50 protein-coding genes (2 of these 50 only partly in view) are annotated in these 57,671 nt (G+C 60.0%); 31 read left to right on the top strand and 19 right to left on the bottom strand.

Features of this window, described 5'->3' with window-relative positions; all coding sequences use genetic code 11:
* Nucleotides 1–2,127: the 5' portion of a DNA topoisomerase IV subunit A gene (gene parC, locus HB780_RS32055; RefSeq protein WP_183692452.1), read on the bottom strand. It extends 132 nt beyond the left edge of the window; only the first 2,127 of its 2,259 coding nucleotides appear in the window; it begins with the start codon at nt 2,125–2,127; its stop codon lies off the left edge, out of view.
* 228 nt (nt 2,128–2,355) lie between these two features.
* Here parC and HB780_RS32050 point away from each other — a divergent pair, with 228 nt between their 5' ends.
* Complete coding sequence (locus HB780_RS32050; RefSeq protein WP_183692450.1) at nt 2,356–3,543, top strand: hypothetical protein; 1,188 nt, start codon at nt 2,356–2,358, stop codon at nt 3,541–3,543.
* 63 nt (nt 3,544–3,606) lie between these two features.
* On the opposite strand, the gene HB780_RS32045 is transcribed toward HB780_RS32050, so the two are convergent.
* Nucleotides 3,607–4,269, bottom strand: a complete 663-nt coding sequence (locus tag HB780_RS32045) for a TetR/AcrR family transcriptional regulator (protein WP_183692448.1) — start codon at nt 4,267–4,269, stop codon at nt 3,607–3,609.
* A 66-nt stretch (nt 4,270–4,335) separates the two neighbouring features.
* Here HB780_RS32045 and HB780_RS32040 point away from each other — a divergent pair, with 66 nt between their 5' ends.
* A complete protein-coding gene (locus HB780_RS32040) occupies nt 4,336–5,484 on the top strand; it encodes a serine hydrolase domain-containing protein (protein WP_183692446.1) in 1,149 nt (382 codons plus the stop codon).
* A gap of 74 nt (nt 5,485–5,558) precedes the next feature.
* Here HB780_RS32040 and aspS read toward each other — a convergent pair whose 3' ends face one another.
* Both aspS and HB780_RS33545 read right to left on the bottom strand, forming a co-directional pair.
* Entirely contained in the window at nt 5,559–7,349 is a 1,791-nt protein-coding gene (aspS, locus tag HB780_RS32035) for an aspartate--tRNA ligase (protein WP_183692444.1), read from the bottom strand.
* A 396-nt stretch (nt 7,350–7,745) separates the two neighbouring features.
* Nucleotides 7,746–8,267, bottom strand: a complete 522-nt coding sequence (locus tag HB780_RS33545) for an endonuclease domain-containing protein (RefSeq protein WP_435693904.1) — start codon at nt 8,265–8,267, stop codon at nt 7,746–7,748.
* A 24-nt stretch (nt 8,268–8,291) separates the two neighbouring features.
* On the opposite strand from HB780_RS33545, the gene HB780_RS32025 reads away from it, so the two are divergent.
* The 4 genes from HB780_RS32025 to HB780_RS32010 all read left to right on the top strand — a co-directional run bounded on the left by HB780_RS32025 (nt 8,292) and on the right by HB780_RS32010 (nt 13,705).
* A complete protein-coding gene (locus HB780_RS32025; RefSeq protein WP_183692442.1) occupies nt 8,292–9,683 on the top strand; it encodes a multicopper oxidase family protein in 1,392 nt (463 codons plus the stop codon).
* A gap of 131 nt (nt 9,684–9,814) precedes the next feature.
* Nucleotides 9,815–10,960 carry a ribonuclease D gene (gene rnd / locus HB780_RS32020; protein ID WP_183692440.1) on the top strand — a complete coding sequence of 382 codons (1,146 nt, stop codon included), beginning with the start codon at nt 9,815–9,817 and terminating at the stop codon, nt 10,958–10,960.
* Between the two features lie 192 nt (nt 10,961–11,152).
* A complete protein-coding gene (locus tag HB780_RS32015) occupies nt 11,153–12,205 on the top strand; it encodes an adenylate/guanylate cyclase domain-containing protein (RefSeq protein WP_183692438.1) in 1,053 nt (350 codons plus the stop codon).
* Between the two features lie 141 nt (nt 12,206–12,346).
* Nucleotides 12,347–13,705 carry an esterase-like activity of phytase family protein gene (locus HB780_RS32010; protein WP_183692436.1) on the top strand — a complete coding sequence of 453 codons (1,359 nt, stop codon included), beginning with the start codon at nt 12,347–12,349 and terminating at the stop codon, nt 13,703–13,705.
* A gap of 48 nt (nt 13,706–13,753) precedes the next feature.
* Here HB780_RS32010 and ppx read toward each other — a convergent pair whose 3' ends face one another.
* The 4 genes from ppx to HB780_RS31990 all read right to left on the bottom strand — a co-directional run bounded on the left by ppx (nt 13,754) and on the right by HB780_RS31990 (nt 19,408).
* Nucleotides 13,754–15,274, bottom strand: a complete 1,521-nt coding sequence (gene ppx / locus HB780_RS32005) for an exopolyphosphatase (protein WP_183692435.1) — start codon at nt 15,272–15,274, stop codon at nt 13,754–13,756.
* A gap of 10 nt (nt 15,275–15,284) precedes the next feature.
* Nucleotides 15,285–17,486 (bottom strand): RNA degradosome polyphosphate kinase, encoded by a 2,202-nt coding sequence (locus tag HB780_RS32000; RefSeq protein WP_183692433.1) that lies wholly within the window; start codon nt 17,484–17,486, stop codon nt 15,285–15,287.
* Nucleotides 17,487–17,561: 75 nt separating this feature from the next.
* Nucleotides 17,562–18,275, bottom strand: a complete 714-nt coding sequence (gene hdaA / locus HB780_RS31995) for a DnaA regulatory inactivator HdaA (RefSeq protein WP_183692431.1) — start codon at nt 18,273–18,275, stop codon at nt 17,562–17,564.
* 2 nt (nt 18,276–18,277) lie between these two features.
* Nucleotides 18,278–19,408, bottom strand: a complete 1,131-nt coding sequence (locus tag HB780_RS31990; RefSeq protein ID WP_183692429.1) for an AI-2E family transporter — start codon at nt 19,406–19,408, stop codon at nt 18,278–18,280.
* Between the two features lie 223 nt (nt 19,409–19,631).
* On the opposite strand from HB780_RS31990, the gene purM reads away from it, so the two are divergent.
* Together purM and purN are read left to right on the top strand one after the other, a co-directional pair.
* The gene (purM, locus tag HB780_RS31985) at nt 19,632–20,705 is read left to right on the top strand and encodes a phosphoribosylformylglycinamidine cyclo-ligase (RefSeq protein ID WP_183692427.1); all 1,074 of its coding nucleotides are present in this window, start codon (nt 19,632–19,634) and stop codon (nt 20,703–20,705) included.
* Nucleotides 20,702–21,379 carry a phosphoribosylglycinamide formyltransferase gene (purN, locus tag HB780_RS31980; RefSeq protein WP_183692425.1) on the top strand — a complete coding sequence of 226 codons (678 nt, stop codon included), beginning with the start codon at nt 20,702–20,704 and terminating at the stop codon, nt 21,377–21,379. Before purM ends, purN begins: the two co-directional genes overlap by 4 nt.
* 12 nt (nt 21,380–21,391) lie before the next feature.
* Here the strand turns inward: purN and HB780_RS31975 are convergent, their stop codons facing one another.
* The 3 genes from HB780_RS31975 to HB780_RS31965 all read right to left on the bottom strand — a co-directional run bounded on the left by HB780_RS31975 (nt 21,392) and on the right by HB780_RS31965 (nt 25,422).
* A complete protein-coding gene (locus HB780_RS31975) occupies nt 21,392–22,561 on the bottom strand; it encodes an alpha-D-ribose 1-methylphosphonate 5-triphosphate diphosphatase (RefSeq protein ID WP_183692423.1) in 1,170 nt (389 codons plus the stop codon).
* A gap of 147 nt (nt 22,562–22,708) precedes the next feature.
* On the bottom strand, nt 22,709–23,302 hold the full coding sequence (locus tag HB780_RS31970) for an NUDIX domain-containing protein (protein ID WP_183692421.1): 594 nt from the start codon (nt 23,300–23,302) through the stop codon (nt 22,709–22,711).
* The gene (locus HB780_RS31965; RefSeq protein WP_286203203.1) at nt 23,299–25,422 is read right to left on the bottom strand and encodes a molybdopterin-containing oxidoreductase family protein; all 2,124 of its coding nucleotides are present in this window, start codon (nt 25,420–25,422) and stop codon (nt 23,299–23,301) included. The genes HB780_RS31970 and HB780_RS31965 overlap by 4 nt, the downstream gene beginning before the upstream one ends.
* A gap of 81 nt (nt 25,423–25,503) precedes the next feature.
* Between HB780_RS31965 and HB780_RS31960 the strand changes: the two genes are divergently transcribed.
* Both HB780_RS31960 and HB780_RS31955 read left to right on the top strand, forming a co-directional pair.
* A complete protein-coding gene (locus tag HB780_RS31960) occupies nt 25,504–26,355 on the top strand; it encodes a 23S rRNA (adenine(2030)-N(6))-methyltransferase RlmJ (RefSeq protein ID WP_183692417.1) in 852 nt (283 codons plus the stop codon).
* A gap of 31 nt (nt 26,356–26,386) precedes the next feature.
* Entirely contained in the window at nt 26,387–26,983 is a 597-nt protein-coding gene (locus tag HB780_RS31955; RefSeq protein WP_183692415.1) for a glutathione S-transferase, read from the top strand.
* Between the two features lie 44 nt (nt 26,984–27,027).
* Here the strand turns inward: HB780_RS31955 and HB780_RS31950 are convergent, their stop codons facing one another.
* Together HB780_RS31950 and HB780_RS31945 are read right to left on the bottom strand one after the other, a co-directional pair.
* On the bottom strand, nt 27,028–28,251 hold the full coding sequence (locus HB780_RS31950; RefSeq protein ID WP_183692413.1) for an RDD family protein: 1,224 nt from the start codon (nt 28,249–28,251) through the stop codon (nt 27,028–27,030).
* A gap of 161 nt (nt 28,252–28,412) precedes the next feature.
* Nucleotides 28,413–29,048, bottom strand: coding sequence for an outer membrane protein (locus HB780_RS31945; protein ID WP_183692411.1), 636 nt, complete (start codon nt 29,046–29,048; stop codon nt 28,413–28,415).
* Between the two features lie 426 nt (nt 29,049–29,474).
* On the opposite strand from HB780_RS31945, the gene HB780_RS31940 reads away from it, so the two are divergent.
* The 5 genes from HB780_RS31940 to HB780_RS31920 all read left to right on the top strand — a co-directional run bounded on the left by HB780_RS31940 (nt 29,475) and on the right by HB780_RS31920 (nt 33,751).
* Nucleotides 29,475–30,179, top strand: coding sequence for an SDR family oxidoreductase (locus HB780_RS31940; RefSeq protein ID WP_435693903.1), 705 nt, complete (start codon nt 29,475–29,477; stop codon nt 30,177–30,179).
* Nucleotides 30,176–32,218 (top strand): excinuclease ABC subunit UvrC, encoded by a 2,043-nt coding sequence (gene uvrC, locus HB780_RS31935; protein WP_183692407.1) that lies wholly within the window; start codon nt 30,176–30,178, stop codon nt 32,216–32,218. The genes HB780_RS31940 and uvrC overlap by 4 nt, the downstream gene beginning before the upstream one ends.
* Nucleotides 32,219–32,430: 212 nt before the next feature.
* Nucleotides 32,431–33,018: a CDP-diacylglycerol--glycerol-3-phosphate 3-phosphatidyltransferase gene (gene pgsA, locus HB780_RS31930; protein ID WP_183692405.1), complete on the top strand. Its 588-nt coding sequence runs from the start codon at nt 32,431–32,433 to the stop codon at nt 33,016–33,018.
* Nucleotides 33,018–33,272, top strand: a complete 255-nt coding sequence (gene moaD / locus HB780_RS31925; RefSeq protein ID WP_183692403.1) for a molybdopterin converting factor subunit 1 — start codon at nt 33,018–33,020, stop codon at nt 33,270–33,272. The genes pgsA and moaD overlap by 1 nt, the downstream gene beginning before the upstream one ends.
* Nucleotides 33,273–33,277: 5 nt before the next feature.
* Complete coding sequence (locus HB780_RS31920; RefSeq protein ID WP_183692401.1) at nt 33,278–33,751, top strand: molybdenum cofactor biosynthesis protein MoaE; 474 nt, start codon at nt 33,278–33,280, stop codon at nt 33,749–33,751.
* A gap of 4 nt (nt 33,752–33,755) precedes the next feature.
* On the opposite strand, the gene HB780_RS31915 is transcribed toward HB780_RS31920, so the two are convergent.
* Nucleotides 33,756–34,652, bottom strand: coding sequence for a branched-chain amino acid ABC transporter permease (locus tag HB780_RS31915; RefSeq protein ID WP_183692399.1), 897 nt, complete (start codon nt 34,650–34,652; stop codon nt 33,756–33,758).
* A 63-nt stretch (nt 34,653–34,715) separates the two neighbouring features.
* Here HB780_RS31915 and HB780_RS31910 point away from each other — a divergent pair, with 63 nt between their 5' ends.
* On the top strand, nt 34,716–35,267 hold the full coding sequence (locus HB780_RS31910; RefSeq protein ID WP_183692397.1) for a CGNR zinc finger domain-containing protein: 552 nt from the start codon (nt 34,716–34,718) through the stop codon (nt 35,265–35,267).
* On the top strand, nt 35,264–35,773 hold the full coding sequence (locus tag HB780_RS31905) for a hypothetical protein (RefSeq protein WP_183692395.1): 510 nt from the start codon (nt 35,264–35,266) through the stop codon (nt 35,771–35,773). Before HB780_RS31910 ends, HB780_RS31905 begins: the two co-directional genes overlap by 4 nt.
* 77 nt (nt 35,774–35,850) lie before the next feature.
* Here the strand turns inward: HB780_RS31905 and ndk are convergent, their stop codons facing one another.
* Nucleotides 35,851–36,273, bottom strand: coding sequence for a nucleoside-diphosphate kinase (gene ndk / locus HB780_RS31900; protein ID WP_183692393.1), 423 nt, complete (start codon nt 36,271–36,273; stop codon nt 35,851–35,853).
* Nucleotides 36,274–36,501: 228 nt separating this feature from the next.
* On the opposite strand from ndk, the gene HB780_RS31895 reads away from it, so the two are divergent.
* The 6 genes from HB780_RS31895 to HB780_RS31870 all read left to right on the top strand — a co-directional run bounded on the left by HB780_RS31895 (nt 36,502) and on the right by HB780_RS31870 (nt 44,037).
* Nucleotides 36,502–37,011 (top strand): DinB family protein, encoded by a 510-nt coding sequence (locus HB780_RS31895; protein ID WP_183692391.1) that lies wholly within the window; start codon nt 36,502–36,504, stop codon nt 37,009–37,011.
* A 162-nt stretch (nt 37,012–37,173) separates the two neighbouring features.
* On the top strand, nt 37,174–37,680 hold the full coding sequence (locus tag HB780_RS31890; protein WP_183692390.1) for a hypothetical protein: 507 nt from the start codon (nt 37,174–37,176) through the stop codon (nt 37,678–37,680).
* 49 nt (nt 37,681–37,729) lie between these two features.
* The gene (locus HB780_RS31885; RefSeq protein WP_183692388.1) at nt 37,730–39,619 is read left to right on the top strand and encodes an ABC-F family ATP-binding cassette domain-containing protein; all 1,890 of its coding nucleotides are present in this window, start codon (nt 37,730–37,732) and stop codon (nt 39,617–39,619) included.
* A 103-nt stretch (nt 39,620–39,722) separates the two neighbouring features.
* Nucleotides 39,723–40,604: a polysaccharide deacetylase family protein gene (locus tag HB780_RS31880; protein WP_183692386.1), complete on the top strand. Its 882-nt coding sequence runs from the start codon at nt 39,723–39,725 to the stop codon at nt 40,602–40,604.
* Nucleotides 40,605–40,725: 121 nt separating this feature from the next.
* Nucleotides 40,726–42,786: a prolyl oligopeptidase family serine peptidase gene (locus HB780_RS31875; protein ID WP_183692384.1), complete on the top strand. Its 2,061-nt coding sequence runs from the start codon at nt 40,726–40,728 to the stop codon at nt 42,784–42,786.
* A gap of 144 nt (nt 42,787–42,930) precedes the next feature.
* Entirely contained in the window at nt 42,931–44,037 is a 1,107-nt protein-coding gene (locus HB780_RS31870; protein WP_183692382.1) for a TRAP transporter substrate-binding protein, read from the top strand.
* Between the two features lie 83 nt (nt 44,038–44,120).
* Here the strand turns inward: HB780_RS31870 and HB780_RS31865 are convergent, their stop codons facing one another.
* Nucleotides 44,121–45,887 carry a TRAP transporter large permease gene (locus tag HB780_RS31865; protein ID WP_183692380.1) on the bottom strand — a complete coding sequence of 589 codons (1,767 nt, stop codon included), beginning with the start codon at nt 45,885–45,887 and terminating at the stop codon, nt 44,121–44,123.
* Nucleotides 45,887–46,462, bottom strand: coding sequence for a TRAP transporter small permease subunit (locus HB780_RS31860; RefSeq protein ID WP_183692378.1), 576 nt, complete (start codon nt 46,460–46,462; stop codon nt 45,887–45,889). The genes HB780_RS31865 and HB780_RS31860 overlap by 1 nt, the downstream gene beginning before the upstream one ends.
* A 229-nt stretch (nt 46,463–46,691) precedes the next feature.
* On the opposite strand from HB780_RS31860, the gene HB780_RS31855 reads away from it, so the two are divergent.
* The gene (locus HB780_RS31855; RefSeq protein WP_183692376.1) at nt 46,692–47,615 is read left to right on the top strand and encodes a Gfo/Idh/MocA family protein; all 924 of its coding nucleotides are present in this window, start codon (nt 46,692–46,694) and stop codon (nt 47,613–47,615) included.
* 72 nt (nt 47,616–47,687) lie between these two features.
* Nucleotides 47,688–48,239 (top strand): GrpB family protein, encoded by a 552-nt coding sequence (locus HB780_RS31850; protein ID WP_183692374.1) that lies wholly within the window; start codon nt 47,688–47,690, stop codon nt 48,237–48,239.
* Between the two features lie 6 nt (nt 48,240–48,245).
* Here HB780_RS31850 and HB780_RS31845 read toward each other — a convergent pair whose 3' ends face one another.
* Together HB780_RS31845 and HB780_RS31840 are read right to left on the bottom strand one after the other, a co-directional pair.
* Nucleotides 48,246–48,695 carry a DNA polymerase III subunit chi gene (locus HB780_RS31845; protein WP_183692372.1) on the bottom strand — a complete coding sequence of 150 codons (450 nt, stop codon included), beginning with the start codon at nt 48,693–48,695 and terminating at the stop codon, nt 48,246–48,248.
* Nucleotides 48,696–48,727: 32 nt separating this feature from the next.
* A complete protein-coding gene (locus HB780_RS31840; protein ID WP_183692370.1) occupies nt 48,728–50,224 on the bottom strand; it encodes a leucyl aminopeptidase in 1,497 nt (498 codons plus the stop codon).
* 211 nt (nt 50,225–50,435) lie between these two features.
* Here HB780_RS31840 and HB780_RS31835 point away from each other — a divergent pair, with 211 nt between their 5' ends.
* The 6 genes from HB780_RS31835 to pdxA all read left to right on the top strand — a co-directional run.
* Entirely contained in the window at nt 50,436–51,218 is a 783-nt protein-coding gene (locus HB780_RS31835) for a phosphatase PAP2 family protein (protein ID WP_183692368.1), read from the top strand.
* A gap of 103 nt (nt 51,219–51,321) precedes the next feature.
* A complete protein-coding gene (locus HB780_RS31830; RefSeq protein ID WP_183692366.1) occupies nt 51,322–52,497 on the top strand; it encodes an LptF/LptG family permease in 1,176 nt (391 codons plus the stop codon).
* The gene (gene lptG, locus HB780_RS31825) at nt 52,494–53,579 is read left to right on the top strand and encodes an LPS export ABC transporter permease LptG (protein WP_183692364.1); all 1,086 of its coding nucleotides are present in this window, start codon (nt 52,494–52,496) and stop codon (nt 53,577–53,579) included. The genes HB780_RS31830 and lptG overlap by 4 nt, the downstream gene beginning before the upstream one ends.
* Before the next feature lie 74 nt (nt 53,580–53,653).
* Nucleotides 53,654–55,954, top strand: a complete 2,301-nt coding sequence (locus HB780_RS31820; protein ID WP_286203099.1) for an LPS-assembly protein LptD — start codon at nt 53,654–53,656, stop codon at nt 55,952–55,954.
* A gap of 208 nt (nt 55,955–56,162) precedes the next feature.
* Complete coding sequence (locus HB780_RS31815) at nt 56,163–57,113, top strand: SurA N-terminal domain-containing protein (RefSeq protein ID WP_183692362.1); 951 nt, start codon at nt 56,163–56,165, stop codon at nt 57,111–57,113.
* A gap of 9 nt (nt 57,114–57,122) precedes the next feature.
* Nucleotides 57,123–57,671, top strand: partial view of a 4-hydroxythreonine-4-phosphate dehydrogenase PdxA gene (gene pdxA, locus HB780_RS31810; protein WP_183692360.1) — the 5' portion only. The gene runs 477 nt beyond the window's last position; 549 of the gene's 1,026 nt are visible here — the first part of the coding sequence; the start codon lies at nt 57,123–57,125; its stop codon lies beyond the right edge, outside the window.

Genomic DNA, 57,671 nt, shown 5'->3' with positions numbered 1-57,671 from the left:
CAGTCCGTCAGCGATAGCGAAGCACTTGATATCCGAGACACCGCCGTCCTTGTAGCGCTGCAAACGGACGCCCTTGCCGCGCGACATTTCCGGAATCTGCGTCAACGGGAAAACCACCAGCTTGCGGTTCTCGCCGACGACGGCAACATGATCGCCAGACACGGGCACGAGTAGTTTCGTCTCGTCCGGCGTCGTCAGGTTCATGATCTGCTTGCCCTTGCGGGTATTGGCGACCAATTCCGTTTCCAGCACGATAAAGCCGTTGCCGGCAGTGGAAGCCACGAGTTGCTTGCGCTGCGGATCGTGGACGAAGGCGGTCAACACATCCTGGTCGTTCTCCATGTCGACCATGATGCGCAGGGGCTCGCCGTGACCGCGCCCGCCGGGCAGCTTGTCGCCGCCGAGCGTATAGGCCTTGCCGCCGGTGGTGATGATCAGGATCTTGTCGGTCGTCTGCGCCGGGAAGGCCACCTTCAGCGCGTCGCCCTCCTTGAAGGTGAGCGTCGAGGTCTCGGAGATGTGGCCCTTCAGGGCACGAATCCAGCCTTTTTCCGAAACGACGACAGTGATCGGTTCCTTCTCGATCATCGCCTGCTGGAGCGCCGCGTCATCGGCCTCTGGCGCTTCGGCGAATTGCGTGCGGCGGCGGCCGATCTCGGTCGCCTTGGCAAACTTCTTCTTCACCTCGCCGATTTCCCAGGCGACCGTCTGCCACTGCTTTTCGTCGGAGGCGAGCAATACCTCGATCTCGGCCTTTTCCTTGCTGAGGCCATCGAATTCCTTGCGGATTTCGAATTCCTCGAGCCTGCGCAAAGAACGCAGCCGCATGTTGAGGATCGCTTCGACCTGATTGTCCGTGAGCCCGAACCGCTCCATCATCACAGGCTTCGGCTCATCCTCCTCGCGGATGATGGCGATGACCTCGTCGATGTTGAGGTAGGCGATCAGGAAGCCGCCGAGAATTTCCAGCCGTTTCTCGATGGCCGCGAGCCGGAAGCGCGAACGGCGCTGCAGGACTTCACGGCGATGGTCGAGCCACTCCTTCAGCACCTCGTTCAGCGCCATGACCTTCGGGATGCGGCCCATGGAGAGGACGTTCATGTTGAGCGGGAAGCGGCTTTCCAGCTCCGACAGCTTGAACATCGACTCCATCAGGATCGTCGCATCGACGGTGCGACTCTTCGGGATCAGGACGACGCGGATGTCCTCGGCGGATTCATCGCGAATGTCCTCGAGCAGCGGCAGCCTGCGCGCCAGAAGCAGCTCGGCGATCTTCTCGATCAGCCGCGACTTCTGCACCTGGAACGGAATTTCCGTGACGACGATCTGGTAGCCACCACGACCGAGATCCTCGATTTCCCATTTGGCGCGGACGCGAAATCCTCCGCGGCCTGTCTTGTAGGCCTCGATGATGCTCTGGCGATCGTCGATGATGATGCCGCCGGTCGGGAAGTCCGGACCGGGAATATAGAGCTGCACCAGCGTCTCAACGGTGGCCTCGCGATCCTTGATCAGATGCAGTGCGGCATCGCAGAGTTCGTGGGCGTTATGCGACGGGATGGAGGTCGCCATGCCCACAGCGATGCCGGAGGAGCCGTTGGCGAGCAGGTTCGGGAAGGCGCCCGGCAGAACGACCGGTTCGGAATTCGACTCGTCGTAGGTATCGCGGAAGTCCACGACATCCTGATCGATGCCTTCGAGCAGCAGCTCGGAGACTGCCGTCATCTTGGATTCGGTGTAGCGCATCGCGGCCGGGCTATCGCCGTCGATATTGCCGAAATTGCCCTGGCCGTTGACCAGCGTGTAACGCTGCGAGAAATCCTGCGCCAGGCGGGCCAGCGCATCGTAGATCGACTGGTCGCCGTGCGGGTGATAGTTACCCATCACTTCGCCGACGATCTTGGCGCATTTGCGGAAGGCCGAGTTAGGACGCAGGCCCATCTCGCTCATTGCGTAAACAATGCGGCGATGAACCGGCTTCAGGCCGTCGCGAACATCCGGAAGTGCGCGGTGCATGATCGTCGACAAAGCATAGGCCAGATAGCGCTCTTCGAGCGCGGCCTTCAGGTCAACCGGAACGATGCTGTCGTCGTCGCCGCCACTAGGCGGTAGAAGATTTTTTCCCATGGCCCTTGACTAGCGGAGATGCCGATTCCCGGCAAGAAATCAGTGGAAAGCACTTGTGGATGACGCCTCAGTTCAAGCACAATCTGGCGTAAAGTTGGATACAACTCCCGCGCGGCTGTTTGCCGGCGCCATTGTCATTGGAATTTCAGCCAAAGGTGAATATATATCGCCGCGGTACACGCAGAATCTGTACGCCCGCCGACAACAGCTCAATGAGGAAACGCTACCATGACTTTCTATCGGACAACACGGCTGATGCTGTCCAGCGCCGTCATCCTGTCTTTCGCCAGCTCCGCCTTTGCGCTCGACGGTAACGACCTGCTGAAAAAGATCAATGACGCCTATTCCCAGCAAGGCGGTTCGATCGCTGCTGAGAGTGTCGATGTCAGCGGCACGACGGTGACGTTGAAAGGCGCAAGCTTCAAGGCAGCCGGCACGCCCGACGGCGCGAAGCTAGGCGACATCACCTTCTCCGGCGTCGCAGAAGCAGGCGGTGGCTACACGATCGATCAGGTGGCCTTTCCCAACGTGGACTTGAACAAGGATGGCGTGGCCATCACCGCCGCCGACCTCACGCTGAACGGTGTCGAAATCCCGGCCGACACGACAAAGGGCGACCTCGACTCCCTGCTCTTCTACAAGAGCGCGCATGCAGGTGCGATCTCCGCCACCAAGGACGGCACACAGGTCTTCGCGATCTCCAACGCCGACGCCACGATGACCAAGCGCGCCGACAATTCCGGCCTCGATTTCGATGTCAAGGTCAATGGCATCACGGCCGACCTGAGCAAGGTCGATGACCCGCAGAGCAAGCTGGCCATCGAGCAGCTGAACCTGAAGCAGTTGAACGGCACCATCGCCATGAAGGGCGGCTGGGAGCTTGCTCCCGGCAAGATCGACATCACCGAATACTCCTTCGACTTCAAGGATATCGGCAAGCTGAACATTGCGCTCAGCCTTTCCGGCTACACGCCTGCCTTCGCCAAGTCGCTGCAGGAAGCGCTCAAGACCGTCCGTTCCAACCCGAACCAGCAGGACGCGCAGCAATCCGCCGGCCTCGCTATGCTCGGCCTTCTGCAGCAGTTGACCTTCAACAGCGCCCAGATCCGCTTCGACGACTCTTCGATCACCGCGCGCGCGCTGGAATTCGCCGGCAAGCAGCAGGGCGTTACCGGCAAGCAGCTGGCCGACACGCTGAAGGCGATGACGCCGATGATGATGGCGCAGCTCAATGTTCCGGAACTGCAGAACGCCGTCTCCACCGCCGTCAGCACCTATCTCGACAATCCGAAGAGCCTGACCATCAATGCATCCCCGGACAAGCCGGTGCCGCTGCCGATGATCATCGGCGCCGCCATGGGTGCTCCGCAGTCGATCCCGAACGTCATCGGCCTCAAGGTTTCGGCCAACGATTGATCGGACCTTCGATCCTGACAATAAAGAACCCGGCGATTTCGATTGCCGGGTTTTTTCATGGGTTCATTTCACCGCAACCGGCTCAAGCCGGTGCCGCATCAACTCGCTTCGGGCATGAGCGATGATCTCTAGTAATTCCTCCCTGGTCGCGCCATCTCGGGCCTGAACGGACATGCCCTGCACGATCGCCCCGAGAAAGCGGGCCAGGGACCGCGCATTCGCATCAGGCCGCATGTCGCCTTCCGCGATACCACGCTCGATCCGTGCCTTGAATATCTCCAGCGTCTGCAGGCGCATCGACGCGACATGATGGGCGATCGGCTCATTCTCTTCCGCACAGTTCAGCACGGCCGTCGATATCATGCAGCCCTTGGGATGTTCCGGCGCGGTGAATATTCCGGCTGCATTCCGGAGAAAGCGATCGAAAGCGGTGACGCTGTCCACCGCTTCCTGCAAAGGATTGCCTGGCTCGGGTCGCGGCATGCGCCGATATTGCTCCAGCGCTTCGCGGTAAAGATCGGCTTTCGAACTGAAGGCTGCATAAAGGCTCTGCGGCGTGATCCCCATGGCGGCGGTCAGATCCGCGATGGACGAGCCGTCATAGCCATGCTTCCAGAACGTATCGCGCGCTGCCGCTAGAACCGTCTCGCGATCGAAGGCCGGCGGACGGCCACGCTTGCGATGAGTGGATTTTTCAGTTTCTTCGCTATTTTTCACAGTGGTCACTCTAGAAATATCCCGCGATCTGGTTTATTCAGGAACGGTCATTGTGATTATAGAAGGTTTCTCCCCATGAGTCTTCCCCTTGAAAACGCTCTTACAGCAGGCATTGATGCTGCGATCGCTGCCGCCTTGGCGGATAAACGACTGGTCGGAGCGGTAGTTCTGATCTCCAGAAATGGCGAACAGATCTATCGCCGCGCCGCCGGCCTGGCGGATCGCGAGAATAAGGTGGCCATGCGGGAGGACGCGATCTTCCGCCTCGCCTCCGTCACCAAGCCGATCGTCGCCATCGCCACCATGCGGCTTGTCGAACAGGGCCGGATCGGCCTGGATGATCCGATCACCAAATGGCTGCCGGATTTCCGGCCACGCCTGCCAGATGGGAGCGAGGCGATCATTCGTATCCGACACCTGCTGACGCATACGTCCGGACTGGGCTACACATTCGCCGAGGAGGAAGGCGGCCCCTATCACCGCGCCGGCGTGTCCGATGGGCTCGGTGAACCGGGCCTCTCGCTTGCCGAAAATCTGAGGCGTCTCGCAAGCGCACCCTTGCGCTTTGCCCCCGGAGAAGGCTGGCAATACTCGCTGGCGATGGATGTGCTTGGCGGCATCCTGGAAAAGGAAACCGGCAAAAGTCTCGACAATGTCATAGCGGAGTTGGTGACAGGGCCGCTTGGTCTTGTCGATACCGCCTTTTCCGTGCGCGACCGGAGCCGCCTCGCCGCTCCCTATATGAACGGTTCGCCGGAACCACAGCGGATGGGAGACGAGGCCGTGGCGCCCATACTCGATGGCTTCATTCGATTTGTGCCGGACCGAATATTCGATCCGGCCTCCTACCACTCCGGCGGCGCCGGCATGGCCGGAACGGCGGACGATGTGCTCGCCATTCTCGAAACCGTTCGCAAGGGCGGCGCGTCGTTCTTGTCCGGCGAGACGGTCAAAACCATGATGGCGGATCAGGCGGGTGGGCATATGCAGCCGCTAATGCCGGGCGTCGGCTTTGGTTACGGCTGGTCCGTCGTCACTGACCCTACCGCTGCAAGTATTCCGTTCTCCGTCGGAACTGTGAAGTGGGGCGGCGTCTATGGCCATCACTGGTTCGTCGATCCGCAGAAAGGCCTGACCGTGGTGGCACTCACCAACACTGCACTCGAAGGCATGTGGGGACAATTCACCGTCGACCTCGATAATGCGGTCTACGCAGGGCTCTAAGGCTCTTCCGAGACCAATAAAAAACCCGGCGATTTCGATCGCCGGGTTTTTTATGTTCAAAGCTCGCGAGAGCCTCAGTCCTTCTTGGCCGGCGGAATCGGGCGGATCGCCAGTTCGCGCAGCTGCGTTGGCGTCGCCACCGAAGGAGCGCCCATCAAGAGGTCCTGAGCCTGCTGGTTCATCGGGAACAGCGAGATCTCGCGCAGGTTCTTGGCGCCGACCAGCAGCATGATGATGCGATCGATACCAAAGGCAGCGCCGCCATGCGGAGGCGCGCCGTACTGGAAGGCACGGTAGAGGCCGCCGAAGCGCTCCTCGACATCCGCCTGGCTCAGACCGACCTTCTCGAAGGCGGCGACCATGGTTTCCGGCGACTGATTACGGATCGAGCCCGAGGCGATTTCGAAGCCGTTGCAGACGGCGTCATACTGGTACGCCTTGATCGTCAGCGGATCCTGGTTCTGCAGCGCCTCAAGGCCACCCTGCGGCATCGAGAACGGGTTGTGAGCGAAGTCGACCTTCTTCTCTTCCTCGCTCCATTCGAAGAACGGGAAGTCGACGATCCAGCAAAGCTCGAAACGGTCGCGATCGATCAGGTTCAGCTCGTCGCCGGCGCGGTTACGCGCTTCACCGGCAAACTTGTAGAACTTGGCCGGATCGCCGGCCACGAAGAAGCAGGCATCGCCATCGCCAAGACCGAGCTGGGTACGGATCGCGTCGGTACGCTCCTCGCCGATATTCTTGGCAAGCGGGCCGGCGCCCTCAAGCTTTTCGCCTTCCTTGCGCCAGAAGATGTAGCCGAGACCCGGCTGGCCCTGGCTCTGCGCCCAGGCGTTCATGCGATCGCAGAATGCGCGCGAACCGCCGGTCTTGGCCGGGATCGCCCAGACTTCGACCTTCGGGTTGGACGCGATCATGTTCGCGAAGACCTTGAAGCCGGAGCCGGCGAAATGGTCGGTGACGGCTTCCATGACGATCGGGTTGCGCAGGTCCGGCTTGTCCGAGCCATACTTGCGGATCGCGACGTCATAGGGAATGCGCGGCCATTCCTTGGTGACGGGCTTGCCCTCGGCAAACTCCTCGAAGATGCTGGTCATCAGCGGTGCCATCGTGTTCCAGATATCTTCCTGGGTCACGAAGCTCATCTCGAGGTCGAGCTGGTAGAATTCGCCCGGCAGACGGTCGGCACGCGGGTCTTCATCGCGGAAGCACGGCGCGATCTGGAAGTAGCGGTCGAAACCGGCAACCATCAACAGCTGCTTGTACTGCTGCGGCGCCTGCGGCAGCGCATAGAAGGTGCCGGGATGAATACGGCTCGGCACGAGAAAGTCGCGCGCGCCTTCCGGCGATGAGGCTGTCAGAATCGGCGTCGTATATTCGGTGAAGCCCACTTCGCCCATGTGGCGGCGCATCGAGGAAATGACCTGCGTGCGCTTTACGATGTTCTTGTGCAGCGTGTCGCGGCGCAGATCGAGGAAGCGGTACTTCAGGCGTACCTCTTCCGGATAGTCCGGCTCGCCGAAGATCGGCAGCGGCAGCTCCTTGGCGGCGGAGAGGACTTCGATCTCCTGCGCATAAAGCTCGATCTCGCCGGTCGGCATGGTCTTGTTGACTGTGTCTTCCGTGCGGGCCTTCACCAGGCCGTCGATGCGGATGACCCATTCGCCGCGCACGGTCTCGGCCAGCTTGAAAGCGGGCGAGTCCGGATCGGCGACGACCTGGGTGATGCCATAGTGATCGCGCAGGTCGATGAAGAGCACGCCGCCATGATCTCGGACGCGATGAACCCAGCCGGAAATGCGGACGGTCGAACCGACGTCGGACTTGCGCAGGGCGGCGCATGTGTGGCTGCGATAACGATGCATAATGTATATCCTGGACTTGGCGGTCGGCGGCGAATGCGGACAAAAACCCCTCGCCTGCCGACGAGAAAATCGGGCGGAAAAGCGCATGGTGCGCCTGATTTGTCAAGGCTCGAAGCACTGGTCTATCTCGCCCCTGGCGGGCGAGAAAGCAATTTCTTACATTTAGCCGCGAGGCTAAGTGTTAGAAATTGCAAGAGAGGGGGTAGGCAGGGACGCAATAAGTTTGCAGTTTACCGAGGCAAGAACGTGACCCCCGCTCTTGCAATTTCAATGGCTTAGAAATTGCGCCAAGCCTTGAACGTGTTGAGCGTACAGTAGCGCAATTCCTAAACCAGTGAAATTGCTTTCTCGCCCGCCAAGGGCGAGATAGGTTCCGAGCCTGCCTCACTCTTCTGTTCATTCTCCGATGCTTTTCAACTCTGCCAGGATTGTCAAACAGATCCCTTCAAGATTTTCGATGACCTCATGGTTCCAGACTCGCAGCACGCGAAAACCCTGATTTGAGAAATACGCGTCTCGCTTCCTATCTATTGCGCTTTCCGCGTGTTGTGCGCCGTCAACCTCGATGATCAGCCGCGCTTCAAAACATACGAAATCCAAAATGTAACCATCGACAGGAACCTGTCGTTTGAACTTGAACCCTTCGAGCTGACTGCGCCGGAGAGCTTGCCAAAGCATATTCTCAGCCTTGGTGGCATCACTGCGCATTGCTCTGGCAAATTGTCGATGTCGATCAGGAACGTCGCGATGCAAGAGTTCTCTCGCTTCAGTCATTATCTCTCCGCCAGAAAGCAAAAAACCAGATAGATTTCCATCGCCGCGAGCATCACGCACCGCCACCGCCAGTAGCCGATGCGACGGTTTGGCTACCTCAGTGCTATTGCTGAAGACTACGCTCAACTTTAAACAGACAAGCATAGTCCCGCATCCCCGGAGCCCCGAATGCCGATCCTGACCCGCCGCAATCTTCTGAAAGCCTCTGCCGTGGCCGGTGCCTATGGTGTGGGGCTTGGCATCGCCGGCAAGTTCAGCGGCAAGGCGATGGCGGCGGAACCGCAGGTATTGAAGACCGTGAAGACCCAGGCCAGCTTGGCGGATAGCGGCGTGACCAGGGATGTGCTGACCTATGGCGACGCGGGCCAGCCACCGGTCGTGCGCATGAGGAAGGGAGAGCCCTTCGCCGCGCGGCTTATCAACGGCATTGACGACCCCACGACGATCCACTGGCATGGCATCCGGCTGCCCAACAAGATGGATGGCGTGCCATTCCTGACGCAGCCCTATGTCTATACCGGCGACCACTTCGACTATGCCTTCACGCCCCCGGATGCCGGCACCTTCTGGTATCATCCGCATTGCAACACGCTGATCCAGATGGGCCACGGCATGACCGGCGTCATCGTCGTGGAAAATCCCAGAGATCCCGTGTTCGACTCAGAGGTCGTGTTGAACCTGCGCGACTGGCGACTCGGCGGCGACGGGCAGTTTATTGCCCAATTCCGCCCCCGCGATGCCGCCAAATCCGGCACCTATGGGACGGTGCGAACCGCCAACTGGCAGCAGCAACCGCAATATGATGCGCCCTCCGGCGGACTGGTGCGCCTGCGCCTCGCCATCACCGACGTCACGCGCATCTATTCCTTGCGGATGGACGGGGCTCAGGCGACGGTAATCGCCATTGACGGCAATCCGGTGCCTCAGCGTTTTCCTCTGGATCTATTGCAGCTTGGCCCCGGCCAGCGGCTGGAACTGGCCGTGCGGATGCCGGACGAGGAAGGTGCGATCGTCAAGCTGGAGGATATCAGGGGCACCGATCCGAAGGTATTGGCGACGCTGCGTTCGGTCGGCAGCTCACTGAAGCGCGACGTTCGCGATCTGGCGCCTCTGGAGGATAATCCCGTCGCAAAGGCTGATATCGGTGCCGCGCAGCACATCCCACTCATCCTCAGCGCCACGGCTGAAGATACCGCCACCGACAGCATTTGCGGTTCGCTCGGTTACAGTTTCTGGGCAATCAACAAGGTGCCATGGCCGGGCGATACGCCCGATCCGACCGCGCCTCTCGCCGAACTGAAGCTTGGCAAGAGCTATGTCCTCGACATGGAAAACGTGACGCCGCATGCCCATCCGATCCATCTGCACGGGATGAGCTTCACCGTGCTCTCCTCCTCGACACGACAGGTGCAGCCCTTCGTATCCGACACCTACCTGATCCAGCCGGACGAAAAGGTGCAACTCGGCTTCGTCGCCGACAATCCGGGCGACTGGCTGCTTCATTGTCATATCATCGAGCATCAGAAGACGGGCATGACCAGTTATATGCGCGTGGCCTAGAGCTGTGGCCTTTTCGTTGATTTTTCCTAAAAGCGGAATGCTGTGAGATACTTCGTCTCTCGACGTATTGACTTATCCGGCCGAAAGGAGAAGGAAGATTAACAAACTATTTTACCGATGAATGTGTTGATATGATCGAAACTACCGCCCAGTTAGAGGCGGCCTGCCAAGAGCTGGCCAAGTCAGAATTCATTACCATCGACACCGAATTCCTGCGCGAGACGACCTTCTGGCCGGAACTCTGCCTGATTCAGATGTCGAGCCCGACGACCGAAGTGATCGTCGATCCGCTGGCGAAGGGACTCGACCTGAAACCCTTCTTCGAGCTGATGGCAAATTCCGCCGTCATGAAGGTGTTCCACGCTGCCCGCCAGGACATCGAAATCATCTTCAATCGCGGCAATCTCATTCCGCATCCGATCTTCGACACGCAAGTGGCGGCCATGGTCTGCGGTTTCGGCGATTCGGTCTCCTACGACCAGCTGGTCAACCGCATCAAGAATATCCAGATCGACAAGTCCTCGCGCTTCACCGACTGGAGCCGTCGTCCGCTGTCGGAAAAGCAACTCGACTATGCGCTCGCCGACGTCACCCATCTGCGCGATGTCTATCTTTCGCTGAAGGAGCAGCTCGAGCGCGAAGGCCGAGCCTCCTGGCTGCTCGAGGAAATGGCGATCCTCGAAGCGCGCGAAACCTACGACCTGCATCCCGATGATGCCTGGCAGCGGCTGAAGATGCGGCTGCGCAAGCCGCAGGAACTGGCCGTGCTGAAATATGTCGCCGCCTGGCGCGAACGCGAGGCACGCGCCCGCAACGTGCCGCGCGCCCGCGTGCTGAAGGACGACGCCATCTACGAAATCGCCCAGCAGCAGCCGAAGGATACCGAAGCGCTCGCCCGTCTGCGCACCATCCCCAAGGGCTGGGAGCGCTCGGCCTCGGGTGCTGCCGTTCTGGAAGCGATCAATCAGGCCCTGGAGTTACCCAAAGCCGACATGCCGCATGCGCCGCGTCACCAACAGGCTCCGGAGGGCACTGCCGCCGCCGCCGAACTGCTGAAGGTTCTACTGAAGCTCACCGCCGAAAAGCATGGCGTCGCGCCGAAGGTCATCGCCAATAGCGAAGATCTGGACAAGATCGCGGCCGAAGGCGAGAAGGCCGACGTCGCCGCCCTCACCGGCTGGCGACGCGATCTCTTCGGCGAGACGGCCCTGCAGCTCATTCAAGGCCAGGTCGCTTTGCGCTTTGTCGGTAAACGGGTCGAGACAGTCGCCCTGTAGTCGCCGAACGCCCCTTTCCGGCCGCTCGTTGACTATGTTGGGTTCGGAAATAGAGATGCCGGCCGCAACCACGAATACGCCGTAAATCTCTTGGACTGAACGCTTGGCGTCATCATATGTTTGATGACGCATAGTCTTTGCCGAAACGCTCCGCTTTTGGCAGTATGCGTCATCTCTTAGTGGGCCGACCGAATGGGAACATTCCCTTCACTGCGTAACTGGATCCTGACGGCGCTCTTCCTCATCGGAAGCGGCGTTGCCTACGGCAGGATGTTTTTCCCGGAATCGCCAATGTATATCGGCGCAATCTACGCGCTGTTCACCGGCATGCCGCTGCTGGCCTTCGAGCGCCGCATGATTCTCCCGCGCCTGAACCAGTGGATGCATCGTCTGCCCACGCCGGCCTTCATCGCCTCCGCGCTCATCGCCGATTTCGCCCTGATCGCCACCGGCTTTGCGATCGCGGGCAGCTTGATGAAATCCTTGGGGCTGATGACGGGCGCCTGGGCCGACGTCACGTTGCTGCAGATCGAAGTCTATCTCTACGCCGTGGCGGTGACCGCCATCGTCATCTTCGTCGGACGCGTCCGGGAATTGCTCGGTCGCGACGTCTTCCTCAGCCTGTTGACCGGCCGCTATCGCAACCCGGTGCAGGAAGAGCGGGTGTTCCTGTTCATCGACCTTGTCGGCTCGACGGCGTTTGCCGAAGAGCATGGCGACCTCAAGGCGCAGGAGTTCCTCGGCTCGCTGTTCAGCGCCTTTGCAGAGCCGGTGCGGCGGCACAAGGGTGCCATCGACGACTATATCGGCGACGCCGCCATCATCACCTGGCCGCTTGAGCGCGGCGTGAAGAATGCCAACTGTGTGCGCTGCGTTTTCGATATCCTTGCCGACATCGAGGCAAACGCGGAGAAATGGCTGAAATCCTACGGCCGGGTGCCTCGTCTCAGGGCCGCCTTGCACGGTGGGAACATCGTCACCGCCGAAATCGGTGTCGATCACCACAAGATCGCTTATTTCGGCGATACGGTGAACACCACCGCAAGGCTGGAATCCTTTTGTAAAACACTGGAACGCCAGGTGCTGATCTCAGCCGATCTCGCAAGGCGGCTCGAGCTTCCCGATGGGATCATCAAGGAAGATCTCGGCGACCATGCCGTTCGCGGCCGCGACCACACGCTTGGTGTCATTGCCCTGCATATGCAGAGCCGCGCCGTGCCGCGGGCCATAAGCGGTGCGCAATAGGTGCGCCTCCATCAGGCGCCGCATCCCACAGCCTATGAGTTGTGCACAGTCACCAAAGCTTCACCCAAGCGTTAATTAGCCGATACAGCTCGCCTGTTAAGCGAGGATTGTCTTGCCAATCCAAGCCAACAAGGTGACACGATGACCCGAATTCTTTTCGCTTCCACGGCACTTTTTGTTCTGCTCGCCGCCACGGCCCATGCCGATGACCAGCAGTTTCCCGCAAAGCTGGCCGCGCAGGCCATCCTGCCGGCCAACACGATTGCCGCAGCACCCGCCGATGCGCCAGATTTCCTGAAGACCTCCGGTAAGTTCACGACGCCGGACCGCAAGCGCACCGAGGCCATCGGCACGGTTCCGGGCAAAGACGGCGCCCGCGTGACCGACCTGAAGCTGCCTTTCGACGGCCAGCCGATCCAGGGCTTCTCCGGCATCAAAGCCATGCCCGACGGCACCTTCTGGACATTGTCGGACAACGGCTTCGGCTCCAAGCAGAATTCGAGCGACGCCATGCTGTTCCTCCACCAGCTCAAGTTCGACTGGGACAATGGCAAGGTGGATGTCGTCCAGAACCTGTTCCTGTCCGATCCGAACAAGAAAGCCCCCTTCCCGATCGTTCTCGAAGGCTCGAATACGCGCTACCTGACCGGCACCGATTTCGACATCGAATCGATCCAGCCTGTCGCCGATGGCTTCTGGATCGGCGACGAATTCGGCCCCTATCTGCTGAAGTTCGATACATCGGGTCAATTGACCGACGTTTTCCCGACCACGCTCGACGGCAAGCCGGTGATGTCTCCCGACAACGCCCTATTGCAGCTGCCCGGCAATCCCTCCCAGAAGATGCCGGCCTTCAACCTGAAGCGCTCCGGCGGCTTTGAAGGTCTCGCTCTGTCCAAGGACGGAACGAAACTCTACGGCCTGCTCGAAGGCGCGCTCTACAAGGATGACGGCCAGATGGAAAACGTCGATGGCCATACCGCCATCCGCGTCATCGAATTCGACACCGCCTCGAAAAGTTGGACCGGCCGTAGCTGGCTCTATCCTTTCGCGGACAAGGGTGCGTCGATCGGCGATTTTAACATGCTGGACGACAAGACCGCGCTGGTGATCGAGCGCGACAACGGTGCGGGCACTAAGGACAAGGCCTGCGCCGATCCGAAACAGCCGAAGCCGGATTGCTTCGAGGCTCCGGCAGAACTGAAGCGCGTCTACAAGATCGAATTCAGCGACGCCAATGTCGGCAAGGCCGTGCGCAAGATCGGCTACATCGACCTGCTGCATATCGAGGATCCGGACCACAAGCGCCGCCAGGGCGGCGGTGACGGCTTCTACGACATGCCGTTTGTCACCATCGAGAATGTCGACCGCGTCGATGCCACGCACATCATTATCGGCAACGACAACAACCTGCCCTTCTCGGCCGGCCGTGCAGTCGACAAGGCTGACGACAACGAGTTCAGCATTCTCGAAGTCGGTGATTTCCTGAACGCGAAGTGATTTAGATGCGAACACCCTCTCCCCGCAATGCGGGGTGAGGGAACGACTTCACTCGAACCGGAACGCCAACCGCCGGTTCGTCAGCTTGGCGAGCTGTTGCAGCCGGCCGTCCAGCCGTTCGCCGGCGAAATCGTGATATTCGGCCGGGACGACGAATTCGAGATCCAGATCCGGGCTTGATGAGCGACGGATCGACAGATCGCGCACGATGCCCGGCATCGAGGCCGAAAACAGATAGACGACGCGCAAAAGGCCGCCGAGCAGCTTGGCACGCTCGATGAGCTGCGGCGTGGCGATTGTCGCCAGCGGCTCGGTGGCGCCGTCGTCATGCAGGCCTTCGAAACGATAATAATTGGCAAGCGCGATGAAGGCGCGGCCAGCATGAGTGATGCCGACGAAGGACGTATGGGCGATGATGTTCAGCGCCTGCAGGCCACGGTAATCGGGATGGGCGCGCCAGCTGATATCGGCAAGCAGGCACGCGGCCTGGCGATAACGGCTCTCCTCTTCCGTCTCGCTGATGCCGAACAAGGGCATCATGCGGCCGGTCCATTCGGCAAGCTCGCGCGCGTGCTCCGGCGAGCGGGCACGCAGGATGGCGAGTTCGCCGGCAGCCGTCAGCAGTGGATCGCTATTGCGCTCAGCTTCTGTCAGCAGCGAATAGAGGTAGCCCTCGCGCACACCCTGGGCCGAGAATGTCACGACGGACGGCTTCATCGCAGCCAGCACTTCCCGCATTGCCACCGCACCGAAGGGCAGCAGCGAGCGGCGGTGCTTGGAGATCGACAGGAAAGCCGGATCTCTCGTTTCCTTGGGTTCGCCGATCTGATCGAGGAAACGCATCATCTCATCGAGAGACACTTCGTAGCCCTGCATCATGTGCAGTGGATATTTGCGGATTTCCATGTGCAGCTTGGCGATGTTTCGCCAGGTACCGCCGACCGCGTAGAAGGTACGCCCCTCGCCCTGACCGAGCAGCTTCGCGGTCTTCACATGCTTGCGGGCAAAGCTGCGGGCTTTCTCGATCGAACCATTGGCGTATTCCGACAATCTCAGGCCGCCGAGCGGTAGGGTGATGCCCTTGCCGATCTCCCTGTCCTTGATATCGATCAACTCCAGCGAACCGCCGCCAAGATCGCCGGCGATGCCGTTCGGATGGAAGAATCCGCTGACGATGCCGAGCGCCGAAAAGCGCGCCTCTTCCTCGCCCGACAGCACGCGTACCTTGCGCTGCAGGATCGTCTCGGCCTTGTGGATGAAATCAGGGCCGTTGCTCGCCTCACGGGCAGCGGCCGTCGCCAGGACATAGATGGTCGATGCGCGCGCCTGGTCGGACAGCGCCTTGAACCGGTGCAGGGCCGCGAGTGCGCGTGCGACACTCTCCTCGTCCATCTTTCCGGTCAGCGCTATGCCCTTGCCGAGGCCGCAAAGCACCTTCTCGTTGAAAAGAATGGTCGGCGACCGCGAATGGCCTTCATAGACGACAAGACGAACGGAGTTCGACCCGATATCGACAACGGAGACCGGGGCTATACCGGGAAGGCGCCCCTGGGCTTCTGATTCAACCATGCAGGTCCAGTTATTTCTTGCGGCCCGACAACAGCCCGGCGATCAGTTTCGGCGCACTGGATTTCAGCGATTCACCACGGCCGGACAGGCTGGGATTGGTCATGAAATACTGCTGCGCGTTGAACGGCTCTTTCCCCGCGCGCACCTCGGTACGCCTCGAAGTCCCGTCCGGCAATATCTCGTAGCTCTGCTGATTGTCAATGATGTTGCCCAGCATGATCTGTGAAAGAACCTGCTCGTGCACGGTCTTGTTGGTCAGCGGAACGAGGGTTTCGACACGTCGATCGAGGTTTCTCGGCATCATGTCGGCCGAGCCGATATAGACGAGCGCCTTGTCCGAGGGCAGGCCCTGGCCATTGCCGAAACAGAAGATGCGGCTGTGCTCGAGGAAGCGGCCGATGATCGACTTGACGCGGATATTCTCGGACAGGCCCGGTACCTGCGGACGCAGGCAGCAGATGCCGCGTATGACGAGATCGATCTCGACGCCGGCGTTGCTGGCGCGATAAAGCGCGTCGATGATGTCGGGGTCGACCAACGAATTCATCTTCATCCAGATCGCCGCCGGCTTGCCGCTCTTGGCGTGCTCGATTTCCTCCTCGATGTGCTGGAGGATGCGCGGGCGCAGCGTATAGGGCGAAACGGCGATCTTCGTGCTCTGCTCCGGCTCACCATAGCCGGTGATGAAGTTGAAGATGTTCGCCATGTCATGGGCGATCTTCGGGTCGCAGGTGAAGTAGGACAGATCGGTGTAGATCTTGGCGGTGACCGGGTGGTAGTTACCCGTGCCGAGGTGGCAATAGGTGCGCAGCTTGCCGTCTTCACGGCGCACGACCATCGACATCTTCGCATGCGTCTTGAGCTCGATAAAACCGAAGACCACCTGCACACCGGCACGCTCCAGATCGCGTGCCCAACGAATGTTGGCTTCTTCGTCGAAGCGCGCCTTGAGCTCGACCAGCGCAGTCACCGACTTGCCGAGATCGGCGGCGTCGATCAACGCACGCACGATCGGGCTATCGTTGGAGGTACGATAAAGCGTCTGCTTTATCGCCAGAACGTCAGGATCGCGCGCAGCCTGAATCAGGAACTGGACCACCACGTCGAAAGATTCGTAAGGATGGTGGACCACCATGTCCTTTTCGCGGATGGCGGCGAAGCAGTCGCCGGCATGTTCGCGGACGCGCTCAGGAAATCGGGCATTGTATGGCTCGAAGCGCAGATCGTCGCGCGGCGCCTTGCAGATCTCGGACAGGGTATTGAGCGCCAGCAAGCCCGGCAGAACGGCGATGCGGTTTTCCGGCACGTTCAGCGATTCCACCACAAACTGGCGCAGCTCGAGCGGCATCTCCGAGTCGGTCTCGATGCGGATCACAGAGCCACGGCGGCGGCGCTTCAGAGCCGTCTCGAAGAAGCGAACCAGATCTTCGGCTTCTTCCTCGACTTCGATATCGCTGTCGCGGATGAGGCGGAAGGTGCCCGAACCCTTTACCTCGTAGCCGGGATAGAGACGCTGAATGAAGATGTTCACGACATCTTCGAGCGTGATGTAGCGGATAACGTTGCTGGCATCCGGCAGGCGGACGAAACGGTCCAGCGCCGGCGGCAGGCGCAGCAACGCGGTCATCGGCTCGCGGCCATTCATGCTGTCCAGCTGTAGCGCGATCGAGAAGCCGAGGTTCGGAATGAATGGGAACGGATGCGCCGGATCGATGGAGAGCGGCGTCAGGACCGGGAAGATCGCCTGTTCGAATTCATTGGCGAGCCACACCCGGTCGGTCTCGGAGAGAGCCGGCGCGCGGACGATCAGAATGTCTTCCTTGGCGAGATACTGCTGCAACACGGCAAGCGATGCCTGCTGCTCCATCTGCAGATTGTCGATTTCTCGCAGGATATCGTCGAGCTGTTCGGCGGGCGTCTTGCCATCCGGCGTGCGCACGAGAATCTTCTGGCGGACCTGGCCCTCGAGGCCGGCGACGCGCACCATGAAGAATTCATCGAGATTGCCGGCGGAAATCGAGAGGAAGCGGATGCGCTCCAGAAGCGGATGCGCCGTGTTCAGCGTTTCCTCGAGGACGCGGCGATTGAACTGCAGCCAGGAGAATTCACGGTTGATGAAGCGTTCGGGGCTGCTCAGCAACTCGTTGATCGGCGGCGTGGCCTCCGGGGCTGGCTGATTGGCGTCCTGATGTTCCGTTACTGCCGAGTCCATGTTCCACCTACCCTCATCTGAGACCTTGCCACGTATAGCAGTTTGACGACGGAACTGTGACAATTCCCCTGTCGCTCAATCTGCCGGACCGGAATTGCCCAATTCATTCAAGACTTCAGCGGCCAGTATGCGTGTAATTCTCGTGCCGCGGCCAAGCGCCAGCCGGTCCAACCGGTCGACGATCAACTGCGCGGCATTCAGGGACCGCTCCATCCGATTGACGATATAAAGGACAAGTTTGTCATCGATATAAAGCTGTCGGTCGGCAAAGAGTTTTACGATCACCTGCGACAATAATTCTTCATCCGGCTCGCCGATCTCGACAACGGTCGCCGCTTTCAGCCGTGAACGCAGGTCGGGCAGCGTAACGGGCCAGGACATCGGCCAGAGCCTGCTCGTCATCAGCAGGCCCGTGCCGTTTTCCCTGACGCTGTTGATAACGTGGAAAAGCTCGGTGTCGTCGAAGCCGAGACGATCGACGTCCTCGAAGATGACGGGGCCGTTTGCCGCGATGACGGCTGCGTCCGAGCCGGCTTGCGGATGGATCGGCACAGCGCCGCTTCTCTCGCACCAGATGCTGGCGAGATGCGATTTTCCCGAGCCGACTGGACCGGCGAGAATGACCACAGGCGACGGCCAGTGCGGCCAGGAATCGACGATCTTCACCGCCGCATTCAAGGGATCGGCAACCAACAGGTCGTCGCGGCCGCTTGCAGCGTCATGGATAAAGGCCAGGGGTAGCTGTTCGGCAGGCTTGCGCCTCAAATCAGCGTTCTTCACATCGGTCATGTCTAGTTTTTCTCAGGATTTCCGGCCTTGGCTTCGCGCGCCTTGCCGGCTTCCGAGTGTCCAAAATAAAGGTCACTTTGAAGGTATCGCGAAAGAGCAAAGCGAACAAGCACGCCGCAGGCCGCAGCAGCCGGAACGGCGATCAGCAGGCCGACGAAACCGAAAAGCGCGCCGAAGGCGAAAAGCGCGAACATCAGCCAGACCGGATGCAGGCCGACACTCTCGCCGACCAGCTTGGGCTGGAGCACATTGCCTTCCAGGAACTGGCCGGTGAAGAAGACGGCGAGCGTGAGGCCAACCCAGATATAATCCGGCCAGAACTGCACCAGCGCGACACTGACCGCGATGAACAGGCCGACCAGCGAGCCGACATAGGGAATGAAGCTGATCATACCGGCGAAGAGGCCGATCAACAGGCCGAAATTCAGGCCGACCAGTGAAAGGCCGACGCCATAATAGATGCCGAGAATGATGCAGAGCGAGCCCTGGCCACGGATGAAGCCAGCGATCGACTGATCGATCTCAGTGGCAATCTGGCGGACGGTGGCGACGTGATCGCGCGGTATCCAGGCATCGACCTTGGCGATCATCCGATCCCAGTCGAGCAATATATAGAAGGCAACGACGGGCGTGATGACCATCAGCGAAAGGATGTTGACCAGCGCCTTGCCGGAACTCCAGATCTGCGCGAAGAGGCCACCGACAAAGCTCAGCCCGTCCGACATGATATTGGAGATATTGTCCTTGAGGACGCCGATCTGACTGCGAATCCAGTCTGGCAGCACCATCGTCTGCGTCTTGGCGATCAACTGCTGAAGCTGCTGCACATAACCCGGTATATGCTGGACGAAATCATTGAACTGATTGATGATGATCGGGATGAAGATCGTCAGCGCCAGAGCGAAGACCAGCACGAAGGCAACCAGAATGACGATCGTCGCCATCAGGCGGCTGAGGCCGATCCTTTCCAGCCGGTCCGCTACCGGATCGAGAAAATAGGCGATCGACATGCCGGCGATGAAGGGCAAGAGGATCGAGCTGAACAGGTAGAGAAAGACAATGAAGGCGCCGAGCACAATCAGCCAGAAGGTGACCTGACGCTTGAGGCTTGTCCCGCTGACTTGTTGCTTCATCGTCGTCCCCACTGCTCACCGCCCTGCTGCCGCTCGCTTAGGACATAGGATGACGCCGCAATTATGGTCAAGCCTGCGGCCGGAAATCGGCCTTCAGGCACTGTGAAGCGGGGAAAATCGAGGCTTTACCTATGTTAGCGCCTTGCATAAAGGCCCACGTCATGCAATGGCGACCCGATCAAGGCCCTGTCGCGATTGAAGGGCGGCCATCGGAGGCGTAAGCATGAGCCAGTCTGGAAAAAACGGTCTGACCTATAGCGACGCGGGCGTCGATATCGATGCCGGCAACCTGTTGGTCGAAAAGATCAAGCCCGCCGTGCGTTCGACGCGCCGGCCTGGCGCTGATGGCGAAATCGGCGGCTTCGGTGGCCTCTTCGATCTGAAGGCTGCTGGCTTCACCGATCCGGTGCTGGTTGCCGCCAATGACGGCGTCGGCACCAAGCTGAAGATCGCCATCGACGCGGACTATCACGACACCGTCGGCATCGACCTCGTCGCCATGTGCGTCAACGACCTCGTCGTCCAGGGTGCCGAACCGCTGTTCTTCCTCGATTACTTCGCCACTGGCAAGCTCGACCCCGACCAGGGTGCTGCGATCGTCGGCGGTATTGCGGCCGGCTGCCGCCAGGCGGGCTGCGCATTGATCGGTGGCGAGACGGCGGAAATGCCGGGCATGTATTCTGACGGCGATTACGATCTGGCCGGTTTCGCCGTGGGCGCCGCCGAGCGCGGCCAGCTCCTGCCGTCCGGCGATATTGCCGAGGGCGATGTCATTCTCGGCCTCGCCTCCTCCGGCGTTCATTCCAATGGCTTCTCGCTGGTCCGCAAGATCGTCGACCTCTCCGGCCTCGCCTGGGATGCGCCGGCGCCCTTCGCAGAAGGCAAAGCGCTCGGTGAAGCCCTGCTGACGCCGACGCGCATCTATGTGAAGCCGCTTCTGAAGGCGATCCGCGAGACCCATGCCATCAAGGCACTGGCCCATATCACCGGCGGCGGCTTTCCCGAAAACATTCCGCGCGTGCTGCCGAAGCATCTTGCCGCCGAGATCGATCTGGCCGCCGTCAAGGTGCCGCCGGTATTCTCGTGGCTCGCCAAGACCGGCGGTGTCGAGGCCAAGGAAATGCTGCGCACCTTCAATTGCGGCATCGGCATGATCGCCGTCGTCGCAGCCGAGAATGTCGACGTGGTCAAGGCGGCACTCGAGGCCGAAGGCGAATCCATCGTCACGCTCGGCCGCATGATCGCCCGCGACGAAGGCGCTGCCGGCACCGTCTACAAGGGTACGCTGGCAATATGAGTTTGGCCCGCAAACGCGTCGTCGTCTTCATTTCGGGCAGCGGCTCCAACATGATGGCACTGGTCAAGGCGGCTGCGGCTTCAGACTACCCTGCCGAAATCGTCGCCGTCATTTCCGACAAGGCGGATGCAGGCGGGCTGGCGAAGGCCGCCGCCGAGGGCATTGCCACCTTCGCCTTCATGCGCAAGGATTTCGCCAGCAAGGACGCGCATGAGGAGGCCATCCTCGCGCAGCTCGAGGCGCTGTCGCCCGACATCATCTGCCTTGCCGGCTACATGCGTCTGCTCACCGGCCGCTTCATCCAGAGCTACGAAGGCCGGATCATCAACATCCATCCTTCGCTGTTGCCACTTTTCCCCGGCCTGCACACGCATCAGCGCGCCATCGACGCCGGCCAGCGGATCGCCGGCTGCACTGTGCATTTCGTCACTGAAGGCATGGACGAAGGCCCGGTGATCGGCCAGGCGGCCGTGCCGGTGCTCACCGACGACACCGCCGACGCACTGGCGACGCGCGTGCTCACGATAGAGCACCGGCTCTATCCGCAGTCACTACGGCTGCTGGCGGAAGGCAAGGTACGGATGGAAAGCGGCAAGGCCGTTACCACGGCAAAGGCACCGGCTGCCGCCGGCCAGCAGATCTTGTCACTGCTCGGCGACGTCAGCCGGATCTAGTCGAACTTCCCCTCAGGCAGCCATGGCCATCAGCGGATGCAGCGTGCCGTCGCTATAAACGACGCGGCCGTTGCGGAAAGTGGTGCGGATGCGATGAACCGCACCATGCTCGACAGCTACCAGATCGGCTTTCTGGCCGATGGCGATCGCGCCGCGATCCGTCAGGCCGGCAGAGCGCGCGGCATTTGCCGTCGCCATGGCAACAGCCGCAGGCAGTCCGCCGCTGGCAACCTCGGCAATCTTGAAGATCGCCGGCACGAAGGCGGCCGGGTGGTAATCGGCGGCGATGATGCCGAGCAGGCCCGCTTTCGCCGCATCGAGAGCACTCAGATTGCCCGACATGGACTGACCGCGCAGCGCGTTCGGTGCGCCCATCAGCGTCCAGAGGCCGCGACGGTGCGCCTCTTCGGCGGCCGGCAGCGTCACAGGGAACTCGCTGATCGTGACGCCGAGATCATGCATCTCGGCGACCTTCTCGGCGCTGTCATCATCATGCGATGCGAGCGACAGCTTATGCTTCAAGGACAGGCCGACAATGTCGTGCAGCTTGCGCTCGATATCCGGATCCTGCCGCATGGCAATACGACGGGCCACCATCTGCTCTGCCGCCTCTCGCGACATGGAACGGCGCTCGGACATGCTTAGGATATAGGCCTCGATATTGTTGTATTGCCCCTGCCCCGGCGTGTGGTCGGTCAGCGACACCATGTCGACGACGCCATCCTCCAGCAGCCGCTCCAGCGTCGGCGCGGCGCCGACATTGGTGATCTCGTAGCGGGCGTGGACGCGGTGGTCGATCAGCAGGTTATCACGCAGGCTGCTGATACCCTTGATCACCGCCGAGGTGGTCTCCAGCGAGCGCACATGGCCATAGACGCTTTCGGTGGCGAAGGAGACAGCTGCGTAGGCGGTGGTGACGCCGGCAGCCGCAAGCTTCTTGTCGAGTTCGTGGATGCCGAAATCGATCGGCATCGTCGCGTTCGGGCGCGGCGCGATTTCGCGCTCGATCATATCGCCATGCAGATCGACAAAGCCGGGCATCAGCAGCCGTCCGCCACCATCGAAAGTCGCGTTCGCCACCCGTTCGGTGCGGATCTCGGCAATCACGCCGTCCTCGATGCGAATGGAACCCTGATCGACCACCTCATTGGGAAGAACGAGCGTGAAATTGCTGAGCCACATCGGCTTTCTCCTGAAATAGCGTCAATCGTATCAAATATATGACAATGGTCCGGACCTATCCGGCGATCGCCTCCCGATAGGCGCAATTCGTGACACCGTGATGAAGATCGCGGCACCGATTGACGGTGCACTCGCACACCAAACAATTTACCCCAAGCTTGTCTTGTTCAAGGCGGCCCATTGCAACAACATGACCGTCTTGGCGTCGTAGATCTCGCCGGCTTCGATCATCGCCACCGCATCGGCCAAACGGACTTCGAGCACCTCGATATCCTCGTGTTCGTCGGTCAAGCCGCCGCCCTCGGCGACACGGTCCGTGGTGTCGACAACAGCGGCGAAGAAATGGATGATTTCGGTGACCGCGCCGGGCGAGGTGAATGTCTTGAAAAGAAACCTGATATCGCGGACGCGGAAACCGGTTTCCTCCATCGCCTCGCGGCGGATTGCTTCTTCCGGATGATCGCCATCGAGTAAGCCGGCCGGGACTTCGATCATCCAGGCGGGAAATCCGGTGAGATAGGCCGGCAGGCGGAACTGCCGCACGAGGATGACCGTCTCGCGCTTGGGATCATAGAGCAGGATGCAGGCGGCCGGCGTGCGGTGATAGATCTCCCGCTTCAGCCGGTGCGTCTCGCCGGCGGAATCCGTATAGTCGATGTCGTAGCTGCTGAGCCGCGTCCATTGATCCGAGAGCGTCGTCTCGTTGACGATCTCGACCTTGGCTTTCTCGAACTTCGTCATCTCACATCCTTGCGCAGCCAGACCTTGTTGTCGTGAACGGCAGCACCTCCATAGGGCGCAACGGGATCGGCGCCGGTAAGCACATTGATCCCCTCGCCGTCCACATGCGCCTTGTTCGGCCACAGCCCCTCGGCGATCAGCACGCCGGGTTTCACTTCCGTCGTAATGCGCGCATGGATGCGGATATCGCCCCTGACATTGCCGATCTGCACGAGATCACCATCGATAACGTCAAGCGCCGTGGCGTCCGCCGGATTGATCATCACCTCCGGGCGGCCTTCCTTCTGGCGTGAGGTCTTGGTTTCGGCAAAGCTCGAATTGAGGAAATTGCGCGCCGGCGAAGTCGCGAGACGGAAGGGGTGATCCTCATCGGCAACTTCGATGACATCGACCTGATCCGGAAATTCCGGCAGTTCGATGTGCGGGCCAAGCAGGCCAACGGCGTCCGGCGGGCGGTTCGGAGCGGGCTGGTTGACCCAGTCGGGACGGAAACGGAACCTGCCGTCGGAATGGGCGAAGCCGTTGAGGAAGTGCGCCTCCTCGAAAGCCGGCTGGCGGTCGAACCATTTGTGCTCGAGGAAGTAGTCGTAGTCCGGCAGGTCGCTATCCGACAGGAGACGGTCGACCATTTCGCGCGCGGAGAAACCAAAGCCTGGACGATCGGCGACGCCAAGGCGTTTCGCCAGCTCCTCGATGACGAAGAGATTGCTGCGCACCGTCGAAGGCGGCTCGACCAGCTTGGGGCCGAGCAGGATGTGGTTCTGGCCGCCGGCACGGTAGATATCGTCATGCTCGACGAACATGGTGGCCGGGATGACGATATCGGCCATCTCGGCGGTATCCGTCATGAATTGCTCGTGCACTGCGACGAAAAGATCGTTGCGGGCAAAGCCGCGCTTCACCAGCCGCTGTTCTGGCGCGATGTTCACCGGATTGGTGTTCTGGATCAGCATGGCCGTCACCGGCCCGCGATGACGTAGCGCCACGGCATCGCCTGTGAGCGCCCGGCCGATCTGCGACTGGTCGATCATGCGGATATCCTGATCCAGCATCGACCGGCCGGTCAACTCACTGCTGTCCATGCGAAAAATATCGCTGTTGGAATGAAAGGCACCGCCGCCCTCATACAGCCAGGAGCCGAGCACCGTGGCGATCGAGGCCGCCGCGTGCATGGCGACGGCGCCGTTGCGCTGGCGGGTGAAGCCGTAGCCGAGACGAAAGTAAGTTTTCTTCGTCGTGCCGACGAGCTTTGCGAAGGCTTCGATCTCATCCACGGACAGGCCGGTAATCGCTGCCGCCCATTCCGGTGTCTTCGTCTTCAGATGCGCTTCCAGACCGGCGGGATCGTCGGCATATTTTGCCATATAGGCACGGTCGGCATAACCATCGCGGAAGGCGACGTGCATGACGGCGCAGGCAAGTGCCGCATCCGTGCCCGGCTTGACGATCAGCGCCAGGTCGGCCTGCTTCATCGTCGGGTTGTCGTAGATATCGATGACGACGATCTTGGCGCCGCGCTCTTTTCGCGACTTCACCGCATGGGTCATCACATTGACCTGGGTAGCAACCGCATTGGTCCCCCAGATGACAACGCAGTCGGTACGGCCCATTTCGTGAGGATCCGGACCACGAAGCGTGCCCGTCGCCATGGTAAAGCCGGTCCAGGCGGGATTGGTACAGATCGAAGAGAAGAAGCCGGAATAGCGCTTGGCGTGACGCAGGCGATTTATCGAATCGCGCTGCACGAGGCCCATGGTGCCTGCGTAGTAGTAGGGCCAGACCGCTTCGCTGCCATCCTTCACCTCGGCCTTGATGAAGGCATTGGCGATCTCGTCCAGCGCGTCGTCCCAGGAGAGTTCCTGCCAGCGCCCCTCGCCCTTGGCGCCAGCGCGGCGCACAGGCTTCATCAGCCGATCGGGATGATAAAGCCGCTCGGCGTAACGAGCGACCTTGGCGCAAATGACGCCTGCCGTATAGGAATGGTCCCGCGCGCCGCGTACGCGACCGACCTTGCCATCCTCGGTCAGATCGATCTCCAGGGCGCAGGTGGAGGGACAGTCGTGCGGACAGGCTGTGTGGCCTATCTTGGATTTGGCTGGAATGGGGGTCGCAATGTTCATCGTATTTGTATATTTCAAGCCATGTCCGGCAAAAAGGCATAATCTCGCCCATCGCAACAATTCATACGGACTTCACCGAAAATGAACTATCGGCATATCTACCACGCAGGCAATTTCGCCGATGTGCTCAAGCACGCGGTGCTCGCCCGGCTCGTCCGCTACATGCAGAACAAGGACAAGGCATTCCGTGTTCTGGATACCCATGCCGGCATCGGGCTCTACGATCTCTCTTCGGAGGAGGCGCAGAAGACCGGCGAATGGCAGGATGGTATCGGCCGGCTTCTCGACGCCGAACTCGTGCCACAGCTCGCCGATCTGCTGGAGCCCTATCTGACCGCCGTTCGCGAGCTCAATCCCGATGGCGGCCTGCAGTTCTATCCCGGCTCGCCGAAGCTCGCCCGCATGCTGTTCCGCCCGCAGGACCGGCTGTCGGCCATGGAGCTGCACCCCGAGGACTTCCAACGGCTGCACCGGCTGTTCGAGGGCGACCATCATGCACGCATCACCGAGCTCGACGGCTGGCTGGCGCTCGGCGCGCATCTGCCGCCGAAGGAAAAGCGCGGCATCGTGCTGGTCGACCCGCCTTTCGAGGAAGACGGCGAATATGAGCGACTGGCGGATGGCCTTGCCAAAGCCTGGCGCCGTTTTCCCGGCGGCACCTATTGCCTCTGGTATCCGATCAAGAAGGATGCGCCGATCAAAGCCTTCCACGAGGCGCTGCAGGCATCGGAGATCCCAAAGATCCTCTGTGCCGAACTGACGGTCAAAAGCGACCGCGGATTTACCGGGCTGACCGGCTCCGGCCTCATCATCGTCAACCCGCCCTTCACGCTGAAGGACGAGCTGCACGCGCTGCTGCCGGCGCTGAAAGATATGCTGGCGCAGGACCGTTTTGCCTCGCAACGGGCGTTCTGGCTGCGCGGCGAACACTGAATTTCATTCCGCACATATTACAGGTGAATCCATGAAGCTGCTCTGCTCGCCCACCTCCCCTTTTTCCAGCAAGGTGCGGATGGCCGCGCGGCATCTCGGCATCGAGATCAACGAAATCCGCGTCGACACCAATGCTGGGCCGAACGTGCTGGTCGACAACAATCCGCTCGGCAAGATCCCGACACTATTGACGGATGACGGCGAAGCGATCTTCGACAGCCGCACCATCATGCAATATTTCCATCGACGGAAAGGCAAGAAGCTCTACCCTGCCAAGGATAGCAAGCGCACCGAAGCCGAGGTGCTGGAAGCGCTTTGCGATGGCGCCAACGAATGCCTCCTGGCGATCGTCTATGAACGCCGCCTGCGCGATCCGGACAAGCAGCATCAGCCCTGGATCGACCGGCAGTGGACGAAGGTCGGCCGCGCCCTCACCCATCTCAATGCCGAGCCGCCGAAGATCGGCAAGAGGCTGCATGGCGGGCACTTCGCCCTGGCATCCCTGCTCGGCTATCTGCAACTGCGGTTCGAAGGAGAATGGGAAGCGGATCACGCCGACCTGATCGCCTGGGTGCGCAAGTTCGAAAAACACTTCCCCGACTATCAGGCAATGAAGCCGCAGGCCTGACCCATTAGCGCCCGATAATCCACGGTTTTCTTCAATAAATCGCTTCAATCAGCCGTACTGAATACGGCTTGAACAAATTCGTTCTTACCCGGCAAGTCCTCTACTGGACGCCCGCGCGCGAAAACAAGCGTTCTCCAGGCATGCCTCTTGGTAACCGCAACGGTAATCTCCACGTTCGTATCATTGTCCCTGATACTCTTACCAACGGCGCGAAGAGCAGGGTATCCGTAAACGATCACAGGCTCCCACTCCGAGCTAATGCTAATATCCGCAGCGAGCGTGCTCTGAAGGGCGTTGGCATAGGTAAGGTTTTTAAGTCCATCCAACTCCAACTGTTCATAACCAAAGAGCGCTTCTGCGAGTTGCGCGTTCGCCGCGAAATAAAACACACGACCACTGTTTGTCGTCACCTCTTGCACTTGCCACATCCTGGCAATGGGGGCGGAGCGATTGTTGACGGGATTGGCCCAAAGTCGGGCCGCGTGAATATTGCGATTGGCCCATAGATCTTCGGCTTGCAGGTACGTTAAGAAACAGTACAGGCTCAAAGCGAAAAGTATTCCTACCCCAACCCGGAATTTCGACGGCTTTCCAACGACGTCCGTTCCGCCTTGATCATAGCTCGCTGGTTTTCCGGCCGTCACTTGGCTGTATTGGTAGATCTGGGTAAACAATCCAAAGATTGGGATACCAAGCCCGAGACCTGCCAGCCAGACCTTTACCTCCCGAACGAGAAAAAATTTTAACCTACCTTGGTTCTTTGAGGCGGACACACGTATACCCAATATTGCTTTGCCTGGCGTTGTCCCCGTCAGTGCCATTGTCAGCGCAAGCACTAAAGCTGCGAGTGGCAAGAGACAGAACCCCCAGACGGCACCGTTCATTTCTACAATTTTGAAATACAAAACGGGAGCGTAACGCGCGCTTGTAAACGAAAGCGCAAACCCAAGCACCGGCAGCACGATAGAATTGTCGATTAATCTCGCCCAGAAACGCGGCCACGGGCGCGCAGGACTCGGTACATTGACGTTTTCGACTATGGATACCGCCGGCGCGTTTGGCAGCGGGGGCGGTGTCGGCAAAGATTGCGGCTGCACGAAAGCGCTCGCAAACTCCTCAACGTCCTGGGCACGTAACCATCTATCCGCCCCAGATGTCCACAGCAGCGTTTCGCCTTTCACCGTTCCCGAGTGGATCAGTGCGCGTATCTCATCTTCTTCAACCGGCCCCAGATAGCCGTTCCCTACCCCGTAAAGCCACTTCGCCATGTATATGCCCTCACCGAACCACAACCATATAGACGAGAGTCGGCAAAAAATTCAAACGGCAAAGTTGAAAATCCCTCAGAACAACGAACGTGTGGGAATTATTCAAAAACAAAAAAAGCCGGGGCAAAACCCCGGCTTCTTCGTCAGACAATTCTGTCAGATTAGAACTTTACGCCAACACCGACCTTGACGCTCTGCTCGTCGTAGCCGCGCGAAAAGTTGCCAGAGTCGAGACCGAACTTTTCCTTGCCGTAGTCGGTGTAACGATATTCGATACGAGCCGTTACGTTGCTGGTGATGAAGGTTTCAGCACCGGCACCAACCGTGTAGCCAACAGCAGTCTTGCTGTCAGACGAGGTGTCGTCGGAAAGCTTGTTCTGGCCGACAGCCAGACCGGCCGTGCCGTACAGCATGAATGGGTTGAAGTCGTAGCCGAGACGGCCGCGAACCGAGCCATTGACGCCGTTCTTGGCAGTCAGGCCGTTGCGGCTCGCGTCCAAACCGGAGTAGCCGAGGTCAGCTTCAACGCCGTATACGATCTGGCCCTGCTGCCAGTTGTAACCGGTGAAGGCCTGGCCGCCGAAACCATAGGCGTTGCCAGTGCGCTTGTGGAATTCACCCTTCTGCCAGTCGCCTGCACCACCGATGTAGAAACCTGACCAGTTGTTGATAGCCGGCGCCGCGTCCTGTGCAACAGGCGGCTGCGGAATCTGCTCTACGGCATCAGCTGCATAAGCTGCATTGATACCGCCGAGAGCGAAAGCGGAGACCATGAGGGTCTTAATAAGAGTACGCATACTTTTCTCCTTTCAGGCTCGTGTTCCTGGTCTACTTTTGTCGACTTCGGAGCACCACGAGCAATTACAAAATGTCCCTCCCGGATCGACACTGAAATTGGAATGCAAATGAGGAAATCGAAGAGCTAAATTATGATATCATTGTGGCACAGGCGTGGCTGAATTTCGATGTTGCTTCAACGCAACAGACGAATTGTTAACCATAACGAATGATTAAAGCGCGTATACTTATTTTACTTCAAATATATCTAAAGCTTTACACTGGTCATCGTCGCCGCTTGTGTTGCAAAAGCACCATTTCATATGGTGTATCGACGCCCTATATGAGCTTCTGTTGGGTAACGGCGAGGAAAAGGCAGCATCTTGAGCCAGGAAAAACTACGCACCGCGCTGATAACGGGTGCATCAAAAAGAATAGGCCGAGCAATGGCCGAGGATTTGTCGGCGAACGGCTTTGCGGTGGCGCTGCACGCCAACCAATCGATTGCCGAGGCGGCCGAGATCGTGGCAACATTGCGGCAGAAGGGCAAAAAGGCGATTGCGATCAAGGCCGACCTACAAAATTCGGCAGAGACATCGACACTGATCGAAAGGGTCGTTTCTGAGCTCGGACCGCTGGATCTGCTGGTCAATAATGCCTCGGTTTTCCAGGGTGATTCTGCCGACCGATTCGACGCCGAAGCTTTCGACGCGCATTTCGCTGTGCATGTCCGCGCGCCCTCAATTCTCGCTGCCGATTTCGCGCGGCAGCTTCCGGACGACGTTCCCGGGCTGATCGTCAACATCGTCGACCAGCGCGTCTGGGCGCTGAACCCGCGCTTCTACTCTTATACATTGTCGAAGGCGGCGCTTTGGACGGCGACCCAGACGATGGCGCAGAGCTTCGCGCCGCGCATCCGTGTCAACGCCATCGGCCCGGGCCCGACTGTGCGCAGCGTGCGGCAGACGGAAGAGGACTTTCAGGCGCAGATCGACGGGCTTATATTGAAGGCCGCGCCCGAGCTTGGGGAATTCGGCCGTACCGTCCGCTTTCTTTTTGACACGCCTTCGATCACAGGCCAAATGATAGCGCTCGACGGCGGCCAGCATCTTGCCTGGGAAACGCCTGATGTGGCGGAGAGCATGGAATGAACGGACGAAAGCTGCCTGACGGCGGCGTTCTCTACGACGAATCAGAAGATATTGAAGACGACATCGAGGTTGAAGGCGATGCCGGCGCTCCGCTTGCGGCGCCCGTCGACTGGAACGAGGGCGGCAAGAACGAAACCGGCCTGAGCGGCGCGGAATTGATTGCCGAATTCGTCAAGCGGTTGCCGAACAATCCCGGTGTCTACCGCATGTTCAACGAAGACGGCGACGTGCTCTACGTCGGCAAGGCGCGCAGCCTTAAGAAGCGTGTCGCCAATTATGCGGTCGGTCGCGGACATTCCAACCGCATCGCCCGCATGGTACGCGAAACCGCGAATATGGAGTTCGTTACCACCCGCACCGAGACGGAAGCGCTGCTGCTGGAAGCGAATCTGATCAAGCGCTTGCGGCCGCGCTTCAATGTGTTGCTGCGGGACGACAAGTCCTTCCCCTATATTCTCATCACCGGCAATCATCGGGCGCCCGCCATCTTCAAGCATCGCGGTGCGCGGGCTCGCAAGGGCGAATATTTCGGGCCCTTCGCCTCGGCCGGCGCAGTCGGACGCACCATCAATTCGCTGCAACGCGCCTTCCTGATCCGCACCTGCGCCGACAGCGTCTTCGAAACCCGCACCCGGCCCTGTCTTCTCCACCAGATCAAGCGCTGTTCCGGCCCCTGCACCCATGAGATCAGCGACGAGGGCTATGCCGAGCTGGTGCAGGAGGCGAAGGACTTCCTTTCCGGCAAGAGCCAGAACGTCAAGGCGCATATGGCCGAGGCGATGAACGCCGCCGCCGAAAATCTTGATTTCGAGCGCGCCGCCGTCTTTCGCGACCGGCTAGCGGCGCTGTCGCATGTGCAGAGCCATCAGGGCATCAACCCCACAGGCGTTGAAGAGGCTGATGTCTTCGCGATCCATCACGAGGGTGGCATCTCCTGTATCCAGGTGTTCTTCTTCCGCACCGGCCAGAACTGGGGCAACCGCGCCTATTTCCCGAAAGCCGACCCATCGCTTTCAGGCGCCGAGGTGCTGAACTCCTTCCTGGCGCAGTTCTACGACGATAAGCCGGTGCCGAAGCAGATCCTGTTGTCGGAGACGGTGGAAGAGATCGAGCTGTTGGCCGCCGCACTCGGCGAAAAGACGGGCCACAAGGTCTCTATCCTGGTGCCGCAGCGCGGTGAGAAACGCGATCTGGTCGACCACGTCGTTGCCAATGCGCGCGAGGCGCATGGCCGTAAGCTTGCCGAGACAGCCTCGCAATCGCGGCTGCTCGCGGGTTTCAAGGAGACCTTCCAGCTTCCTTATGTGCCGCAGCGCATCGAGATCTACGACAACTCGCACATCATGGGCACGAACGCGGTCGGCGGCATGGTCGTGGCCGGACCGGAAGGCTTCGTCAAAGGCCAGTATCGCAAGTTCAACATCAAATCCACCGACATCACCCCCGGCGACGACTTCGGCATGATGCGTGAAGTCATGACAAGGCGCTTCTCCCGCCTGCTGAAGGAAGAGGGCAAGCCGGATCGCAGCCTCAACGCGGAAACCCCGGCCGCCGATGCTGCGGATCAGCCCTTCCCCGCCTGGCCGGATATCATCCTCATCGACGGTGGTCAGGGACAGATGACGGCGGTGCGCACCATTCTCGAGGAACTGAGAATCACCGACAGCGTCATCGCCATCGGCGTTGCCAAGGGTGTCGACCGCGATGCCGGCCGCGAGCGTTTCTTCGCCGCCTCCCGCGAGAGCTTCACGCTGCCGCCACGCGATCCCGTGCTCTACTTCATCCAGCGCATGCGCGATGAAGCGCATCGTTTCGCCATCGGCTCGCACCGGGCGCGACGCAAGAAGGAGATGATCAAGAACCCGCTGGACGAAATCGGCGGCATCGGCCCTTCGCGCAAGCGGGCGCTGCTGCAGCACTTCGGCACCGCCAAGGCCGTGTCGCGCGCCGCACTCTCCGACCTGATGGCGGTTGAAGGCATATCTGAAGCCGTGGCGACGCAGGTCTACAACCATTTTCACGAGGACGCCGCGAAATAAGTACAGCTCGTCGCAAATTCCACGCAATAACGACGAAAAAACAGAAACAATGTTGACGGTAAGGTCCTCAAACCATCATCTAGGACATGATCTCAAAAAGTGCGGAGCGGTTTTTGGACAAGATCATGTTAAATCAAATGGCTGGAGTAAGATGGCGTCGTAAGGACAAGTCCACTTTGCTCCGATGAAACAACCGAAACGAAACGAACCCCATGGCTTCGCGCGCATATAGCATTCCCAATCTGCTCACCTATGGCCGCATCCTTTGCGTACCGTTGATCGTCCTTTGCTTCTTCGTCGAAGGCAAATTGGAGGGATCCGATTTTGCACGATGGGTGGCGCTCTGGATCTTCGTCATCGCCTCGCTCACCGATTTCCTCGACGGCTATCTGGCGCGCATCTGGAATCAGACGTCGAATATCGGCCGCATGCTCGACCCGATCGCGGACAAGCTGCTGGTCGCGTCGATCCTTCTCCTGGTCGCTGCCGACGGCACGATCGCCGGTTGGTCGCTTTGGGCGGCGATCATCATTCTTTGCCGCGAGATCCTGGTCTCGGGCCTGCGCGAATATCTGGCGGCGCTGAAGGTCAGCGTGCCGGTGACGCGCATCGCCAAATGGAAGACGACCGCGCAGCTCGTCGCCATCGCCTTCCTACTGGCCGGACCGGCGGGCGACAAGGTACTACCCTATACGACGGAACTCGGCATCATCCTGCTCTGGATCGCAGCGCTGCTGACCATCTACACTGGCTACGATTATTTCCGTGCCGGCGTGAAGCATATCGTGGACGAAGAGTGATGACGAAGCTCGTCTATTTCGCCTGGGTGCGGGAGAGGATCGGCAAGGGAGAGGAAGAGATTTCGCTTCCCGCCGATGTGGTCACTGTCGGCGATCTCCTGAATCATTTGAAGACCTTGGGCGAGGAATACGAGACGGCGCTTCAGTTTCCCGATGCGATCCGCGTTGCCATCAATATGGAACATGCCGATCATGACGAGCCGATCGCCGGCGCCCGCGAAATCGGCATATTCCCGCCGATGACGGGTGGGTGAATATTATGACGGCCGAGCCGCTCGTCAAAGTCCAGCGCGAGGATTTCGATCTCCAGACCGAGATCGATCGCCTGACGAACGGACGGCTTGATATCGGCGCAGTCGTCACCTTTTCCGGCCTCTGCCGCGACGAAGGTGGTATGCTCGGCGCACTGGAACTCGAGCACTATCCCGGCATGGCGGAAGCGGAAATCACCCGCATCGCGACGCTCGCCATCGAGCGCTTCGACCTGCGGTGCCTGACCGCCATTCATCGCTACGGCAAGATTTCGCCCGGTGAAAACATCGTCCTCGTCATCGCCGCCGCCTCGCACCGGCAGGCAGCCTTCGACGGCGCCAATCTTGTCATGGACTTCCTGAAAACGTCCGCACCCTTCTGGAAGAAGGAACATGCGAAAGACGGCAAGGAAGGCGACTGGATTTCGGCCAGGGACGCCGACGATGCCGCGCGGGACAAATGGACCGTCGACAACAAATAGGCTCTCAGGGAACCACGCGCTCGCGCCGGCTCAGCACCAGCAACAGGACAAGCAGCGAGAAGATCACGAAATCACGCCACAGGAACGGGCCGTAAGCACCCCACATGGCCTCGAACAATCCGAGCAGTGCGGCACCGCCTGCCGATTTCAGCGGATCGGAATAGCCGCCGACGGCGGCGATCAATAGCACCTTCAACCCGAACATCAGCCCTGCACCGAAATCCATCGTGCCGTAATAGGAGGTCGCCAGCACGCCGCAGACCGTTGCGACCAGGGCAGAAGCGACATAGGCCAAAAGAAAGACCCGGTCAGCGCTTGTGCCGCAAAGCTCGGCCGCCAGCGCATCATCCGTCACCGCCCGCCAGATGCGGCCCCATCCGGTATATCTTAGCACATAGGCTCCGCCTAAGATCATCAGGACCATCAGCGCCGAATTGATGAGCTGGATCTTGGTCAGCGTGACGCGAAAATCACCACTGTCCCAAAAGACGATCATCTCGTTCAGAAAGGGCGGCAACCAGATGCCCCGCGTATTGGAAGCGAGCCGCGCCGTCTCCATCAGGATGATCATCATGCCGAGAGCCGCGACGATCACCATGTTCGGCGACTTGCGCGATAGCGGCAACATGATCACCCGACCGACGAGAAGGCTTGCTCCCAACGTATAGGCGGCAGCGATGGCGGTGCCGAAAAGAAGAGCCACCGGCAGGATCAGGATGAGCCTGGTATAGCCGACGTCGGTGAACAGGACCAACATCTGGCCGGCAAAGGCAAACAGCGCGCCATATGTGATATCAGCCCGCTTCATCACACCAAAGGCAATGGCATAGCCGAAGGCCAGCGCGGCATAGAGCGCGGCGAGCGGAACGGCATTTGCCAACTGTTGCAAGAGATAGGCCATTCATCCTCCGACGATCGGCAAATAGTAACTGGTAAAAGCTATTTTACCAGTTATAATTTCAGCATGAGTTTTTCCTGGACCCCACATCGTTTTTCCGGTGGCGCGCTGGCGCTGGATGTCGCCAACAGCGTCATTCTGCGCCATGACGACGAGCGGCGCACCGACCGCTTCGAGGCGTCGGGGCAGATGGAGAGTTTTCCGAAGGCGGCCGCTAATTTCTGTGCCGAGCGGGCGCTGTTCGGCGACATCCTGCCGGTACGGCCGGAGAACAGACCTGGCTTCATCGCACTCCGCGAGGCGATCGACCGCTATTTTCGCGCCCGCGTCCTTGATCGCAGCGGCGATGCCCTATTGGCCGATTTGCTGGAAGTGCTGTCGAAAGTGCTGCGACAGGCCGCCTCTTCCGATGGGCTCGACGCCGCGACGGTGCATTCCACCCTGCGGCTGATCGCGATGCCGGACCCCGAGCGCATGAAGATCTGCGGTAACTGCGGCTGGCTGTTCATCGATCGGAGCAAGAACAGGAGCCGAGCCTGGTGCGACATGGCGGTCTGCGGCAATCGCGCCAAGGCGAACCGGCATTATCGCCGCAAAAAGGAGGAGAATGCGCCATGAGAGTCCAAGCGATCGTTCTGGTGGCCACCATTGCGGGATTGGCGCTTGCCGGCTGCCAGCGGCAGGCGGAAGACGGTCCGACCGAGCTTAGCGGCCGGCTCTTCATCTTCAATTACCGCGTCGCAACTGCGAGCTACATGATCACCTTGAAGAAGATCGCGCCGATCCCGGAGGGGACGACGGCGGTTGCGGAGTTCGAAAATCCGGCGGGCGGGGATCCCTTGGTGGTGCGGCAGAAGATCTTTACGTTCTGGGACAAGATCACGCTCGAAAGCCCTGATCTGCGCTGCGTGCGCAAGGACCGCCCCTATTCCGTCTCGATCAGACTGGTCGATGCCAGCGACAAGACGATCCAGACCATCAAGACCGAGGTGAAATCCGATCTCGACCAGACCGTGCTGCCGACGAAACCGCTGGTGGTCGGCCCGGTCTATACGGAAAATCCGGATGTCTTCAAAGCCGATGGTAGCGTCGGCTATGGCCACGATAGCGCCTGCCCGGCATGAAAAAAGCCGGGGCGCAAAAGGCCCCGGCTTTTTCTCAATCAATTCAATCTCTTCAGCCCGCAGGCTGAAAGACTGATTCAGCCAACGATTTCGGTTTCGGCGAACCAGTAGGCGATCTCGGCGGCAGCGGTTTCCGGAGCGTCGGAGCCGTGAACAGAATTTTCGCCGATCGACAGGGCGTGGATCTTGCGGATCGTGCCTTCAGCAGCGTTGGCCGGGTTGGTTGCGCCCATGATTTCGCGGTTCTTCAGGATGGCGCCTTCGCCTTCCAGGACCTGAACGATGGTCGGGCCGGAGGTCATGCCTTCAACGAGTTCGCCGAAGAAAGGACGTTCCTTGTGAACAGCGTAGAAGCCTTCGGCTTCGCGCGTGCTCATCCAGACGCGCTTGGAAGCGATGACGCGCAGGCCATTGTCTTCAAAAATCTTGGTGATGGCGCCGGTCAGGTTACGCTTGGTTGCGTCCGGCTTGATCATCGAAAAAGTGCGTTCAATCGCCATGGGTCAATTCCTTGTAGTCAGAGAAAAGTGGGCGGTCTTTACCCGCCCCACAGCCTGAAAACAAGGGGCATGCGCCAATTTCACGCGGCTGTCACAGTCCAGAAGGCCGATTCGGATGCAGGTTGACGGAGAAGCCGCAATCCCATCAGCAAATTTCATTGATGTCATCAGTCCCATTTGCTCAATTCTATTCTAGGCTTGCCGCGAAGCTCTTTGAGAGGAACCAGCATGCCTAGACATTTCGAGATGCTCGCCCACTACAACCGCTGGGCCAATACCCTGCTTTACGATGCCGTTGCCCATGTCAGCGATGTGGAATTTCACGAAAACCGTGGTGCCTTCTTCGGCTCATTGTGCGGCACGCTTAACCATCTGCTTGTAGCCGACCAGATATGGATGCGCCGTTTCACCGGCACCGGCGAGGCCGCAGCAAGCCTGAACGTCATCCTGCATGATGATCTCGTTGAACTGCGTGCCGCCCGCGAGGCCGAGGATCGCCGGATCATCGAGTGGGTCGAGACACTCGACGATGACGCACTTGCCGCAGAGATCACCTACTCGCCAATCTCCATACCGGGTGCCATTACACATCCACTGGGGCCTGCTGTGGCACATTTATTCAACCACCAAACTCACCATCGTGGCCAATGCCACATGACGCTGACAGCCATGGGAAAGCCCTCGCTGTGGCTCGACCTGATGCATTTCCTGCGCGAGGAAGGACGACGCTGGATGTAAAGTCAAAGGCGAACCATTCGTCCACGATTGCAGTCATGCGTTGTTCTTCCGACCGATATTGCTGCAAGATCATATCGATAAGACATTTCGTTCATGTCGCATTAACCTGCGTGCCTGCAAGTTGGAGAGATATATCAGCCGTGTGACAGTCAGAGAGTGAGCATGAAGAGTTCCAAGGCAGGTGTTTCGGCGTATTCCATCGGCAACGACAATGGCGAGGCGGAGACCGAGCTTGAGACGATCGGCCGCCACATGGCCAAGCTGAAGGTCAAGAGCCTGCCGCGCAACTACCAGCTCTTCCATGAGGCGCTCTATGGCCATGATCGCGGGATCGCCAGCGAGATTGCGGCACTCGGCCCTACCCCTTCGCAAACCAGGCTCGACGATATCGGCTTGAAACATCACCTCGTCAGCCATTGCGGCCTTGTCGCCCGGAAATCCGAGAGCGATGCCGCCGAGATGCTGCGCGACGTGGCCAATCAACTGGCCGAAGGGTTGATGAAAAAACAACGTTTCACTCGCGAGGTCGACGCGGCGCCGCAGGCCGCCGACGCCATGGACTGTCTTAACGCCTCGCTCAGCAATCTGCTGCTTTACGAAACCGAGCTGACCGAACGGCTGCGAGACTGCGCCAACCTGCCGGTGCAAGTACGCGACACCCACGCCTAACGGCTTACTCGCTCTTGCCTTCGGCGCGGAGTTCGGCCAAAACCGCGCCATGATTTCCATTTCCGACCTTTCCGCCCGCATTGCCGGCCGCCTCCTCATCGACCACGCCAACGTGACGCTTCCAGCGGGCACGAAAGCCGGGCTTGTCGGCAAGAACGGCGCCGGCAAATCGACACTGTTCCGGGTGATCACCGGCGATTTCGCCGCCGAAAGCGGTTCGGTCGCGATCCCGCGCAACGCCCGCATCGGCCAGGTGGCCCAGGAAGCGCCGGGTACGGAAGAGCCGCTGATCGAGATCGTGCTCAAGGCCGACAAGGAGCGCACGGCCCTGCTCACGGAGGCCGAGACGGCGACCGATCCGCACCGCATCGCCGACATCCAGACGCGGCTTGCCGATATCGGCGCCCATTCCGCCGAAGCCCGCGCCGCCAGCATCCTGGCGGGCCTCGGCTTCGACCATGAAGCGCAGCACCGCCCGGCCTCCTCCTTTTCCGGCGGCTGGCGCATGCGCGTTGCGCTCGCCGCCGTGCTGTTCGCTGAGCCGGACCTGCTGCTGCTCGACGAACCGACCAACTATCTCGACCTCGAAGGTACGCTCTGGCTTGAAGACTATATCCGCCGCTACCCGCACACAGTCATCATCATCTCGCATGACCGCGACCTCTTGAACACGGCCGTCAACGCCATCGTCCATCTCGACCAGAAGAAGCTCACCTTCTATCGCGGCTCCTACGACCAGTTCGAGCGGCAGAAGGCCGAGGCTGACGAGCTGCAGACGAAGGCGAAGGTGAAGAACGATGCGGCGCGCAAGCACCTGCAGAGCTTCATCGACCGCTTCAAGGCCAAGGCAACGAAGGCGCGGCAGGCGCAGTCGCGCGTCAAGGCGCTGGAGCGCATGGGCACGGTCGCCGCTGTCATCGAAGATCATGTGATGGGCTTCAGCTTTCCCGAGCCGGAAAAGCAGGCGGCCTCGCCGATCATCGCCGTCACCGGCGGCGCTGTCGGCTACGAGCCCGGCAAGCCGATCCTGAAGCGCCTCAACCTGCGTATCGACGCCGATGACCGCATCGCGCTGCTCGGCTCGAACGGCAACGGCAAATCCACCTTCGCGAAATTCGTCTCCGGCCGTCTCGATGCCGATAGCGGCGACGTCAAGCTGGCGCCGAACCTGAAGATCGGCTTCTTCGCGCAGCATCAGCTCGACGACCTCATACCGAACCAGACCGCCGTCGAGCATGTGCGCCGCCGCATGCCAGATGCGACGGAGCCGAAGGTGCGCGCCCGCGTCGCGCAGATGGGGCTTGCGACCGAGAAGATGGACACGCCGGTCAAGGATTTGTCCGGCGGCGAAAAGGCGCGGCTATTGATGGGCCTTGCCGCCTTCGACGCGCCGAACCTGCTGATCCTCGACGAACCGACCAACCATCTGGACATCGACAGCCGCAATGCGCTGATCCAGGCGCTGAATGAATACTCTGGCGCCGTCATCCTGATCTCGCATGACCGCCATCTGATCGAGGCGACCGTCGATCAGCTTTGGCTGGTGCGCGACGGTACGGTTTCCACCTTCGACGGCGACCTTGAGGAGTATCGCAGCCTTGTCATCGCCAGCCCTAAAGCGAGAGACGACAAGGCCAAGGTGAATGGCACCGATGATGCCGTCTCCAAGGCGGATCAGCGCAAGCTCAATGCCGACCGCCGCGCCTCGCTCGCGCCGCTCCGGAAAAAGATCAACGAAATCGAATCCTTGACGGGCAAGCTGGAGAAACTGATTCAGGCGCTTGATGTGGAACTTGCGGATCCTACCCTTTACGTGAAGGCACCCGCCAAGGCCACCGAGAAGGCCAAGCAGCGTTCTGACGCGGTGGAGAAGCTCGCCGCCGCCGAGGAGCAATGGCTGGAGCTTTCCTCGGAATATGAAAGCGCGATGGCCGGCTAGAGCGGTTAGTTCCTTGGGCGGTCATGCGCCGATCCTAACCGATCATTAACCATAGTCGGAGAAAATACGCCCAACATTCAAACACATATGTTGAGCGCTTCCGATGACCTACCGTCTTCTATTGGCCGGCCTTGCGGTGTCCCTGTCCCTTGCCGGCTGTGCCACGAAGCCGGGGGGCGATGCATCGCTGAAGACAAGCTTTGCCGCCGAGGAGCCGCAACGCAAGGCGTTGAAGGCCAACGATCCCGTCGACATGGAGCCGACCAAATGGGCGAATGCCGACGCTGAAACAAGCGACGAAGGCCGCTCTCACACGCTCGCCGGACGCACGCTGGAAGTTTCCTCGCTGCACGACATGAAGCTCGCCGACAAGGAAGTCATCCTCAGCTTCGACGACGGCCCGGCCCCCGGCAAGACGGAGCGCATTCTCGCAACGCTCGACAAATTCGGCGTCAAGGCGACGTTCATGATGGTCGGCGAGATGGCGCAGGCGCATCCGGAGACGGCACTTAAAGTCGTTGCCGCTGGCGAAACCATTGGCAGCCACACGTTTCATCATGCGGATCTCGACAATATGAGCTTCGACATGGCGATGGCCGAGATCATGCGCGGCAAGAACGCCGTCGCCAAGGTCGTCGGCACGGATGTGCCCTTCTTCCGCTTCCCCTACCTTGCCGATTCCAAGCGCCTGCGCACGGCCGTCACCATGCGTGATCTCGTGATCATGGATGTGGATGTCGACAGCAAGGACTATTTCACCCTGTCGCCCGCCGCTGTTGCTGCGCGCACCATGAACGAGTTGCGCAAGCGGGGCCGCGGCATCGTCCTGATGCACGACATCCACCAGCGCACCGCCACCATGCTGCCGGCCCTTCTGACCCGCATGGAAAAAGAGGGCTACAAGGTCGTGACGCTGAAGTACAAAGCCACTCCCAAGCCGACTTCGGATCTGGTGGCCCAGGCCGATATCAAAATGGTGCGCTGAAGCGGATAGACACTGGAAATCTGTATGATGACATGCACTTGGGGAAGCACGGTTGCTTCTCCGGGTGCATTTTGATTTGTTTATATGCGATTCACATCATCAATAGCGTATCAGGTATCTTATGCATCTCCATCTCGAGCACGACGACGATCCCCTCACCCTGCAATTCGTCGCCGAGAGGAATGCGCAGTCGGAACGGGCTCTCGTGACGCCCGAATTCGAAGCCGACAGCACGGCGATCAAGGCTATGATCGAGCGCGAGGACCGGCTGATCCAGCCGGTTCGCCGGGGCAAGTGGCTGTTCGATTTCCACCGCAGCGCGGATCATCCCCTTGGCGTGTGGCGGCGACTTCCGGCCGACCTGGACCCGGTGCCGAGCGCTCCCTGGGAGCCGATCTTCGATCTCGATGCCTTCTGCGGGGCGGAGGACAAGCTCTGGATCTGGCGCGGCGCGATCACCTGCCCCTGGGAACCGACGCGGGTGCTGATCTGCCTTTCCGACGGCGGCTCCGATCTCGGGCGACTGCTGGAGTTCGATTGCGGGGCCAAGAGCATCGTCGAAGGCGGCTTCGATACGCCGCCGGCGCGGTGCCACGCGACCTGGCTCAGCCAAGACGAGATCGCCTATTTCGGCTCGATCGACCGTCTCTCCGCAACGCGTTCCGGCTGGCCACGCGTCGGCCGTCGCCTGAAGCGTGGCCAAGCGCCTGCAAACGCGCCACTGCTCTACGCCACCGCCGATACGGACGTTTACGGCTCCTGCGTTGTCATCGATCCGGTGCTCTCCGGCATCGCGAAGAAGGGGACTGCCAAGCCGATCCGCCTGTTCATCACCGGCCACGAGATCGGCAGTTGCAGCGTCTTCATCAAGGATCCGGACTTTTCCCTGCGACGGATCGATCTGCCGAGGGATATCGACGTCCAGTTCAACTATTCCTACTGCCTCTGGCTCGCCAAGACCGATGAGCGCATACCCGCCGGCACTCTGGCGCTGCAACCCTTGCCGCGAGAAGCCGGCGACATCAACGCCGAGGCATCGCGCATCCTGTTTTCGCCCGGTGAGCGGCAGTCCGTGTCGCAGTTCCTCTTGATGCGCGAATGGTGCGCCTTCGTCGTCTCGGACAATCTGCAGCCCCGTCTTTTCGTCCTGGACCTGACCAAGCCGGATGCGGAAATCCAGGAGATACCACTGCCGGCGGATGTCGAGACGATTGCGCTCCAGCCGCTTTATTCCGAACTCCATCTCGGCGACGACACGCTGCACGTCTATGGCGAAGGCTTCCTGCAGCCACCAACCTGCTATCGCCTGGAACTTTCCAACCGCAAGAAGCCGCTTGAACTCGTTCAGGGTGCCAGCTCGCCCGCCTATTTCGACAGCGACGGCATGACCTCCGAACTGCTCGAAGCCATATCGGAGGACGGCACGAAGGTACCGTATCGGCTGGTCTTGCCGAAGACGTGGACAGAGGGCGAACTGCCGGTGCTGATGTATGGTTACGGCGGCTTCGACGTCTCGCTCAGCCCCAGCTATTCCGGCGTCATCGGCCGCTGGCTGGAACAAGGTGGCGCCTATGTGCAGGCCTATATTCGCGGCGGCGGTGAGCTCGGGCCGAACTGGCATCGCTCCGCCAAGGGCCATGGCCGCCATAGGGCGTTTGCCGACTTTGCCGCCATCGCCCGCGATCTCGTCGCGCGCGGCTATACCAAGCCATCGCGCATCGCCGCCAATGGCGGCAGCAATGGCGGGCTTTTGACCGGCGCGATGCTGACGCGCTATCCGCAGGATTTCGGCGCGATCTGGTGCCAGGTGCCGGTGCTGGACATGACCCGCTTCCACACCTTCCCAGCCGGCCAGGCCTGGATCGACGAATATGGCAACCCTGACGATCAGGCGGATCGGGACTACCTGCTCTCCTACTCGCCGCTCCACAATCTGAAGCCGGCCTCGGACGTCACCTATCCGCCGATCTATATCGAAAGCTCCAGCAATGACGATCGGGTTCATCCCTCGCATGCGCGGCGGTTCGCCGCGCGCATGGAAGAGCTCGGCCACCATCCGCTGTTCCACGAATTCGGTTCCGGCGGCCATGGCGGCGATGGCGCATCGAGCGACCTCGCGGCGCGTATCGCGCTGGGGTACAGCTTTCTGCGCGAGACGATCATGAAGCTGGACCGGGCCTGAATTCCGACCACTTGAGCTCTTGAAGAAATCAGCGGTTGTAGATCGTTCGGCGTGCTTGAAACGCGTTGAACGACATGATTAGTTGCATCGTGATCACGAAGAGCGGGCCAACCCGCCCGCTCGTATCCTGGGGGGAGAATATAGATGGATCGTCGTTCATTTCTGAGGAAAGCCGGCGTTGCCGGTGCCGGCTCGGTTGCCGCTGCCGCCCTTGCGGCTCCGGCCATTGCTCAGAGCAATCCGAAAATCAACTGGCGCCTGACGTCATCATTCCCGAAGTCGCTCGACACGATCTATGGCGGCGCGGAAGTGCTGTCGAAATATGTATCGGAAGCGACCGACGGCAATTTCACGATCCAGGTCTTCGCGGCCGGCGAAATCGTGCCCGGGCTTCAGGCCGCCGACGCGACGTCGGCAGGCACGGTCGAAGCCTGCCATACCGTCTCCTATTATTATTGGGGCAAGGATCCGGTCTGGGCGCTGGGAGCGGCCGTTCCCTTCGCGCTCAATGCCCGTGGGATGAACGCCTGGCAGTATCACGGCGGCGGCATCGACCTCTTCAATGAGTTCCTGGCGACGCAAGGGCTGATCGGTTTCCCCGGCGGCAATACCGGCGTGCAGATGGGCGGCTGGTTCCGCAAGGAAATCAACACGGTTGCCGACCTCAAGGGCCTGAAGATGCGTATCGGCGGCTTTGCCGGCAAGGTGGTGGAGCGCCTTGGCGTCGTGCCGCAGCAGATCGCCGGCGGCGACATCTATCCGGCGCTGGAAAAAGGCACGATCGACGCGGCCGAATGGGTCGGCCCCTATGACGACGAAAAGCTCGGCTTCTACAAGGTCGCGCCCTACTACTACTATCCCGGCTGGTGGGAAGGTGGCCCGACCGTGCATGTGATGTTCAACAAGGCGGCCTATGAGGGCTTGCCGAAGGCCTATCAGTCGCTGTTGCGCACCGCGGCCCAGGCGACCGACGCCAACATGCTACAGAAATACGACTATCTGAACCCGGCCGCCATCAAGCGCGTCGTCGCCGAAGGCGCAAAGCTGCGTCCTTTCAGCACCGAAATCCTCAACGCCTGCTTCGAGAAATCGAACGAGGTCTATGCCGAAATGGAAGCCTCAAACCCGACCTTCAAGAAGATCTGGGAATCGATAAAGGCCTTCCGTGGCCAGCATTACCTCTACGCCCAGGTCGCCGAATACAGCTACGACGTCTACATGATGACCCAGCAGCGCGCCGGGAAGATCTGATCTTCGCCCGCTGTCAAATGAAAACCCCGGAGTGTTGCTCCGGGGTTTTTCTTTTGAAGCCATGAAGAGCGCTAGCCCTTCTCTCATTTAAACGATGGTGGCTGGCTGAGGTCGTTGGCGGGCGGACTGGCCTGCCCGCCATACTGACCGGGCGGCTTGTCCCGCAGCGAGTTGTCACCCGGGAGCTGCAGGCCGGGCAGGCCGAGGCCGCCGCCATTGTCCTGGCCGGGAGCGCCGAAGCCCGGCACCTCGATCTTGATCGTATTGGGATCGATGCCTGTACCCGCCCCCTTATAGTGCATGACCATCTGCGGGAACATGATCGTCAGCGCAACCATCACGATCTGGATGCCGACGAAGGGCACCGCTCCCCAATAGATCTGCCCGGTCGTCACCGGCGCCGTGTTCTTGCCCGTCACCTTATCGAGATAGGGCACCTTTGCAGCGACCGAGCGCAGGTAGAACAGCGCGAAGCCGAAGGGCGGATGCATGAAGCTGGTCTGCATGTTGACCCCGAGCAGCACGCCAAACCAGATCAGGTCGATACCGAGCTTCTCGGCGGCGGGAGCCAGCAACGGCACGATAATGAAGGCCAGCTCGAAGAAATCGAGGAAGAAGGCCAAGAAGAAGACCAGCAGATTGACGGCGATCAGGAAGCCGACTTCGCCGCCCGGCAGCGACACCAGCAGATGCTCCACCCAGACATGGCCATTGACACCGTAGAAAGTCAGCGAGAACACGCGCGAGCCGACCAGGATGAACAGCACGAAGGACGAGAGCCGCGTCGTCGAAGCGAGCGCCGAGCGGACAACGTCCATGCTCAGCCGGCCCTTGGCCGCCGCCATGATCAGCGCGCCCACCGCCCCCATCGCGCCGCCTTCGGTCGGCGTCGCGATGCCGAGGAAGATGGTGCCGAGCACGAGGAAGATCAGTGCCAGGGGTGGGATCAGCACGATGATCACCTGCTGCGCCAACCGCGACATCAGGTTGAACTTCATCGTCTTGTCGACGACGGCGATGGTGTAGATGAACGCGACGCCAACGGTTGCGCCGAGAATGTCGGCGTTTTCGCCATAGATCGGCGTCAGATAGACATGGGCGGCGTATGCGACGCCGGCGCAGACAAGGAGCGCGACGAAGAGCGAGGTCACGCCCGAGCCGAGAGAGCGCGCTTCCTTCGGCAACGCCGGCATGGAATTTGGCCGGACGATGGACATGATCAGCACATAGAGCATGTAGAGGCCGGTCAGCACCAAGCCGGGGATCAAGGCGCCGGCATACATGTCACCGACGGAGCGGCCGAGCTGGTCCGCCAGCACGATCAGAACCAGCGACGGCGGGATGATCTGCGCCAACGTGCCCGATGCGGCGATGACGCCGGACGCAACCCGCCGGTCATAGCCATAGCGCAGCATGATCGGCAGCGAGATCAGGCCCATGGCGATAACCGAGGCGGCAACGACGCCGGTGGTGGCCGCCAGCAGCGCGCCAACGAAGATTACCGCATAGGCAAGGCCGCCGCGGATCGGGCCGAAGAGTTGGCCGACCGTGTCGAGCAGGTCCTCGGCCATGCCCGAGCGTTCCAGCACGATACCCATGAAGGTGAAGAACGGGATCGCCAACAGCGTGTCGTTCGACATCACGCCCCAGAAGCGATCCGGCAGCGCGTTGAGCAGCGGCCAGGACAGATTGATCGAGCCGCCCGAATAGGGCGCCAGCTCGACGCCGATCCAGAAAAACAGAAGGCCGTTGGCTGCGAGCGCGAAGGCAACGGGATAGCCGATCAGCAGGAAGATGATAAGCGAAGCGAACATGATCGGAGCCATGTTCACGGCAATGAATTCCAACATCAGCGCACCTCCCCTGCATGCGTCTCGATATCAAGAGGCGCGTGGGTCGGCACATAGGGTGTCGGGTCATCCATATCGCCGCGCATGATGGCGATCTTCTTGATGATCTCGGAAACACCCTGCAGCGCCAGCAGAAAGAAGCCCGCCAGCAACAGCGCCTTGCCCGGCCAGATGATCAGGCCGCCGGCACTGGAGGACACCTCGCCGGACATGAAGGACATCCGGACATAGGGGATGAGGTCATAGACCATCAAAAGCACGAAAGGCATGAGAAACAGGCAATGGCCGAGAAGATCGATCCAGTGCTGTACGCGCCGCGACAGGGAACCGTAGAGGATATCGATGCGGATATGCTCGTTCTGCCGCAGCGTATAGGCGGCGGCGAGCATGAAGGCGGCGCCGAACAGATACCATTGCGCCTCCAGCCAGGCATTCGACGAAATATTGAATACCTTTCGGACGATGGCGTTTCCGGCGCTGACCAAAACGGCAACCAGGATGAGCCAGGAGACCGATTTGCCGATGATCTCCGTGACATGATCTATGAGCCGGCTGAAGCCGAGCAATGCTTTCATGATTTTTCCCCCGCGGCGATTTCTTCCCGGGATCTCTTGCCGCGCACAGGCAGAGTGCCGATTTCACGCTGTCAATCAAGAGTGTGAGCTGGTTTTCCAACTATGATAATGGCAGGGTGAGCGCGGCCTAGCGTCGGACAGGTGTCGCATTTGCGCTTTCCCGCCCTTGCCCGTCCGTGGCGTTCTGATAAAAGACCATGCCAATAATCATACTAATCGAGAGACACCCATGTCCCCCATCAATCTCGCTATCGTCGGTGTCGGCAAGATCGTCCGCGACCAGCATCTTCCGTCCATTGCCAGCAATCCGGATTTCAAACTGATCGCCACAGCAAGCCGCCACGGTACGGTCGAAGGCATTCCGGCCTTCACCACCATTGAAGCGATGCTGGACGCGGTTCCCGAGATCGATGCTGTCTCGCTCTGCATGCCGCCGCAATATCGTTACGAGGCCGCCTACAAGGCGCTCCAGGCCGGCAAGCACGTCTTCCTGGAAAAGCCGCCGGGCGCGACGCTTAGCGAAGTTGCCGATCTTGAGGCGCTTGCCAATGCAAAGGGTGTTTCGCTGTTCGCCAGCTGGCATTCGCGCTACGCGCCCGCTGTCGAAGCCGCCAAGGCTTTCCTCGACGCCACGACGATCAAGAGCGTGCATGTGATCTGGAAGGAAGATGTGCGTCACTGGCATCCGAACCAGGAATGGATCTGGCAGGCCGGCGGTCTCGGCGTCTTCGATCCGGGCATCAACGCGCTGTCGATCGTCACCCATATCCTGCCGTCGCTTTTCCTAACCGGCGCCGTGCTGGAATTCCCTGAGAACCGCGATTCGCCGATCGCCGCCGACCTGCATTTCAAGAGCGGCAAGGGGCTTCCGGTTCATGCCGAATTCGACTGGCGCCAGACCGGCAAGCAGAGCTGGGATATCGTCGCCGAAACCGAAGCGGGCCAGATGGTGCTTGCCGAAGGCGGCTCGAAGCTCTCCGTCAACGGCGAACTCACGTTCACGGCCCCCGAGGCGGAATATCCTTCGCTCTACCGCCGCTTCGCCGAGATCGTCAAAGCCGGCACGTCCGATGTCGACCTCGCGCCGCTACGCCACGTCGCCGATGCCTTCATGCTCGGCAAGCGTAAGTTCGTGGACGCTTTCCACGACTAGGCTCGATTGACCGGTGAGATGCGCCACGCGGAATGCTAAGGTGGCGCATCTTCATTCGTCAAGGAGATGACAATGTCCTCGGAAAGCGACGATAGCTTTGGATTAGGTGTCGGGAACAAGTGTGTCACGCTTGCCGAGTCGAATGCCCGATGGCTGGAAGCCTACAGGCTGGAGGAAGCTGGCATTCGTGGGGCGCTTGGCGATCTCGCCCTCGACATCCAGCATATCGGCAGCACGTCGATCCCGTCGATCAAGGCCAAGCCTATTATCGATATCGCCGTCGGTGTCCGGCGCTTTGACGACGGTTTGGCGTGCATCCAGCCGATGGAGGCCATCGGCTACGACTATGCCGGCACCGATATCGTTCCCGACGATCATATTTTCGGCCGCGGCGTCAAGGGCGAGACGCGCACGCATCTCGTTCATATCGTTGAATATAACGGCATCAACTGGAATCGGTGGCTTCTATTTCGCGGCAGGCTGCGTGCAAATCCCGATCTGGCACTGGCCTATGAAATGCTGAAGATCGACCTGGCCGGGAAATATGCCGACAATCGCGCCGCCTATACGCAAGCGAAGCGAGCCTTTATCGACAAGGTCCTAGCGGCTGACGACCCCATCTGAGCGGCATCACGCCTTCTTTTCCCAACGCCCTTCCTGGGTCTGCTGCCAATAGGTGAGGCTGTGCCCCTCGCCCTTCAGCTTCTTCCATTGCGCGCGGGCGCCTTCCAATTGCTCCTGATCGTAGCCGTCGAAAATAAAGACGACGCGCTGGTAGGTGTCGATATCCGAGCCTTCGGCGCCATCGATGAAGAAGCGGACGCTGGCGTTGTTCAGGTTGTCCGGCGAGACGGTCAGGAGGACCGGCTGCTTGTCCGCCATCTCGCTTTCGTCCGTGCCATGCGGCAGGAAGCTATCCTCGCGATAGGTCCACAGATGAGTGTCCAGCGCATCGCGCCGGACCGGCTCCCGTGTCTGGATGGCGACCTGCCAGCCGCGCTCGACACACTTGTCGATCAAGGGCGGCAGCGCATCTTCGAGCTTCGATTCCGTCAAATGGTAGAAGAGAACGTCGGTCATGCCGCCTCTCCTATCTCAAACATAGTCGAAGGTCACGATTCGTAGTTCTCGCGGACCAGCTCGTCGAGCAGGCGCACACCGAAGCCCGAACCCCAGGACTGGTTGATCTCGTCCTGAGCCGAGCCCATTGCCGTGCCAGCGATATCGAGATGTGCCCAAGGGGTTTCCTGCACGAATCGCTTGATGAACTGGGCAGCGGTGATCGAGCCTGCGTAGCGGCCGCCGGTGTTCTTCATGTCGGCGAACTTGCTGTCGATCATCTTGTCGTAGTCCTTGCCGAGCGGCATGCGCCACAGGCGCTCATTGGTAACAAGGCCGGCGGCGGTAAGCTGGTTTGCCAGCTGGTCGTCATTGCTGAACAGGCCGGCTTGCAGATTGCCGAGCGCGACCAGGATCGCACCGGTCAAGGTCGCCAGGTTGATCATGAATTGCGGCTTGAAGCGGTCATTGGTGTACCAAAGCGCATCGCAAAGCACGAGCCTGCCTTCGGCGTCGGTATTGATGATCTCGATCGTCTGCCCGGACATGGAGGTGACGATATCGCCCGGACGCTGGGCATTGCCATCAGGCATGTTTTCGACCAGGCCAATGACGCCGATGGCGTTGACCTTGGCACCGCGGGCAGCGAGCGTGTGCATCAGGCCGGTGACGGCGGCAGCCCCGCCCATGTCGCCCTTCATGTCTTCCATGCCGGCGGCGGGCTTTATGGAAATACCGCCGGAGTCGAAGACAACACCCTTGCCGATAAAGGCGACCGGCTTCTCCTTCGCCTTGCCGCCCTTCCATTGCATGATCACCAAGCGCGGCGGACGCACGGAACCCTGCGCCACACCAAGCAGCGCGCCCATGCCGAGCCGGCGCATCTCGCGCTCGGTCAGGATTTCCACCTCGACGCCGAGCTTCTCCAATGCCTTGGCCTTAGCGGCAAACTCGACCGGGCCGAGAATGTTCGGCGGCTCGTTGACGAGATCGCGGGCGAGAATAACGCCGCCGGCGATCGCTTCCGAGGCGGCGAAAAGCTTCTTCGCGGCCGCGACATCCGGGGTGACGATGGTCACCTTCACGGATTTCTGCGCACCATTCTTGTCCTCGTCATCGCCCTTCTTCGTCTTGTACGTGTCGAAGCTATAGGCGCGCAGCAGTATACCGAGAGCAAAATCGGCAGCCGCCTTGCCACCAGCCGCAGTGCCGGGCACATCGATGAAGATCGCGGCCTTGTCGACATTGCGGATCCGCGCCGCCGCAGCGCCGCCGAGCTTCAGCCAGTCATGAGCGTTCAGTTCTTTTGCCTTGCCCGTACCGATGATGACGATCCGGTCCACCGGCGAGCCTTCAGGCGCGACGATATCGAGGCTCGACAGGCCCTTGCCGATGAAACGAGCAATGCGCGCGGCCTTGGCGAAAACATTGGCCGGATCGGCGCTTGCAGCCCCCGCCGGCAATTCGCTGTCCGTGTCTTTCAGCAGAATGGCCAAACCGCCATTCAGTCGAACCGTTTTGGCAAAGGAGATCTCGAATTTCACAGACATTTCTGCTCCGATATATATGCGTATCGCAAAATAGAATTATAGACTTCGATCATTCAAGCTTTCCCCCTCAAACACAAGCTTTTGGCGAGACATTCGGCGAAGAAGCGTCCACTGCCGCCTTCAAATCCCTGTCATCTATTGTCGCTAGGCTGTTGGCGCATGCGTTGCGTGCCGCCGCCTGCCCGGCGTTGTCACTGACAGGAACGCCACCTTGATCATCGATTTCAGCACCTTCGATCGCCAGGATCGTTTTCCCGAGATCCTGCGACCGCGCACGGCGGGCGACGCGTTCGTCGCTGTCTTCTGCCTATGGTGGATACTGCTCGGGCTATTTTCGATTTTTCCACAGATCGATCTCGCCGTCGCCAATATGTTCTTTGTGCCGGAGCAATGCATCGTCCCCGTCAAAGCCAGCCAGATCTGCGGAATTTTCCCCTATGGTGACGATCCGCATATGCGCCTGCTGAGAGAGATCTTCTTCCAGCTTCCCTACATCGTCGCCGCCGTCCTCTGTTGGATGCTGATCCAGTGCTGGCAGCATCACGGCGCAACGTTCAAGACGTTGCGAGCCTGCAATCTGAAGGTCGCGCTCGGCTCGCTCCTTCTCGGCCCTGTGCTGATCGTCAATCTCTGGCTCAAGGCGTTCTCAGGCCGCCCGCGGCCGCGGCAGACCGACTTCTTCGGCGGCACTCTCGATTTCGTTCATGCCGGCTCCTTTGCCGGAAAATGCGTCAGCAACTGCTCCTTCATTTCCGGCGAAGCTGCCGCCGCCGGCTGGCTGTTCTGTCTGATCTTCATCATCCCACAGCCCGCCCGCACAGCCCTTGCTCCACCGATCGCGGTCGTCTCGATCCTCATTCCAGCTCTCAGAGTGGCTTTCGGAAGCCACTATCTGTCGGATGCCGTGCTTGGCTGGCTCTCTTCCCTTGTCATATTCGCGGCACTTATGGCCCTCTCCCAAACAACACACAGCAGAAGAATCTCAGAAAATTAACGAATTTTTTGCGACTGGGTTGTCGCCAAAAAAACGCAAACAGCGTAGAGGAGGATGAATCTCTGCCGGCTCGCCCGACGGAGCGTTGCGTTTAAGGGCCGGCATGAAGTTATTCGAAACATATATCGTACGGCGTGTCGGCATGATGTTCCTGGTAGCCCTGCTGCCGGTGCTCGCTATTATCTGGACGACTCAGGTATTGCAGCGCATCAATCTTGTGACCGATAGCGGCCAGTCGATTGGTTCGTTCGCGAAGCTCGCGACCCTTATTCTGCCGACCATCATTCCCGTCGTTTTGCCGTTCGCATTGGTCATTGGCATCACGCAGACGCTGACCGCGATGAACAGCGATTCGGAGCTGACCGTCATGGAAGCGGCTGGCGCGAGACGGAGCATCATCATCCGTCCGATCATGATTCTCGCCATAGCGATCAGTGTCTTCTCCTTCCTCGTTGACAATATGGTGGAACCGAAGGCTCGTATCGCTGCCCGGCAAATGGTCGCGGAAGCCTATGCTGACCTGCTCTCGACCGTGATCGAAGAGAAGAATTTCCGGCGCATCGAAGACGGGCTCTATGTGCAGATCACCCAGCGCATGTCGGGACGAATCCTGAAGGGCCTGTTCGTAGTGGATTCGCGCGATCCGGCTTTTGATCTCATCTATTATGCCAAGGAAGGCGCCGTCGACGCGAGTGGCTCATCGCTGCTGATGAGGGATGGCGAAGTCCACCGCAAGACGTCTGATGGCAATGTATCCGTCATCAAATTCGACTCCTATTCCTTCGATCTTTCCGACATGACGCAAAGCCGCGGCCAGGCAACCCTGCGCGCCGGCGACCGCAGTCTCGGCTTCCTGCTCGATCCGGATCCGAACGACGCGGATTATAAAGCCAAACCAGCCGGATACCGTTCCGAATTGCACCGACGCCTGACCGATTGGGCGCTGCCGGCCATTTTTGCCCTGATATCCCTGGTGATCGCCGGCGATGCGCGATCCCATCGCGAAGCGCGGCTGCATCCCATGGTGTCGGCGCTCACCATCGCCTTTGCGCTGCGCTGGGCGGATTTTTACGCGGCCAACCAGATCGAGACGGCGCCCTATTTCGTCGGCATCCTCTATGGGATCAACATCGCGGCAACGCTGATTGCGATCGTCCTGCTGTTCAGGAACCGAAGAATGTCCATGCCGGTGTCGATCCGCAACCGCTTAGGCAACTGGCGGCAGAAGATCCAGGAGCGCATGCCGACACCCGGCAGCTCGAATGGGAGCGGCGCATGATCTTCAGCACGCTCGGCCGCTACTTCTTCATGCGCTACATCAGCACGACGCTCTGGTTTTTCCTCGGCGTTACCTCGCTTGTGTATCTGGTCGACTTCAGCGAGACCGCTGGCCGGCTTGCTGGCCTTCCGGGATATACGGTCAAAATCGGTCTGCTGATGACGGCGGTCAGATTGCCGTTCATCCTGCAGCAGACGGTGCCGTTCATCGCCCTCTTCGTCGGCATGACCGTGTTGATCACGCTCAATCGCCGCCGCGAACTGGTAATCGCGCGCGCAGCCGGAATCTCCGTCTGGCAGTTCATGACACCCTTCATTGTCGGCGCGTTCGCTGTCGGGCTGATGACCATGTTCGCCCTTAATCCGGTTGCGGCATGGGGCCAGCGGCAGGCAGAAACGATGGAAGCCGATCTGCGTGGCGATCCGTCCTATCGCAATACACTTTCGATTCCCTGGCTGCGTCAGTCGGATGGCAAAAACGACATCATCATTGGCGCCAAGGCTGTTCTCGACAACGGCACGACGCTGATGAACGTCGTGTTTATCCACTTTGATTCACAGGGAAATATCACTCTCAGGCAGGATGCCCAGTCGGCTAAGTTGGAAGATGGTTACTGGCTTCTTAACGGTGTCGTCGAGCGCGCCCCAGGCGAAATCCCCGTTCACAAAACCACGACACAGGTTCGTACTAATCTGAAACAGGATTTCGTCTCCGAGCGTTTGGCTCAGCCGGAAACCATTGCTTTTTATGATCTTTCTAATCGAATAGCGATTGCTAAGTCCTTTGGCATCTCAACCAAGGCGCTTGAAACGCAATTTCACTCGCTGCTGTCACAGCCATTCCTTTTGGTGGCCATGACGCTCATCGCAGCAACCGTGTCCCTAAAATTCAGTAGATTCAACCAATCGCGCTCCGTGATTCTGGGTGGAATCCTCTCGGGCTTCGTGCTTTATGTTGCCACCGTGCTTGTAAAAGCATTTGGGAGCAGCGGAGTGGTTCCTCCCTTCGTGGCGACATGGATACCCGTGGTCGTCGCTTTGGCATTCGGAGCAACGATCCTGCTTCATCAGGAGGACGGCTAGTGGCGGGCAACCGCAAGAGTATCAGGAAGTTTGTGGCTGCTCTCGTTACGGGCACGGCTACATGCGCGTATTTCATGAGCCCGGTCGTAGCTTACGCCCAGGCCACCAATAATAATGGCGGCGCCGGTGCTGCGACCGCTCCCGTAAAGGTCAAAGTCCCCGACGGCTCCAAGATGGTCCTTTCGTCCAACGAATTGATCTATAACAAGGATAACCAGATCGTCACCGCCACCGGTGCCGTGCAGATCAACTATGGCGGCTACAAAATGGTCGCCCAGAAGGTTGAATATAATCAGAAGTCCGGTCGGATGATGGCCCTCGGCAATGTCGAGCTGATCAGCCCCGACGGCAATCGCATGTACGGTGACAAAATGGATGTCACCGACAGCTTCTCCGACGGTTTCGTCAATGCTCTGCGCATCGAAATGCCGGACAATACCCGCTTGGCCGCCGAAAAGGGCGAGCGTGTCGGCGGCACGCAGATGATTCTGACGAAGGGCGTCTATACCGCCTGTCAGTCTTGCTCCGAGCAGGGCCGCGCACCGCTGTGGCAGGTCAAGGCGCAGCGTGTCGTTCAAAACGGCGTGACGCATACCGTCCGCCTCGAGCATGCCCGTTTCGAGCTGTTCGGCCATCCGATCGCCTATATTCCGTGGATCGAGGTTCCGGACAATACGGTGAAGCGTAAGTCCGGCTTCCTGTTCCCGTCGATGAGTGTTTCTGAGCGCCTCGGCTTTGGTCTGAAGGTTCCGTATTATTACGTTATCTCGCCGAGCATGGATGCCACGGTCAGTGCCACCGGCTACACGAACCAGGGTCTCTTGCTCGAGGGCGAGTTCCGTCAACGCTTTGAAAACGGCACGCATACTCTGCGCGTCGCCGGCATCAACCAGATGGATCCCAGCGCTTTCACGTCCGGGACCAGCGATGCCGAGAACAAAACGCGCGGAATGATTTCCTCCAAGGCGGATTTCAAGATCAATCCTCGCTGGACGTTCGGCTGGGATGTCATGGCGCAGAGCGACAACAACTTCTCGCGCACCTATGGGCTCGATGGCCTCAACCAGAGCACCCATACCAACCAGGCCTATCTGACTGGTCTCGGCAAGCGCAATTATTTCGATATGCGCGCCTTCTATTACGATGTTCAGGACACCGATAATAACAGCACTGCCACGAAGCAACAGGCGACCGTCTACCCGAGCGTCGACTATCACTATGTCGATCCGAAGTCGGTCTATGGCGGCGAGCTGTCGGCGACCATGAACTTCACGCACCTATCGCGTAATACGACATCGGTGCTCGACGCCACCAATACCCTCGGTGACTCCAGCCTGAACGACCGCTATCTCGGCCTTTCCGGAGACTATACGCGCCTCACCAGCGAGGTGCAGTGGCAACGTACCTTCACCACGGATCAAGGTCTGCTGTTGACGCCGCTGGCGGCCCTTCGCGGCGACGTCTACGGCCTGAACATGGATGCGCCAGGAGCAGGCACGTACTCCGGCAATTACGACACGAGCGACTATGCCACGCGTGGCATGGCCACGTTGGGCCTTGAAGCGAAGTATCCCTTCCTCATCACCACCAACAACAGCACGCATGTGTTCGAACCGATCGCGCAGCTCTATGTGCGCCCGGACGAGCAGCTTGCCGGGCAATTGCCGAATGAGGATGCCCAGAGCTTTGTCTTCGATGCGACCAACCTGTTCGATCGCGACAAGTTCTCGGGCTTCGACCGGGTTGAGGGCGGCACACGCGCCAATGTCGGTTGGCGCTATACCGGCAACTTCGACAGTGGCTACAAGTTGCAGCACATCTTCGGCCAATCCTTCCAGCTTGCCGGCCGCAACTCCTTCGCGGAGAGCGATCTTGCCGGCGTCGGTTCGGATTCGGGGCTTGAAACCACCCGCTCCGACTACGTGACCATGTTTGGCCTCACCACGCCGCAGGGCATTTCGCTTTCGCAATCCTATCGTTTCGACGAAAAGGATTTCGCGTTCCGCCGCGGCGATACCACGGTCGGCTTCGCCAACGATGTCTTCCAGACATCCGCGACCTACACCCATATTGCCGCACAACCGCAGTATGGCTTCACCTCGGATCAGGATGAAATCCAGACGCGCGCCCAGGTCAAGTTCAAGGAATACTGGTCGGTGTTCGGTACGATGAACTATGACATCAACGATAGTGAGATCACTCGCCAGGGCGTTGGCCTCTCCTATGAGGACGAATGCACGATCTTCAGCATTTCCTTCCTGAACAAGAAGGATTCGACAGATGCAACGGCAAGCAACTGGTCGATCGGCGCCCGAATCACGTTCCGTACGCTCGGCGACGTCAATCTCGGCAGCACCCAGGACGCCACGTTCTGACCTATCAAACTCGAAAAAAGGGCCGGCTCCACGAGCCGGCCCTTTTGTTTGAAACTGGACCCCACTCCCCTCCGCGTCATTGTTTTGCCGCAAGGATTTTGCAATTCGTCGTGCTTGTTGTAGACAGGTGGCGCGAAATTGCCGTATTGCGCGAACGGCGTCCCGATGTGACGCAGTGCGGATAAGGACCTTTGGGAAGGGGTAATTGATGTTCTCTGAAAAGACACCGATGCGCGCTGTGCTATTCGGAGCCGCCGCGCTGATCATGGCCACGTTCGCCATGCCGAGCAGCGATGTTGCCTTCGCCGCAAGCGAGGTGAAGGTCGTTGTCAACAACTCGGTGATCACCTCGGGCGATATCGCCAAGCGTGTCAACTTCCTCAAACTGCAACATCAAAAGGGCGAGCTCAACAAGCTGGCGCAGGAACAGCTTGTCGACGAGACGCTGAAGCGCGCTGAAATCGCCCGCGTGCGCATGTCGGTATCAACGACGGAAGTCGACAGTGCTTTTGGCCGCTTTGCCGCGAGCAACAAGATGTCGCCGCAGCAGCTTGGTCAGATCCTCGACAAGATGGGCGTCGGCGTCGATCACTTCAAATCCTATATCGCCATCTCCATGAGCTGGCCGCGCGTCGTCAATGCCCGCTTTGGCTCGAGCGGCGGCAATCGCCTGTCGAACGACGACCTCGTGACACGCATGACGGAAAACAAGACGAAGCCGGTCACGACGGAATACTTCCTGAAACAGATGGTCTTCGTCGTGCCGGCCGCGAAACGAAATGCCATCCTCAACCAGCGCAAGTCCGAGGCGGAAGCCTCGCGGGCCAAGTTCCCAGGTTGCGACCAGGCGAAGGTCTTTGCCGCGACCATGCGTGACGTCTCCGTCCAGGATCTCGGCCGCGTGCTGGCCCCCGATCTTCCCGAGATCTGGAAGCCTATGCTTGAAAAGGCCCAGGGCAACACGACCAGCCCTGTCGTCACCGATCGCGGCGTTGAATATGTCGCCATCTGCTCACAGCGTCAGGTGAACGACGACGTTGCCGCTGCGGCCGTCTTCCGTGCCGAAGACATCGGCAAGGCGGGTGCGCAGGGCGTGAGCGCCAACGACAAGAAGTATATGGACGAACTGCGCTCCAAGGCGCAGATTCTCTATCGCTGATCGCCGTCGATGCCGCAGTACCCTTCCCGCCCCCTCGCGCTGACGCAAGGGGATCCAGCAGGCATCGGACCTGATATTACGCTCGCCGCCTGGCTCCGCCGCGGCGAGCTTGCTTTGCCGCCCTTCCTCTTTCTCGGCGACCCGAATGTTCTTGCGGCGCGGGCGCTGCAATTGAACCTCGATATCCCCCTGCGGGAAGCAGACGCGGCGACTGCCTGCGGCGTCTTCGCCGAGGCCCTGCCGGTGCTGCCGATCGCCGCCGGTGTGACTGTGGTCGCGGGCGAACCGCATGTCGCAACAGCCAAGGGCACTATCGCCGCCATAGAAACGGCGGTCTCGCTCACCATGAACGGCGATACCACGGCCGTCGTCACGAATCCGATCGCCAAGTCGGTTCTCTACGACGCCGGCTTCGGCTTTCCCGGCCATACCGAATTCCTCGCCGATCTGGCGACACGCGCGACAGGCAAGCCGGTGTTGCCGGTGATGCTGCTGGCCGGGCCGAAACTGCGGGCCATACCCGTCACCATCCATATTCCACTGAAGGATGTGCCGCAG

The sequence above is a fragment of the Rhizobium lusitanum genome (genome assembly GCF_014189535.1).
Classification (GTDB): Bacteria; Pseudomonadota; Alphaproteobacteria; order Rhizobiales; family Rhizobiaceae; genus Rhizobium; species Rhizobium lusitanum_C.
Note: the sequence above shows the minus strand (reverse complement) of the source record. Positions and strands in the feature narration are given on the sequence as shown.

Excerpts from the sequence above, each read along its gene's own strand:
- HB780_RS31820 (WP_286203099.1), top strand. The coding sequence starts at position 53,654 with ATGAGCCCGGTCGTAGCTTACGCCCAGGCCACCAATAATAATGGCGGC.
- HB780_RS31860 (WP_183692378.1), bottom strand. The coding sequence starts at position 46,462 with ATGAAAGCATTGCTCGGCTTCAGCCGGCTCATAGATCATGTCACGGAG.
- pgsA (WP_183692405.1), top strand. The coding sequence starts at position 32,431 with ATGGCTTCGCGCGCATATAGCATTCCCAATCTGCTCACCTATGGCCGC.
- HB780_RS31890 (WP_183692390.1), top strand. The coding sequence starts at position 37,174 with ATGAAGAGTTCCAAGGCAGGTGTTTCGGCGTATTCCATCGGCAACGAC.
- hdaA (WP_183692431.1), bottom strand. The coding sequence starts at position 18,275 with ATGACCGATGTGAAGAACGCTGATTTGAGGCGCAAGCCTGCCGAACAG.
- HB780_RS31885 (WP_183692388.1), top strand. The coding sequence starts at position 37,730 with ATGATTTCCATTTCCGACCTTTCCGCCCGCATTGCCGGCCGCCTCCTC.
- HB780_RS32050 (WP_183692450.1), top strand. The coding sequence starts at position 2,356 with ATGACTTTCTATCGGACAACACGGCTGATGCTGTCCAGCGCCGTCATC.
- HB780_RS31975 (WP_183692423.1), bottom strand. The coding sequence starts at position 22,561 with ATGTGGCTCAGCAATTTCACGCTCGTTCTTCCCAATGAGGTGGTCGAT.
- HB780_RS31830 (WP_183692366.1), top strand. The coding sequence starts at position 51,322 with ATGAAGTTATTCGAAACATATATCGTACGGCGTGTCGGCATGATGTTC.
- HB780_RS31955 (WP_183692415.1), top strand. The coding sequence starts at position 26,387 with ATGAAGCTGCTCTGCTCGCCCACCTCCCCTTTTTCCAGCAAGGTGCGG.
- aspS (WP_183692444.1), bottom strand. The coding sequence starts at position 7,349 with ATGCATCGTTATCGCAGCCACACATGCGCCGCCCTGCGCAAGTCCGAC.
- HB780_RS31815 (WP_183692362.1), top strand. The coding sequence starts at position 56,163 with ATGTTCTCTGAAAAGACACCGATGCGCGCTGTGCTATTCGGAGCCGCC.
- ppx (WP_183692435.1), bottom strand. The coding sequence starts at position 15,274 with ATGGTTGAATCAGAAGCCCAGGGGCGCCTTCCCGGTATAGCCCCGGTC.
- HB780_RS31875 (WP_183692384.1), top strand. The coding sequence starts at position 40,726 with ATGCATCTCCATCTCGAGCACGACGACGATCCCCTCACCCTGCAATTC.
- HB780_RS31970 (WP_183692421.1), bottom strand. The coding sequence starts at position 23,302 with ATGACGAAGTTCGAGAAAGCCAAGGTCGAGATCGTCAACGAGACGACG.
- purN (WP_183692425.1), top strand. The coding sequence starts at position 20,702 with ATGAGTTTGGCCCGCAAACGCGTCGTCGTCTTCATTTCGGGCAGCGGC.
- HB780_RS31920 (WP_183692401.1), top strand. The coding sequence starts at position 33,278 with ATGACGGCCGAGCCGCTCGTCAAAGTCCAGCGCGAGGATTTCGATCTC.
- HB780_RS31865 (WP_183692380.1), bottom strand. The coding sequence starts at position 45,887 with ATGTTGGAATTCATTGCCGTGAACATGGCTCCGATCATGTTCGCTTCG.
- HB780_RS31840 (WP_183692370.1), bottom strand. The coding sequence starts at position 50,224 with ATGTCTGTGAAATTCGAGATCTCCTTTGCCAAAACGGTTCGACTGAAT.
- HB780_RS32025 (WP_183692442.1), top strand. The coding sequence starts at position 8,292 with ATGCCGATCCTGACCCGCCGCAATCTTCTGAAAGCCTCTGCCGTGGCC.
- HB780_RS32040 (WP_183692446.1), top strand. The coding sequence starts at position 4,336 with ATGAGTCTTCCCCTTGAAAACGCTCTTACAGCAGGCATTGATGCTGCG.
- HB780_RS31945 (WP_183692411.1), bottom strand. The coding sequence starts at position 29,048 with ATGCGTACTCTTATTAAGACCCTCATGGTCTCCGCTTTCGCTCTCGGC.
- HB780_RS31915 (WP_183692399.1), bottom strand. The coding sequence starts at position 34,652 with ATGGCCTATCTCTTGCAACAGTTGGCAAATGCCGTTCCGCTCGCCGCG.
- HB780_RS31845 (WP_183692372.1), bottom strand. The coding sequence starts at position 48,695 with ATGACCGACGTTCTCTTCTACCATTTGACGGAATCGAAGCTCGAAGAT.
- moaD (WP_183692403.1), top strand. The coding sequence starts at position 33,018 with ATGACGAAGCTCGTCTATTTCGCCTGGGTGCGGGAGAGGATCGGCAAG.
- HB780_RS31905 (WP_183692395.1), top strand. The coding sequence starts at position 35,264 with ATGAGAGTCCAAGCGATCGTTCTGGTGGCCACCATTGCGGGATTGGCG.
- HB780_RS32015 (WP_183692438.1), top strand. The coding sequence starts at position 11,153 with ATGGGAACATTCCCTTCACTGCGTAACTGGATCCTGACGGCGCTCTTC.
- purM (WP_183692427.1), top strand. The coding sequence starts at position 19,632 with ATGAGCCAGTCTGGAAAAAACGGTCTGACCTATAGCGACGCGGGCGTC.
- HB780_RS31870 (WP_183692382.1), top strand. The coding sequence starts at position 42,931 with ATGGATCGTCGTTCATTTCTGAGGAAAGCCGGCGTTGCCGGTGCCGGC.
- HB780_RS31855 (WP_183692376.1), top strand. The coding sequence starts at position 46,692 with ATGTCCCCCATCAATCTCGCTATCGTCGGTGTCGGCAAGATCGTCCGC.
- HB780_RS31965 (WP_286203203.1), bottom strand. The coding sequence starts at position 25,422 with ATGAACATTGCGACCCCCATTCCAGCCAAATCCAAGATAGGCCACACA.
- HB780_RS31895 (WP_183692391.1), top strand. The coding sequence starts at position 36,502 with ATGCCTAGACATTTCGAGATGCTCGCCCACTACAACCGCTGGGCCAAT.
- HB780_RS31880 (WP_183692386.1), top strand. The coding sequence starts at position 39,723 with ATGACCTACCGTCTTCTATTGGCCGGCCTTGCGGTGTCCCTGTCCCTT.
- ndk (WP_183692393.1), bottom strand. The coding sequence starts at position 36,273 with ATGGCGATTGAACGCACTTTTTCGATGATCAAGCCGGACGCAACCAAG.
- HB780_RS33545 (WP_435693904.1), bottom strand. The coding sequence starts at position 8,267 with ATGCTTGTCTGTTTAAAGTTGAGCGTAGTCTTCAGCAATAGCACTGAG.
- HB780_RS32000 (WP_183692433.1), bottom strand. The coding sequence starts at position 17,486 with ATGGACTCGGCAGTAACGGAACATCAGGACGCCAATCAGCCAGCCCCG.
- lptG (WP_183692364.1), top strand. The coding sequence starts at position 52,494 with ATGATCTTCAGCACGCTCGGCCGCTACTTCTTCATGCGCTACATCAGC.
- HB780_RS31960 (WP_183692417.1), top strand. The coding sequence starts at position 25,504 with ATGAACTATCGGCATATCTACCACGCAGGCAATTTCGCCGATGTGCTC.
- HB780_RS31850 (WP_183692374.1), top strand. The coding sequence starts at position 47,688 with ATGTCCTCGGAAAGCGACGATAGCTTTGGATTAGGTGTCGGGAACAAG.
- rnd (WP_183692440.1), top strand. The coding sequence starts at position 9,815 with ATGATCGAAACTACCGCCCAGTTAGAGGCGGCCTGCCAAGAGCTGGCC.
- HB780_RS32010 (WP_183692436.1), top strand. The coding sequence starts at position 12,347 with ATGACCCGAATTCTTTTCGCTTCCACGGCACTTTTTGTTCTGCTCGCC.
- HB780_RS31910 (WP_183692397.1), top strand. The coding sequence starts at position 34,716 with ATGAGTTTTTCCTGGACCCCACATCGTTTTTCCGGTGGCGCGCTGGCG.
- HB780_RS31990 (WP_183692429.1), bottom strand. The coding sequence starts at position 19,408 with ATGAAGCAACAAGTCAGCGGGACAAGCCTCAAGCGTCAGGTCACCTTC.
- HB780_RS31940 (WP_435693903.1), top strand. The coding sequence starts at position 29,475 with ATGGCCGAGGATTTGTCGGCGAACGGCTTTGCGGTGGCGCTGCACGCC.
- HB780_RS31950 (WP_183692413.1), bottom strand. The coding sequence starts at position 28,251 with ATGGCGAAGTGGCTTTACGGGGTAGGGAACGGCTATCTGGGGCCGGTT.
- uvrC (WP_183692407.1), top strand. The coding sequence starts at position 30,176 with ATGAACGGACGAAAGCTGCCTGACGGCGGCGTTCTCTACGACGAATCA.